Genomic DNA, 57,671 nt, shown 5'->3' on the forward strand with positions numbered 1-57,671 from the left:
CGGCCGACGTGCCGTCCGCGAGCACGTGCTCGTGATCGTCGTCGGCGACGTCCTCGTAATGCATACGCGCGGTGAGCGCCGCGCCGTACGCGCCCATGAGTCCGGCGATGTTCGGTCGCGTCACCTCGCGTTCGGTGAGCAATTCGAACGCGCGCAGCACGGCGTCGTTGAGGAACGTGCCGCCCTGCACGACGACCGTGTCGCCGAGTTCGCCGGAATCGCGCAGTTTGATGACCTTGTACAGCGCGTTGCGCACGACCGAATAGCACAGGCCGGCGGCGATGTCCTCGATCGAGGCGCCTTCCTTCTGCGCCTGCTTGACGGACGAGTTCATGAACACGGTGCAGCGCGAACCGAGATCGACCGGATGGGTGGAGGCGAGCGCCTTCTGCGTGAATTCCTGAATGGTCAGGCCCATCGACATGGCGAAGGTTTGCAGGAACGAGCCGCAGCCGGACGAGCACGCCTCGTTGACGGCGATCGAGTCGATCACGCCGTCGGTGATGGCGAGGTACTTCATGTCCTGACCGCCGATGTCGATCACGGCGGTAACGCCAGGGCTGACCATTTCGGCGCCGCGGTAGTGCGCCATCGTCTCGACCACGCCCTCGTCGAGGTGCAGGCCGGTGGTGATGAGGCCCTCGCCGTAGCCGGTCGCGCAGGATCGCGCGATCCACGCGCCTTGAGGCAATTGGGACTGGATCTGCTTGACGATGTTGATGGCGGCCGTCAGCGGGCTGCCCTCGTTGTTCGCGTAGGAGGACCACACGATTTCGCGGTCGTCGTTGACGAGGGTCGCCTTGATGGTGGTTGAGCCCGCGTCGATGCCGAGGAAGTGGGGGCCGTGCGCGCCTTCGAGCGTGCCGATGTGGATGTGCTCGCGGTGGTGGCGCTTGTTGAACGCCTCGCGGTCGGCTTCGGTCGGGAACAACGGCGGCATGGTGGGCGTGTTGGACGGGAGGTTCTTGAGCTCGTCGAGCCGCTTGAGGATGTCGTCGCAGGTGCGTGCCTCGAAGTGGTGGCCTTCGTCGTCCTTGTCCATGTCGGCCTGCAATGCGGCGCCGTAGGCGACGTACAGGTGCGCGTTGGTCGGCACGATGAACTCGTCGACCTTGCCGTCGAGCGCGCGCTGGAACGCGGCGCGCAGCTCGCTCATGAAGAACAGCGGGCCGCCGAGGAAGATGACGGTGCCGTGGATCGGGCGGCCGGACGCGAGACCGGCGATGGTCTGCGTGGCGACGGCCGTGAAGATCGACGCGGCGAGATCCGGCTTGGCGGCGCCGTCGTTGATGAGCGGCTGCAGGTCGGTTTTGGCGAACACGCCGCAGCGCGACGCGATCGGATACAGGTTCTCGTAGCTTTTCGCCATCTCGTTGAGGCCCGAGGCGTCGGTGTCGAGCAACGTGGCCATCTGGTCGATGAACGCGCCGGTGCCGCCCGCGCACGAGCCGTTCATGCGCTGTTCGGGGGTGGGCTTGAGGTACGTGATCTTCGCGTCCTCGCCGCCGAGTTCGATGATGACGTCGGCCTGCGGGTATTCCTTGTCGATGGCCTCGGTTTCGGCGATGACCTCCTGCACGAACGGCACGTGCATGTTGTCGGCGAGCGCCAGGCCGCCGGAGCCGGTGATGGCCAGACGAATCGGCTCGTCGCCGCGGCCAAGCTCCTCAAGCTTCTTGTGAATGTCGGCGAGCAGGCCTGCCACGGTGGCGCGCACGTTGGCATGGTGCCGGCGGTAGTCGGAGAAGATGGTGTCGGACAGCGATTCGGATTGGTCGAGCACCACGGCCTTGACCGTGGTGGAGCCGATGTCGAGTCCCACGCGCAGGGGCTTGGCGTTCCCCGATACGGCCGCCGTGGTCGCGCTCGTGTTCGTGTTCGGCGCGGCGTTCACGCGCGCGTTCGCGGTGCTGGCGGCGTCCGTGGTCACGTTCGATGCGGTGTCAACCATGTATTCCTCTTAGCTTCGGCCTCCGGGATAATCGCCTTTCTCACGGCACCGCAAGGTATCCCGAACCGTTTCGGACGGCTGGCAGGCACCCTGCGGACGGCTTCGCCCGGCTACTTCTCGCCCTAAGAATAGTCCGACCACCTGCCCAACATGGCGCCCCGCAGGGTGATTTCGCTCACGGGAAGCATGTTTCCCGACACTTTTCAAGACTTTGACGGGCTTCTGCGCAGAATGTCCATAACCGTGCCGTCGCGCCGTTCGCCGCTCCGCTATTGCGCAACGATGACTTCATCCACATCCACCATGGAGCCCACCGAACCGAACCGCTGACCCGACTTGTCGGTCCATTGCGGCACTTCGCCGGTGACTGTGACGGTAAGCACGCAATCATCCTCAGGCAGTTCCGGCGAGACATACCGGTAACCGGAGTCCGGCGATTTGGCGTACCAACTCACGAAAATGGGGCCCGCCGCCATCGCGGATTCCCCGCCCGGCCCAATCCCGCGAATACCAACCCTCGCATACGACCCCCATTGATCGGCCCGTCCGGTCAACGCCACCCGCGAGCCATGGAACGGAACGGAAACCGATTCGCCGGCCCTGTCCGAACGGAATCCGACGGCGATGCGCCGTCCCTCGAACGGCTCCGCCTCGCCCGAGACTGGCGACCATACGGGCAGGTACTCCGCCAACCGCAGCCGTCCATGATTCACGGACAACCGCTGCCAGACATAGGTGGCGGCGGAGGCCTGATGCGGGTACGACCAGCGGTCGCCCATGTACATCGCAATCTCGCCATGCTCGGTGTGCACCGGCAGCACATACAGCGTCTGCGAATTGCAGGTCATCGTGCCTTCCGGCGCGAACAGGCCCTGATAGGTCCATGGACCGCGCATCGAGGGTGCGGACAGACAGTAGTTGTCGTTGCAGTCCCACGAGGTCTTGCCAGAGAACAGCATCCAGTACCGTCCGCCGAGTTTGGCGACGGCCGGCGCTTCCCCACCGAGTGCGATGCCCTCGCCCACCAGCTCTTCGGCGCTTTGGTAATCGGCCGCCAATCGGTAGATATCGCCTTCATGAACCAGCAGATATCCGGCGCCGTCGTCATCCTGGAAGACGCCCAGATCCCAGCGGCGGATCAGCTCGCTGCGGAAGGTCAGCGGGCCGCGGAATTCGTAGTCGCCGTCGATCGTGTCGCAAACCGCGTAGCAGATGTACGGATCGCAGTATTCCAGATCGTCGGCGTGCATATACATCACGTACCGGCCGGTCGCGGGGCAGCGCATGACTTTGACTCGCTCGCCGATGCGTCCGGGACCCGTCGGACCGTTCTTCTGCTGCGGCAGCACGATTCGCCGGAACGTCCAGTACACCAAGTCCGGCGAGGAGTAGCAGGAGAAGCCGGCGAACCGGTTCTCCTCGTCGGTCTTGTACTCACCGAACAGGTAGTACAGGCCACGTTCCTCGACGATGCAACCGCCATGCGCGTTGACCGTCCGACCACGGTCATCGAACCACGGGACGCCGCTGATGATGAGCGATTGCTGGGACATAGCTACTCTCCTTGAAAGCAAAAACACCTCTCCGGCAGCACCGTCGACACCGTCGAACAGCACACACCGGAGAGGTGCCAAGAGATGGAATCAATCATGCGCAGGATAGTTCCGAAGAAACCGTAAGAACTGATCTCTTCCCGAATCACCCCTTCACCGATCCAGCCACCAGGCCGGACACAATCCACTTCTGGCAGAAGATGAAGAAGACGAACACCGGAACCAGCGCGATCACCGTGATGGCCATGAACGCCGGCCAGTTGGTGGTGAATTGGCTCATGGAGTTGAACACCTGCAGGATGATCGTGCGATTGTCCGTGGAGGACAGGAACACATTCGGCTGCAGGAAGTCGTTCCACGTGGACAGCGTCTGAAACACGACCACAGTCGCCAGAATCGGTGTGATCATCGGAAGGACGATCTTGTAGTAAATCTTGAACGGGCCGGCACCGTCGATGCGCGCCGCTTCCAGCACCTCCATCGGCAGCTTGCGCATGTATCCGACGATCAGGAAGTAGCAGAAAATCGAGTTGACCAGATACAGCGCGATCAGGCCCCACAATGTGTTGACGAGATGGAGATTGGCTTCCATGCGGTACTGCGGAATCAGCGTGGCCTGCAACGGGATGCAGAAGGCTATCATCAGCACGGCGCCGACTCCGGCAGTGAACCAGCTTTTACGTAGGATCATGCCGTATGCGGCCAGGGAACCGATGAACAGCTGAAGGAACACCGCCACGACCGTGACGATCAGCGAGTTCAGGAAGCTTCGGGCGATCGGCAGGTTAGCGAAAGTGTCGATGTAGTTCTGGATGGACCATGTCTCAGGCAATCCGAACGGAGACTTCGCCATGTCGATGGAGGTCTTGAACGAGTTGACGATGATGTAGTACAGCGGGAGCGCCATAATGATTGCCACGGCGTTGATGAGGATCGTGCGCACCCACACGCCGATCTTCGCCCTGGTGCTTGGCTTGAGCTTGTTCATATTACGCGAACCTCCTAGAGATGGCGCTGGTGAGAGCCGTCTGCCCGAGAACCACGATCAGACATGCCAGCGTGAACAGCACCGCCAGCGCCGAACCGAGACCGTACTGCGACTGCGAAATACCATGGACGATGATCGCCTGGGTGATGGTGTTGGTGGAATATCCGGGGCCACCCTTGGTCATGCCGAAGGGCAAGTCGTACACCTTCAGGCCGTTGGTGATGAGCAGGAACGTGGAGACCACGATTCCGGGAATGAGCTGCGGCAGGGTGATGTGAATGAACTTTTGGAATCCGCTGGCACCGTCGACGGCGGCCTGCTCGTAAAGGTCTGCGGGAATCGCCTGCAGATACGCCAGATACAGCGTGGCATGCCAACCCACAGCAGCCCAGATGGCCACGAAGATCACACAGCCACGAGCCAAGGTCTCATTGGCCAGCCACGGTACGGAATCCAGTCCCATCGACACCAGCACGGAATTGAGCGCGCCCGTCTTGAGCGGGGAGAGGATGAAGCTCCACACCATACCCAGCACGATCAGCGAGGGGACGCCCAAGAAGAAGAACAGGGAGCGGGCGAACGAGCGGCCGTAGAACTTCGTGTTGAGCAGCACCGCCAGAGGAATGGCGATAATCGTGGTGATCAGCGTGGTGACGAGCGCGAACAGGATGGTGAATCCCAGGCCCACCAGCAGGGAGGGATCAGTGAACACCTTGCGGTAGTTGTCGAATCCGACGAAATTCACATTGGGGTTGAATCCGGTGTAGTCGGTAAAGGAGTAATACACCGTCTGGATCAAGGGGATCAGCGTCAGCACGACGAACACCGCGAGGACGGGGATCAGGAATCCGGTGGACGATGCCGATTCAACGAATCCGCGGGTCTTGTACCACGGCGTCTTGCGGACGCCATCGCGTCCACCGACCTTGGCGTCGCCGCTGCTGTCGGACTGCCGCATCATTGCGGGGTTGCATGTTTGTGCCGTCATGTCTTTATTGCCTTTCCATAAGGAGTGCGTCGGGGCGAAACTTTCGAGGCGCAGAGAAGAGGAGAATCGTCAGGAGATTCGCCCCGACCGGAGCGGCGGCTGGCACTGAAGTGCGGAAAACCCAGCACCCAGAGAACCGGTCGCCGCTGATTTGCGCATTCGCTTTGATTGCGCATTCACACCAATCGCGTTACTTGGCGTTGGCCTTCCAGGTCTCGTCCATGTGCTTGGCCACCGAAGCGGCGTCCGTGCTGCCCTGGATGAGCAGCTGCCATTGGGAGGTCATTTCCGTGGCCATCACGTTGCCGTTCTGGGACCAGTTGGTCCAGTAGTACTTGCCGGTGGTCACGTACTCGTCGTAGATGTCCTGCAGCTGCGGAGCCACATCGGCGGCGTATTCGGAGGAGACGGAAATCTGACCGATGTTCTTTTCCTCGAGTTTGAGTCCCTCTTCGGAATTCATGAAGGCAAGGAACTTCTCGGCAGCCTTGAGCTTATCGCCATCGATCTTCGAGGAGATGGCGAACGGGGAGTCCGGACCACCGCCCACGTACGGTTCGCCGCCTTCCACCGCGGGGAACGGGGCGGTGGCGTAGTCGACGCCGGAGGAGTTCAGATCAGGGAAGTCCCACGGGCCGGAACGGAACATGGCCAGCTGGCCGGTCATGAATTGCTGCTTGATCTGGTCGTTGTTCACGCCCACGACCTCCTTGGGCATGGTGCCGGAGTCGATGAGCTTCTGCCATTCCTTGATGATCGGGGTCCACTGCTTTTCGAAGCTTCCGCCTTCGCCCATTTCCGGCCATTCGCTGGTATCGATGCCCTGCTTGGCGTAGTAGCCGCCAAGCATCGGCTGGAACGAGCCGGAAACGACGGTCGGATCGTCCATGTACGGCGTGATTCCCGCAGCCTGCAGTTTCTTGCCCAACTCACAGAATTCATCGATCGTCTCAGGCACGGAATCGTATCCCACCTGCTTGAGCAGGTCTTTGTTATATACAATGACGCCGACCCATGCGGTGGGGCTCATGCCATAGACCTTGCCGTCACGGGTATAGAGGTCCTTATTGGTGTCCGGAATGGAATCCATGAACGACTCATTAGTCAAATCCTTGGCCAACCCGGCGTCCAGCACTTCATTGCGCGTCTCGATGGACATGTGGAACACATCGGGCAGCTGGTTTCCTGCGGCACGTGTGGTCAGCGTCTGCGCGTAATCGGCGGCTTCGCCCTGTGCGGTGCTCAGATCGACCTTAATATCGGGGTTGGCTTTCTCGAAGGCCTCGATGATGGGCTTGACCTGATTCTCGTTGTTCCACGAGAAGTAGGTGATGGTGGTTTTGCCGGAATCAGCTGTTCCACTACCGCATGCGGCCAGAGGAACGATCATCGCCGCTGCTGCTACGGCTGCGATGATGGTCTTGGAGAACTTCATGATTCTTCTTCCTTCCTGCGGCACCCGCTTTGGCGTCGCCAAGAACGTTGATCAAGTTCGGCTCGAACCTCGGGGCCACTATGCCCCTCCATTGTGCACCGTCTTGATTTGTTAATACGTATGAGTAACTACGTGACTTCAGTATGCCACCAAGGGGCAATGGCGGCAAAACGGCGTGTCGCAATAACACCATTCACATGAAACCTCACAATAAAGCCATTTATTGACAGCAGGCGGCACGGCAATTACCCTCCAGATCACTCACGGGAAATCACGCCACGCCGGAATTTGTAAATCGGTACCTTCGTCGTAATAATACGTATTAGATACACGCGGCACTGCAGCCGCGTCAGATGTTTACTGCACATAGGAAAGACCGATTATGAACAACACGGCTCAATACACAACAATCGACCTTCTTCCCAATGAACTCTGGTGGGGAGGCCGCGCGGCGGACGGCCGACTCATGCCATTCGGCGCACAGCCGTTCTCCTGCGACCTGGCCACCTGGAAGCACGAGGACGGCCAACTGCCCGAAGCCTCGAACCAGAGCGCGCCATTGCTGGTCTCCACCTGCGGCCGCTATGTATGGTGCGACAAGCCGTTCGCGTTCTCCTTCGACGGCAAGCACCTAACCGTGCAGGCCGATCATGCCGTCACCGTGCATGGCGACGGCGACGGCACGTTGCGAGACGCCTTCCTCGCCGCAAGCCGGAACCACTTCCCCCCGTCCGGCGCGACTCCCGCCAAGGCCATGTTCGCCAAGCCGCAATACAACACGTGGATCGAAATGCCCTACCGCCCGACCCAGCAGGCCGTGCTCGACTACGCCGACGCGATGCTGGCCGCCGACATGCCCCCGGGCGTGCTGATGATCGACGACAAGTGGAGTCCCGACTACGGAACCTGGACCTTCGACCCGGCCACGTTCCCGGACCCGCAGGAGATGCTCCGGCAGTTGCACGATAAGGGATTCGACGTCATCGTCTGGCTGGTACCGTTCGTCAGCCCCGATTCCGCAGTGTTCCGCGAGCTCGAGGCGCGCGGGCTCATGCTGCGCGACCGACACGGCCGCACGGCCATCCGCCGTTGGTGGAACGGGCTGAGCGCCGTGCTCGACCTAAGCAACCCCGAGGCACGGCAGTGGATCCGAGGCCGGCTCGACGCACTGTGCGAGCTCGGCGTGGACGGCTTCAAGTTCGATGGCGCCGACCTGTACGACTTCCACGACGACGACCTGCCGTCCACTCCGATGACGTCTAACGACATGTGCGAACAGTGGGCGGCGATCGGCGTGCACTACCCGTTCAACGAGTTCCGAGCCTGCTGGAAGATGGGCGGACAGCCGCTCGCGCAAAGGCTTCAAGACAAGCCCGCCGCCTGGGATGAGCACGGCATCGGCTCGCTGATTCCGGAAATGCTGGCACAGGGCATGATCGGTCAACCGTTCGTCTGCCCCGATATGATCGGCGGCGGCGAAGTCAACAGCGCCAAACATTCGAATGTGGACCAAGAGTTCTTCGTCCGATACGCGCAGATCGCCGCGCTTTCCCCGATGATGCAGTTCTCCACCGCGCCCTCCCGCGTGCTGGATGCCGATCATCTCGAAGCCGTGCGCAAGGCATTGGCCATTCGCGAGGAATACCTGCCGACGATTCTGCGGCTTGCCGATCATGCGGCGCAAACCGGCGAGCCGATCATCCGTCCGATGGCCTACCACTTTCCTGACATGGATACCGTCACCGACCAGTTCCTTCTGGGCAGTGACATCATCGTCGCCCCCTGCACGCAGCGCCATGCGGTTTCCCGGCGAGTATCGATTCCCGAAGGGCGATGGCGCGGGGACGACGGGCAGGTCATCGCGGGGCCTGCCGTCATCGACACGCCTTGCCCGCTCGACAGGCTGCCGCGTTTCATGCGCGAAGGCTGATCGCATGACTCGCAAAGACCATCCCTTCAGTCGGTTGGATAAAGCCAACCAAGAGACCGGCAGCGTAAGGGGTTAGCCACACGGGCTAATATCGAATAGCGGCGTGGCGACGACGACCGCCGGCACATTCCGCCGAAATACAACGCAAGAGGACCTCATGACCACCAGACAAGCCGGAACCCGACCGCCGACCAGCAAGGACGTCGCCGCCTTGGCGGGCGTATCCCAGAGCACGGTGTCGTTCGTCATCAACGGTAAGAACACCGTGTCCGAAGCGACGCGACGGCGGGTCGAGGAGGCGATGCGCAAGCTCAACTACCAACCGAACGCCGGCGCGCGCACGTTGAAGACAAACCGCACCAACATCATCGCGCTGTTCGTGGAGATGAGCGAGACGATCGACGCCAATGAGACCACGCCGTACATCGACGCCATCGTGCGCAGCGCACGCGCACGCGATTACGACGTCATCCTCACCACCACGCATGACGGCGTGGCCGCGCTCAAGCGCATGGCCGGCAAATCGATCTGTGACGGCTTCATCCTCATGGACGTCAGCCGTGAGGACCCGCGCATCCCAATCGCCGCCGAACTCAGCCAACCCGTCACGCTCGTGGGCCGTGCGACCAACGCGCGCGGGCTGGACTGCGTGGACGCCGACGCCCGCAAAGCCGCACTGTTGGCCGTGGATGAGCTCGCCGACACCGGGCATCACCATGTGACGATGGTCGGTACGCAACTGGGTAGCGACCCGAATGAATACAACTTCGTCGACGAGTTCTACAGCACCGCACACCAACGCGCGGACGAACGCGGACTGGGATTCTCCATCGTGCAACGACTCGGCGAAGGCTGGCCCGGCATCGAGAAGACCGTCGACCAACTGCTGCTGCATGCCGATGACCGCCTTGGCATCATCGTCCGGCAACCTCAGCCTACCGAATGGCTGCTGCGCACGTTGCGCCGGCACAACGTGATTCCCGGACAGGATGTCTCCGTGGTGTCGTACTGCTCGGACTACGCCGCAACATCATTCGAATGGCAGGTCACCAACGTATCCACCACGCCTGAGCGACTGTCCGAACGAGCCGCTGGCCTGCTCTTCGACCGCCTCGAAGGCAATCGCGACCGTGATGCACGATGCGAGTTGATCGCGCCTGCAGGCATCACACGCCGCACCACCACCATCGATTGGAGAACCCGCGGGTAGTCCGACGTAGCGGATACCTTCGCGTTCTACGGGTTTTGTGGCACATGCCTTTCATAACCACCCAAGAGAGCACTTAGCTTCATGGATGGTCCTGAAGCTATGCCTCGCTCTTCATGACCACATGAAGAGCGGTTCTCACGGCAGAGGAATTCATGATTCCCGCGATGCGGATTCATCTCCTGACCATCCGTCAGGACGCCTGCGACCCTTCGCCGGCCTCGCGGTCCTTGAGGTAAATCTCGGGGATGTCCCGCTCCTGGTCGTGGAGCTTGGCCCAGATGACGGGTTTGCCCGCCTCCAACGACTTGGGCACGTCGAGGATGCGCTGGTTGGCGGAACCGCGGAACTGCAGCAACGAATCGTGCTGCGACTTGATGTAGCGGCCGTCGACGAGGATGTCGATGAGGCGCAGCAGCGCCATTTTGTCCTCGGTTTCGCCGGGGCGCATGAGTTCCTCCCACGTGTAGCCGGTCCAGCACCAGATATCCTTCTCGTGGCCGAATTCGGCGCGGATGCGTTCGGCGAGCGGCACGAGCACTGGCGTGTTCAGCAGCGGTTCGCCGCCGAGGAACGTGATGCCCTGCACCCACGGCGCCTTCAGATCGTCGATGATCTTGTCTTCGAGCCGCTGCGTGTACTCGTGGCCGGCCTGGAAGTCCCAGATGGACGAGTTGAAGCAGTCGACGCAGTGGAACGGGCAGCCGGAGACGTACAGCGAGTTGCGCACACCCTCGCCGTCGGTGACGATGAACGTCTTGTAGTCGGCGATCATGCGCTTGGACATGCGCCGGCCATCCCACTGTCCGGCACGCGGATTGTTCGCCTCGTCGGTCGGAATCGACGGCCCGCGCCCCGTCTCCCCCGCCGCAAAATCATGCAACGTCGGTTGTCTGTCCATCATCGCACCGTCCTCTCGTCATACGCACAAAGAGACGACCCGTAAGTACACGGATCGTCTCTTCACCAATTCAATCGCCCAGCCCAACCGTAACGTCCCGAATCGGCGAGTGGGCCGGGTCAGGATGCGTGTCGAGACCGTAAAGACTCGGCCAGAGCGGCCCGGAGCGTGTCACGATACGCATCCTGACCCGGCCCACGGTTACCCGACTATGCAAACGTTACTTGGCCTCTTCGAACCACTCGCGCGTCTGACCGTCGGCCAGCGTCACGTGGCCGGTCTCGCCGCTCATGTGCTTGACGCGGTGCGAGATCTCCTCGTGACGCCCGTGCACCATCGGGCGCTGGACCGGGTTGCCGAGGTAGCCGCAGGTGCGCTTGGTCACGTTGCACTTGTCCGGGTCGGAGTTGCCGCACTCGGGGCACTTGAAGCCCTCGTCGGTCGGCTCGAAGTCGCCCTGGAAGCCGCACACGAAGCAGTGGTCGATCGGCGTGTTGGTGCCGAGGTAGCCGATGCCGATGTTGTAGGCGTAGTCCCACACGGCCTCGAGCGCCTTCGGGTTGTCCTGCAGGCACGGGTACTCGCAGTAGTTGATGAAGCCGCCGGACGCGTAGTACGGGAAATCCTTCTCGTAGTTGAGCTTCTCCATCGGGGTCGGCTGCAGCCACACCGGGTAGTGGAACGAGTTGGTGTAAAAGTCGTGGTCGGTCACGCCTTCGACGCGGCCGAACTTCTCGCGGTCCATGCGGTTGAAGCGGTCGGTGAGCGACTCGGCCGGCGTGGAGTACACGGAGTAGTGGTAGCCCTCCTGCTTGCTCCACTGCTTGCACAGCTCGCTCATGCGCTTGACGATCGAGAGCGCGAACTCCTTGCCTTCCGGATCCCAGCCGTGGTCGCGGATCCAGTTCTTGCCATAGAACACGGCGGTGGTCTCCGCGAGACCGATGTAGCCGAGCGAGACGGTGGCGCGCTCGTTCTTGAACAGCTGGTCGACGTTGTCGTTCGCGCCGAGGCGGCCGAACGCGCCGAAGCGGAACAGGGTCGGGGCGTTGACCGGCGTGGCCTGCTTGCAGCGCATGATGCGGAACTGCAGGGCCTGATGCGCGACCTCCATGCGCTCCTCGAACAGCTTCCAGAAGCGGGCCTTGTCGCCGTGGGATTCGAGCGCGATGCGCGGCACGTTCACGGAGACGACGCCGAGGTTCATGCGGCCGTCCTCCTCGTCCTTGCCGGTGGCCGGGTTGATCCAGCCCTGCAGGAAGGAACGGCAGCCCATCGGCGCCTTGAAGGAGCCGGTGATCTTGACGATGTTCTCGTAGAATACGACGTCCGGGTACATGCGCTTGGTGGCGCATTCGAGCGCGAGCTGCTTGATGTCGTAGTTCGGGTCGCCCTTGTCGGCGTTCACGCCGTGCTTGAGGGTGAACACGAGCTTCGGGAAGATGGCGGTGTGGTGCTCCTTGCCGAGGCCGCGGATGCGGTTGAGCAGGATCGCGCGCTGGATCTCGCGGGCGAACCAGTCGGTGCCGAGGCCGAAGCCGATGGTCACGAACGGGGTCTGGCCGTTGGAGACGCGGTTGGAGTTGATCTGGTACTCCATGGTCTGCATCGCGTCGTAGATCGACTTGCGGGTGCGGATCTTGGCGAGGATCTCGCGCTCCTGCTCGAGCTCGTCGACGTCGGTGTGGAACGGGGTGTCCATCGGCAGCGGCTCGCGGTTGCCGAAGTGCAGCTTGGACGGCTCGTTGGCCTTCGCGTTCTCGACCTGACGGCGGGCGAATTCGACCGGCATGCCGTCGGGGATGGTTTCGCGGGCCTCCTCGAGGAACTTCTCGTAGTCCTTCTTCGCGTAGACGGCGAGATGCTCGTCGGCGCGGTTGGCGGTCTGGCCGCCGTACTGGCTGGAGGCCACGTCCTTCATGATCTGCGTGATCTGCGTGGCGGCGATGGCGATGGACTTCGGGGAGGCCATCGGCGCGTTGCCGAGCGTGAAACCGTTGGCGAGCATGTCCCAGAAGTTCGGGAGGCTGCAGTTGGACTGCGCGGTGAACGGCGAGTAGTCGGCGTCGTGGAAGTGGATGTCGCCCTTCATGTGGGCGTTGGAGACGGCCGGCGGCAGCATGTTGAACGCGGCGGCCTTGGAGACGGCGCCGGCGAGCAGATCGCGCTGCGTGGCGTACACGTTGGCGTCCTTGTTCGCGTTCTCGTGGATGAGGGTCGGATCCTGGTTGATGAAGCGGGCGACGGCCTCGTTCACGTCGGTGGCCTTGGCGCGCTGGATGTCCTTGTCGAGACGGTAGTTGGTGTAGGCGCGCGCGACGTCGTACAGGTGCGCGTCGATGAGCGCGTGCTCGACGAGGTTCTGGATGTCCTCGATCTTGGCCGGTCCGTTGTAGCGTTCCTTGATTTCGCCTTCCACCTGGTTGGCGAAGCCGCGGATCATCTGCTCCTCTTCGGGGCCGACTTGCTTGTCAAGGTCGCCGAAGGCGGACTTCACGGCCTCGATGATGTTGACCGGGTCGAAGTCGACCACGCGGCCGTCACGCTTCTCCACCAGCACGGTGCCGACGGTGCCGCGGGTGCCCGATGCGGTGTCGTTCATCATCTGAGCTTCCATCTGAAGTCCTTCCATAGTTTGCCTGTTCCTGCCTGTCTTCACTTGTCTGGACGGCCCTTCGAGGCCGGTGTCGCACCGCCGCGCGTTGCGCGGCCTTAAGTACTGTACGGCAACCCCACCCCGATATCTAGTGGCGACCCGCCGTCTCAAACCTACATATAGTGGTCTTCGGCGGAATTGCGCCAGAAAACGCTGCTATGTGATTTAGGCGACGAAGCGTGTTCCGCGTGTCGCGGGCGGGCGGTCCTGACGGCCGGCTGCCGAAGCCCCCTGCAAGGCCCACATGAGGATACGGCATCGCCGCAACGGACACGCCGTCGTCCGGCCGATGGGCGAATCTGGAGGGCATGAATCAGGATCCGGGATATCAGGTGGGCATGCCGGCCTTCGCGGGCGGCAACGCGCCGGCCGCGCCCAAGCCGATCGACCAGCTGCCGCGACTGGCCAGCCAGACCACGGCGGAGAACCCGTGGCCCGTGTCCGTGCTGAGCCAGAAGTTCCACGTTGCCGTGGAGAAATGGCCCGCGGCATGGATCTGCGGGCAGATCACCGAAATCAACACGCGCCGCGCCGGCTCGGCCTATCTGACCGTGCGCGACGATTTCGAGGACGTCGCGATCTCCGTGTCCGGATGGCGCGACTTCGCGCGCAAGGCCGCCGCGTTCCGGCAGGGCGACCGCGTGGTCGTCCACGGCAAGGCCGACATCTGGATCAAGCAGACGCGGCTGAGCTTCATCGGCGACGACATCCGCAAGCTCGGCTCCGGCGGCGGTCTCAAGGAGCAGATCGACGAACTGCGCCGCAAGCTCAAGGGCGAGGGCCTGTTCGACGCCGACCGCAAGATCCCCCTGCCCGAGTTCCCGTCGTGCATCGGACTGATCTGCGCGCCGCAGGCCCGCGCCGAAGGCGACGTGATCACCAACGTGAACCTGCGCTGGCCGTCCGTCAGGTTCAAGGTCGTGCACGCGCACGTGCAGGGACCGCAGTGCCCGCCCGACATCGTCGCCGCAATCCGCATGCTGGACGCCGATCCGGACGTCGATGTGATCATCGTGGCGCGTGGCGGCGGCGCGTTCGAGGACCTCATCGGCTTCTCCGACGAATCCGTCGTGCGCGCGGCCGCGGCGTGCGCGACGCCGATCGTGTCCGCGATCGGGCACGAGGACGACTGGACGCTCATCGACCTCGCCGTCGACCTGCGCGCGTCCACGCCGACCGATGCGGCGAAAAAAGTCGTGCCGGACGTCAACGAACAGTGGCAGCTGGTCACCGGCGCAATCGAACGCATGCGCATGCGCATCGAATCGCGCGTGTCCAACGAAATGCGGCTCGTCGACGGCTACGCGAACAGGCCGAGCCTGACTCGGCCGCTCACCATGCTCGAACCGCACCAGCGATTCATTGACGACGCTCGCCGCCGCATGGACATCGGCCTGCGGCGCATCACCGACGACGCGAGCCTGACCATCGAAAAACTGCATGCCAGTCTGACCGCGCTCAGCCCGCAGTCCACGCTCGACCGCGGCTACGCCGTCGTGCAGACCGCCGACGGCCACGTGATCGACGATCCCGTCGCGGTTTCGGCCGGCGACCCGATCACCGTCACGCTCAAGCACGGGCCGCTCAACGCAACCGTCTCGTAGACGCATCGTCCGTCACACGACGACGCCTCCCGACGGGCAACCGACGCAACGCCATACGACCGACATCCATCCGTCCAACCGAAACACAAGGAACCAACATGACCGACAAGACCAACGCAACCGCATCCCCCGCCTCCTCCCTGACCGACAAGGAGCGCGAAGAGATCGCGCAGATGCCCTACGAGGAGGCGCGTGACAGGCTCATCCAAGCCGTGCAGAAGCTTGAGACGGGCGGGCTGAACCTCGACCAGTCCATGCGCCAGTGGGAGCTCGGCGAGGCGCTCGCCAAGCGCGCGCAGAGCCTGCTCAACGACGTCAAGGCCAAGCTCGACGCCGCTCAGGCCGAACAGGCCACCAGCGCGAACACCGCCGGCACGCAATCCAATCTGGACTGAGACCACGTCTCATTTCACGGCGATCGTGGCGAGCAGCGCGGCGTGGTCCGAACCGGGGATCCTCTCCACCTGCATCTGTCCGGCCGTCATGCCCTTGTCGAGCACGACATGGTCGATGCCGGCGAATCGCGGCAGCGGGAACCGGTCGGCCGGCCACGTGAACGTGAAGCCGTGGCCGGCCAGCTGCGCCGCATCGGAGAACCGGTTGCCGAGAAAGTCCCGGAACGGCGCGTGGTCGGCCGTCGCGTTGAAATCGCCCATGAACACGTATCGCGTGCCCTCGTGCGCGCGCATCAGGCCGAGCTCGTCCAGCGAACGTTTCCATTGGCGCCAGTATCCGCGCGTGGGCGACGTCGTGTGCACCGACACGAACCGCACGTCTGTGCCGTCGAAGTCGACCGTGCCTCCCGGCATGAACGAGGCGCTCGAGTTCACGTCGTCGTCGGCAGGGTCGCCGAGCGGCGTGGCCGACCACAGCCCGTTGCCGTACACGCCGTCCGACGTGGACACCTGCGCGTACGGCAGATAGTCGCGGATGCCGGCGTCGTCCAGCGCCTGCACGAACTCGTCGGTCGTTTCCTGCAGCGCGAGGACCTCCACGCGCTGCTCGCTGACCAGCTTGACGATCGACGCGGCGTCGGCCCTGCCCTTGTACACGTTGCAGGTCATGACGCGCGCGTACGCGTCCCGCGTGTTCGCGGACGCGCCGGACACGGCCGCGATCGCAGCCGGCGACAGGCTCGACGACAGCGAGAAGAACGGCCGTTGCCACCATGCCTGCGCGGCGATGCACACGATGGCAAGCAGCATCGCAAGCCAACGTTTGCCGATCCACGCGAGGATGAACGCGACGACCGCGGACAGGACGAACCAGGGCGTGACCGCGATCAGCACCGGCAGATACGGCAACGCCTGCAAGTCGGCCGGCAGCGCGCGAGCGGCGGAACCCAGCAGCGAGGCCACGGCCAGCATCCACGCCAGCACGCCGGCGATGCGGCGGAACGGCGACGACGAGGAGGCCTTGCAGCCGGACCGACCGGACCGACCGGACCGTGCAACGTGTCCGGTTCCGTCCGAACGCCGTGTACGGGCGGAACCATTGCCGGAACGAAGAGGCGACGATGACGACCGCCGATATGACCCGGCGGATGAGGCAACGGACGGTTTGGCGGAAGCGCGGCCGGCGTCGGAACGCGCCGACCGCCCGGAGGCCGGCGTCGAGCCCGCGACTCCGGCACGCGAGGATCGTCCGACGCCGTCCGTGCCGTTCCTTCGTCCGCCCGATCGGACGCTCGCCGATCGACCGCCCGCCGACCGGCGAGCGCCGTTTGCCGTTGTCGCCATGCGCATCCCGTTCCTTTCCGCCACCACCATATCGTGCGCCGCACGGCCGGCCGCGCATCCGCATGAACCATTCACAGGAGCCACAACGGCATCGATCACCCCAGCGGACGGCGAGGCACGCACATCCTGCGCATCCGCTCTCCGTAGCGTCTCAGCCTCCGCCGCGGCGAGGCGCTGTACGGGCCGCATGTACAATAGAACATCGTCGCCTCGGTAGCTCAGGGGATAGAGCACCGCTCTCCTAAAGCGGGTGTCGTCAGTTCGAATCTGATCCGGGGCACCATCAGATCCCTTGAAGTCGTAGATTTCAAGGGATTTCCATTACCTCACTCAGCAATCTCCCTCACCGATGAATTATGCTGACGCATGTCAGATTCTCGCACAGCGATGTACAAGAACCGGACGGCTTAAGCCCATAGGCACCGCATCATAAACGGTTGAACATCAAGGATCGAAGATGACAAACGAAGCACAACTCATCAAAGCATTGAATCGACTAGCCTCAGCAATTGAGAACTTCACCGACATGTATCGGCGTCTTAACGACGCGATATACGAAAACGACATCGAAGCCGCAGCAGCACTCCATGTCAGCCGCGGTTTCTTCCACACCTACTATGCTCAGCAGATCGGAGACAAGCAGGGCAATTCCCGGACGTATCTGAAATCCGATCTAATGGAACGTAAGGAACAGGTCCGCATGGAATCAACCGGAAGACATTACGGAGATGACTGAAATCTCTGCGCCGAGACGCTGGCGGGTTCTCGGCCTTCTCGGTTGAATGTGGGCATGGACCGACCATTATCCTGCCCGTCCGCGGGATCGTGGGCATGGACCGACCATGTACGGGTTCGAAACGGGTTCTTTGTGGCCGGTTCATGCCCACGTTCGTCTGCGTGTACCGTCTATGCCCACGAATCGGGCCGCGTCATGTACCGGTTATACCCACGATCGGCTTCCGACGGCGGCCGGTGGCGCCCATTCGTCACCGGCCGCCGTGGGCAAATGTCCCGTACACGCCCACAACCCTTACAACCGGGCGCGAAAAGGAACGACCTCCACACAACAAGTCGCTGCGATGGCGGCCTCCAGCATGCGAGATTCCGCATACGTCCATCGGCGACGCCGACGCGTCGCGACGTCCCGAACCAAACCGGCCGACAGCCCCCTCAGGCAGGCCGGGCCGACAAGCAAACGCCGGGGGCGTTTGTAGACGAGGAGCGAGCGACAGCGAGCTGACGACACAGTCGGCCAAAGGCCGTCCGTCATTGCAGGACGCCGAGGCTCCGCCAGCATTACGGCGCGTCGCAGGAGCCGCGACGCTGCAACATGCCGCCAATATAGCGGGCTATCGGGGTTTGTTATATGCGGGTTCTTGTGTCGCGCGGCGTTCTGTGGTTTCATGGTTGGCACGGCGGAGGGGAAGATGCGCCGGAACCACTGACAGGGGGCAACGATGGTGTATACGACGCTTGATTTTGCGGAGACGTATCTGATCAAAACGGAGGTGCGCAGGATCGAGGACTACCGGCCGCGGCCGGACGCCGACGATCCGGCCCGACAAACGTCATTCGACGCGCTCGCCGGGCATTCGCTCGACGGCTGACATTCAGACGGCAGCCATTCGTCCGCCCGACTGGCAGGACACGAGACATGCTCATGCGCGTTCGGGCAACGTGCCGGTCGGAAGTGCATGCCACTCATTCGGTCGGAACTGGTTGGAACCGGTCGGACCGAGACGCCCGCGGCCACAACCCGGGGGACGCCTGCGACCGTGACTCATGCCCGTTGCTCATGCCCGCCGCGCATGCCTCCGCCCGCTATGATGGAAGCCATTGACCCACTACCAATGGAGGCGGCATGGCAGTCATCACCGATCCCAACGGCAATACCGGCAGCAATGGCAACAACGGCAACGTCCCCGGCAGCGCTTCGGACGCCGCGGCGAGCGCGAGCCCCGCGCAGCCGGCGTTCGATCCGGCGCTCGCGGAGCGATTCACCTACTGGACCGAAATCGACGGCGATCTGGACATGCCCGGACTGTCACCGGAACGCGCGCGGGCGTTCCGCGAGAATCGCTATCAGACCGCGCTGTTCGACCTGCCGCGATCCGAATACTGGCGTGATCCGGACAACGTGGACGCGATCTGCGACATCGCGTACTTGCCGGACGGCGGCACGGACCGCGCGGCCGGACAGTGCCGCGGCCATCTGCTCGACATCTACCTGCCGCACGAGGCGACGGTGCGCGGCGGACACACGACGCCCGTGTACGTCGACATCCACGGCGGCGGCTTCACGTACGGGTACAAGGAGCTCAACCGCAATTTCAACACGCATCTGGCGTCGCGCGGATTCGCAGTGGTGTCGCTCAACTACCGCCCCGCGCCGCAGACCGGGCTCAAGGGGCAGCTGGCCGACGTACAGGCGGCGTTGCGCTGGCTGCGCGCGCACTTGGGCGAGTATCCGGTCGATCCGAACGCCGTGTTCGTCACCGGAGACTCGGCGGGCGGCGCGCTCGCGCTGCTCACGCTGGCGATCGAAAACAGCGCTGATGCGGCGCACGCGTTCGGCATTGCGGAACCGTCCGGCATGAGGTTCGCCGGCGGCGCGCTGGTGTGCGGCGTATACTCGCTCGCCTCCCCCGCCGCGGTCGAACGCGCGGGCGCGACCGGCGCCGGCTATGATCCGGACAAGCGGCTCATGCTCGACCGGATGCTCGGCGAGGAGTTCTTCGACGGGCTCGACGCCGCCGATCCGACGTATCTGACGGCCGAGGACATCGTGAGCCGCGTCGATCTGCCGCCGCTGTTCATTCTCACGTCCAGCGACGATTTCCTCGAGGCGGATGCGCTCGCGTTGGCGACCGCATTGTCGCGCAAGGGCGCCGACTTCGAGCTGTCCGACCGCAAGGTCGCGCGTCACGAGACGCTCGGCCACGTCTACCCGGTCGGCATGACGTGGCTGGACGAAAGCCAGCGCGCGCTCGACGACATCGCCCGGTTCTCGTTCGACCGCTGCTGAGCACCCGCTGCTGAGAGCCCGTTGCGAAACGCCGCCGCGCGTCGGGAAACCGAAAACCGTTCAATCGTCGCCCCCGCCGCCCGGCCGGCGTCACAAGATCAGTTCGCGCCCGCCGTGCCGACTGCGGCCGACGATGCGCGCGCGGCAAGCACCGCGTCGATGACCGCGGCGACGCCCCGGTCGTTGTTGCTGGGCGCCAGCCAGCCGGCATGCGCGTGCATGTGCTCCTCGGCGTTCGCGACCACGTAGCCGTGGCCGGCCTCCTCGAGCATCTGCACGTCGTTGTATGTGTCGCCGAGCGCGCACGCGTCCGCGATGTCCACGCCGAGATGCTCGCACAGGCGGGCCAGACCCGATCCCTTGTCCACGCCGGGATTCATCATGTCGATCCACATCTTGCCGGCGTTCGTCACCGTGTAGCGGTCCGACCAGGCGTCCCGATAGGTGTCGCGGTACACCTCCTCGGAATCGTTGCCGGGGAAGAACACGGTGTACTTGTTCACGTCGCGGTCGAGCGTGGTCAGATCGTCCATGTAGACGATCTTTTTGTAGAACGTGCGGAAGTACTCGTCGTAGCGTTCGTCGCACGAGCGGATGTAGCAGGCGTCGATGCCGCAGACCGTCGGGCAACCGCGTCCGTCGTCGAGCGTGTATCGGATCATCCGCTGGTATTCGTCGACGGGGATGAGGCTTTCGTAGATGAGCTCGCCGCGGCAGTAGATCGCCGCGCCGTTGTCCGACATGAGCGCCATGTGCCGGTCGAGTCCGGGGAACATGTCGGCCAGTGTGTAGTTCGGCCGGCCGCTCGCCGCGCAGAACGTGACGCCCGCCGCATCGAGCGCGCGGATGCGATCGGCCATATGCGGCGGCATCGTGCCGTCGTCGGCGAGCAGCGTGCAGTCTATATCGCTCGCGATGAGCGCGATCCGGCCCAGATTGGCGTCCTCGGTGAAATTCGGCAGCATATGTACGGCTCCTTCCCGCCTCGTTTCCATACATCCGCGTGACCATACTCTAACGTATGACGTCGTATTCCGCCGCATGCCGCCGCCTGCAGCCGCCTGCAGCCGCCTGCAGCCGTTTGCGGCGCACACCGCCCGGCGCCCCCGCACCCCTTGGCATTCCAGCCCTTCCGATACCATGGTGGGCGGTGGTTTGGCATGACGTCGACCGCTATGCGGACGGGACCGACAACGACGCCGCATGGGGCGGCCGACCTGAGCAAACCTGAGAACTGCGGAATTTCAACCTTTGTTTAAGGAGTAACTGCAAGTGGCAGAATTCATTTACCAGATGATCAAGGCGCGCAAGGCGTTCGGCGAGCGCGTGATCCTCGACGACGTGACGCTGAGCTTCCTGCCCGGCGCGAAGATCGGCGTGGTCGGCCCGAACGGCATGGGCAAGTCGACGCTGCTCAAGATCATGGCCGGCCTCGAAACGGTGTCGAACGGCGAGGCGTACCTGACGCCGGGCTTCACGGTCGGCATCCTGCAGCAGGAGCCGCCGCTGGACGACACGAAGACCGTCGGCGAGAACATCAAGATGGCGTTCGGCCCGATCGCCGAGAAGGTGGCCCGCTTCAACCAGATCGGCGAGGAGATGGCGAACCCGGACGCCGACTTCGACGCGCTCATGGACGAGATGGGCAAGCTGCAGACCGAGATCGACGCGGCGAACGGCTGGGATCTCGACTCGCAGCTCGATCAGGCGATGGACGCGCTGCAGTGCCCCGACCCGGACACCCCGGTGAAGGTGTGCTCCGGTGGCGAGCGCCGCCGCGTGGCGCTGTGCAAGCTGCTGCTTGAGGCCCCGGACCTGCTGCTGCTCGACGAGCCCACCAACCACCTCGACGCCGAGTCGATCCTGTGGCTGGAGAAGTTCCTGCACCAGTACAAGGGCGCGGTCATCGCCGTCACCCACGACCGTTACTTCATGGACAACGTGGCCGAATGGATCTGCGAGGTCGACCGCGGCCACCTGTACCCGTACAAGGGCAACTACTCCACGTATCTGGAGACGAAGGCCAAGCGTATGGAGATTCAGGGCGCGAAGGACGCGAAGCTCGCCAAGCGCCTCAAGGACGAGCTTGACTGGGTGCGTTCCTCGCCGAAGGCCCGCCAGGCCAAGAACAAGGCCCGTCTGGAGCGCTACGACCAGATGGAGCAGGAGGCGCGCAACAACAAGAAGCTCGACTTCTCCGAGATCCAGATTCCGGCCGGCCCGCGTCTGGGTTCGGTGGTGCTCGAGGCGAAGCACATCCACAAGGCGTTCGGCGACCGCGTGCTCATCGACGACCTGTCGTTCACGCTGCCGCGCAACGGCATCGTCGGCGTGATCGGCCCGAACGGCGTCGGCAAGTCCACGCTGTTCAAGACGATCGTGGGCCTCGAACCGCTCACCAGCGGCGAGCTGAAAATCGGCGACACCGTGAAGATCAGCTACGTCGACCAGAACCGCGAGGGCCTCGACCCGAACAAGAACCTGTGGGAGGCGGTCTCCGGCGGTCTCGACTTCATCGACGTGGCGGGCACCGAGGTGCCGACCCGCGCCTACGTGGCCAGCTTCGGCTTCAAGGGTTCCGACCAGCAGAAGCTCACGGGCGTGCTCTCCGGCGGCGAGCGCAACCGCCTGAACCTCGCCCTGACCTTGAAGCAGGGCGGCAACCTGCTGCTGCTCGACGAGCCCACCAACGATTTGGATGTGGAGACCCTCGAAAGCCTTGAAAACGCGCTGCTCGGCTTCCCGGGCTGCGCCGTGGTCATCTCCCACGACCGTTGGTTCCTCGACCGCGTCGCCACGCACATCCTCGCGTGGGAGGGCGACGACGAGAACCCGGCCAAGTGGTACTGGTTCGAGGGCAACTTCCAGGCGTATCAGGAGAACCGCGTCGCCCGCCTTGGCGAGGACGCCGCCCGTCCGCACCGCCTGCATCGCAAGCTGACGCGCTAGGATGAACACGCGCAGCGAATCGTTCTCAATAAGAAAACTGCGAACCTGACATAGCGTCAATCGCACATCACGATCGGGCGGAACCTTGGTATACCGGGGTTCCGCCCGATGTGCGTTTGTGAGCAAATGTGCGTTTGACTCGCACTTTTCTTAATGAGAACGGTTCGATGTACGCCCGGTCATGCGCCCCGCCTCTCATCCCGCCGCGCCAGCCGCCACAATTCACCTGCGCCTTACCCGCGCCTTACGCTCGTTACAAAACTCCCCGCCGCTCTTTACCTCGAGCGGATAAACTGCACACCAGTCACAGTCAAGAGGCAGGAGCAACACGATGACGAAGTCGGATACACTGACACCGCTGGAACGTCTGGTGAAGGTGCTGCGGTTGGGGGAACCGTCCGAATACCGCGGACACTCGTATATCAACGGCGAAAGCCTGTACTTCCCGACGGGCCGCGTCTACGGCGGTCAGGTGATCGCGCAGTCGCTGGTCGCCGCGTCGAAGACGGTCGATCCGGCGCGCCTGCCGCATTCGATCCACGGCTATTTCATCGCGGCCGGCGACATCCGGCAGGATCTGCTGTTCGACGTGGAGAAGCTGCGCGACGGCCGTTCGTTTTCGGCCCGCCGCGTGAACGTCACACAGTCGGAGGGCCCGATCCTGACCGCGATCGCCAGTTTCCAGATCGCCGGACAGTCGGGCGTGGAGTTCGCCGACCCGATGCCGTCCGACGTGCCTGACCCGGAAACGCTGCAAAGCGCGAAGGAGCTCATGGAGCCGTACGCCGACCAGTCGCCGTTCGCGAAGTTCTATGCGAAGAAGTCGCCGTTCGACATCCGTCACGTCACGCAGACGATCATGTTCGGCGCGGACAAGGAGAGCGCCGCGCATGATTCCGGCAAGCAGATGGTGTGGATGAAGGCCGACGGCACGGTCGACGTGCCGCAGGTGATGCACCGCGCGATGCTGGCGCTCGGCTGCGATCAGGTGATGATGGAGCCGGTGCTGCGCCGCGCCGGCCTGAGCATTTCGACGCCGGGCATTTCGTACGCGTCGATCGACCATTCGATGTGGTGGTATCGCGACGTGGACATCAACCAGTGGCATCTGTACGTGCAGGATACGCCGACCGCCGCGCACGGCCGCGGTCTCGGCGTCGCGAAGGTCTATTCGCAGGACGGCGAGCTGGTCGCCGCCATGGCCCAGGAAGCCATGATCCGCGTCCCCCAGCAGTGACGTCGCACCAATCAATCAGTGCCGCGTCTTGACGGCGGCGGGGGCCACGTTGCGACGGGGCTGCGCGGCCTTCATCTTCTCGCTTTCCGGACCGTCCATCGGCGGCAGCTGGCACAGCCACTCCCCCGCAATGCCGATGATCATGTCGATCAGGCACGCCGCGCACGCGATCGCGCATTCGAGCACGGCCTGCGAATAGTAGGCGGCCTCCAGGTGCGAGACGCTGAGCAGGATCTGCCCGCCGTACCATCCGGTGAGCGCCGCGCCGACCAATCCGAGCGACTTGGCGAGCACGAGCGTGGACACGGCCTTCTGCGGGTCCAATGGCTTGAGTTCGGCGCGTTTGCGCGGGTCGGTGGTGGCGTACTTGTGCACCTGCAGCGCCATGACGAGCACGGTCGCGCCGATGAGCAGCAGCAGCGCGGAGATGAACCACGGCACGCCGAGCAGCGCGAGACCGGACACCTCGTCGTATTTGGCGAGCAGCATGCCGCCGAACAGGCCGCAGATCATCGCGACGAGGTAGTACCACCACGGGGTGCGACGTGCCTTCATAAGGTTCCTCCGATGATCCAGTTGTCCGACAGGAGCCCCACGCGTCCGGCGTCGGGGGCCATGGCGAGCAGGAACGACACCGGATCCTTGCCGAGACGGGCTTCGGGATCCATGTCCATCCACGGGGCGAGCACGGCGGCGTGTTCGCGCGCGCTCGGCCACGGCACGCGGCAGTCAGGTTCGTCGCTGGTCACGCCGGGCATGTCCACGAGATCGAGGTCGACGTCGCCGCCGAGCGACGATTCAATGGAACCGAGCGTCGCGACGAGCTGGCGTGCGGCGAGTTTCGTGGTGATCTGCATGACGGCGGCCATCGCGTCCGGCCCGTCGACGTTGCTGACGTGGTACAGCGGCGAGATGCCGTCGACCTGATTGCCGGGGATGCCGTCAAGCGCGACGATCGCCGATCGGAACAGCCGTTCCGCGTCGGTGGACGTGCTGTCCATCGAAATGACGGCCGTGCGGAACGTCGCGTCGCCGACGCCGACCGCGTCGCCGAGCGCGTGGTCGCCGGGATGCCGATCATCGGCGGACGAACGTTCGCCGAACGTCGCAGGACCGTCGCCGAACGACGATTGGACGGCGTCTTCGCGCGCATCGGAGTCCGCGTCGGCATCGGTACTGCCGCCGGGCACGACGCTGACGCGCACCCGTGCTCCGGACAGCATCGTCTCGACGTGCGGATCGTCGCAGTGCACGATGACGTCGACGTGCGCATGGTCGCGCAGCAGCGCGAGCGTCTCCTCGTCAAGGTCATCGGCGTCGACGCGCAGCGTCACGTCGGTCGCGGTTATCTTCATAAGCAATCGTTCCTTCCCGGTCCGTCAGGCCAACGACCCCGGCCAAAGCCTCGCATAAAAACGGCGAGGGACATGTCACGTGCCTGACATGCCCCTCACTGTTCGTTCATATCATCAGCGGTTGCGAACCGATCATTCGCCCGGCTTCATGCCCACCGAACGCTTGAGCGATTCGGGGATCTCGACCGGCGGAAGATCCGAATCCGGACGGCGGTCGTCCGACAGCCACACCGGACGTTCCGGTGCCTTGCGGATGTGCGAGAAGATCTCGGCCAGCTCCTTCTCGTTCAGGGTTTCCTTGACGAGCAGCTGGCGGACGAGCTCGTCGAGCACGTCACGGTTCTCGTTGATGATGTTCCACGCCTCGGTGTGCGCGGTCTCCACGAGCTGGCGGACCTCGTCGTCGATGATCTCGGCGGTCTGGTCGGAGTACTTGTGCGGCGCGAGCGCGTCGTAGTCGGCACCGTTCGTGTCGTCGGTGCCCCACTTGATCGCGCCGAGCTTCTTCGAGAAGCCGTATTCGAGCACCATCGTGCGGGCGATGTTCGTCGCCTTTTCGATGTCGTTGGACGCGCCCGTGGTCGGGTCGTGGAACACGATCTCCTCGGCGGTGCGGCCGCCCATCGCGTACGCCATCTGGTCGAGCAGCTGGTTGCGCGACTGCGAGTAGCGGTCGGAGGTCGGCATGACGGCCGTGTAGCCGAGCGCGCGGCCTCGCGGCAGGATCGTGACCTTGGTGACCGGGTCGGTGTTGTGCAGCGCGGCGGCGACGAGCGCGTGGCCACCCTCGTGGTATGCGGTGTTGCGCAGCTCGTCGAGCGCCATGCCCTTGGAGCGGCGCTTCGGGCCGGCCTGCACGCGGTCGATGGCCTCGTCGATGGCGCGGTTGTCGATCAGCTGCGCGCCGGCGCGGGCGCACAGGAGCGCGGCCTCGTTGAGCACGTTCGCGAGGTCCGCGCCGGTGAAGCCCGGCGTGCGCACGGCGACCATGTGCAGGTCGACGTCCGGCACGAACGGCTTGCCCTTGGCGTGCACCTTAAGGATCTGCTCGCGGCCTTCGAGATCCGGGGCCTCGACGGCGACCTGACGGTCGAAGCGGCCCGGGCGCAGCAGCGCGGGGTCGAGCACGTCGGGACGGTTGGTCGCGGCGATGATGATGAGGTTGGTGTCGTTGTCGAAGCCGTCCATTTCGACGAGCAGCTGGTTGAGCGTCTGCTCGCGCTCGTCGTGGCCGCCGGACATGCCGGAGCCGCGCTTGCGGCCGACGGCGTCGATCTCGTCGATGAAGATGATCGCGGGCGCGTTCTTCTTCGCCTCGTCGAACAGGTCGCGCACGCGGGAGGCGCCGAGGCCGACGAACATTTCGACGAAGTCGGAGCCGGCCATCGAATAGAACGGCACGCCCGCCTCGCCGGCGATGGCTCGCGCGAGCAGTGTCTTGCCGGTGCCCGGAGGGCCGTACAGCAGCACGCCGCGCGGGATGCGCGCGCCGAGCGCCTTGTACTTGGACGGATCCTTGAGGAAGTCCTTGATCTCCTCGACCTCCTGCACGGCCGCGTCCTCGCCGGCCACGTCGGCGAACTTGGTCTTCGGGGTCTGGCCGTCGAGCAGCTTGCCGTTGTTCTTCTTGCCGCCCATGCCGAACATGCCGCCGGCGCCGCCCATGTTGCGCATGAGCAGCCACCACATCGCCACGATCAGGACGATCGGGAACAGCATGTTCGCCAGATAGCTGAGGATGCCGCTCTGGCGCATGGTGGTGTTCCAGCCGTTGGTCGGATTGGCCTTGTTGATGAGCTGGACGACCTGCGCGCTCTGCGCGTACGCATAGTAGAACTGGACGTTCTTGCCGTAGTTGCGTGTCTTGCCGGTGGTCGGGTCGGCCTTCACGTAGTCGTTGGGCAGTTCGAGCTTGACCTGCTGCGTGTTGTCGACGATCTCCGCGTACTTGATGTCGGAGGACTGCAGCAGCGAGATGCCGTCCTTCGTGTCGATGGTCTGCGCGCCGGTGCCGGTGAAGATCTGGAACGAGACGATCGCGATGACGACGATCAGCACGCCCCACAGCCACGGGGACTGCCAGAACGGCTTCTTGCCGTTGTTGTTCTCGTTGTTGCCGTTGCCGCCGTCGTTGCTGCGGTTGAACGGATTGCCGTTGAAGGGGTTGAACGGGTTATTGTTGTTGCCCGGTCCCTGCGGCCCCTGAGGGTAGCTCATGCATTGTCTCCTTGATACACTGCGGGCTTGAGCACTGCGATCGAATCGAGGTTGCGGTAGCGCTCGTCATAGTCGAGTCCGAATCCGACGACGAATTCGTCGGGAATCTCATAGCCGTGGTATTTCACGTCGACGTCGACCTCGCGACGGGACGGCTTCTCGAGCAGCGCGAAGATCTCGACCGAGGCGGTGCCGCGCCGCTTGAGCTCGTCGACCAGCCATGCGAGCGTGCGCCCGGAGTCGATGATGTCTTCGACGATGAGCACGTGGCGTCCGCGCACGTCGGTGGACAGGTCCTGTCGAATCGTGACCTCGCCGCTCGACACGGTGCCCGAGCCGTAGCTGGACAGGCTCATGAAGTCGAGCTGGACGGGGATGCTCATCGCCTGCGAGAACGCGGCGATCGTGTTCACGGCCCCCTTGAGCACCGCGATCAGCAGCGGGTTCTTGTCGCGGTAGTCGTCGCTCGCCTGCGCGGCGACCTCGCGTATTTTCTCGTCGATCCGTTCTTTGCTGACCAGCTCGTGGTCGATATCATTGTGCACATCAGCGATTCGCATGCCCACCATCTTGGCACACGCGAATGACGTGTTTCTGACGAAATACTGAATAACCTCTGGAAAGTTGCACAGCGGACTGGCCGTGCCAGTCGGCCACGAGACGGTCGACGGATTCGATCTGACGGGCGGTGGCCGGCACCCCCGCGGAGGCCAGACCGTGGGCGATGACGCGCGCGCGGATCGCGGGATGCTCGGCTTCAAGCGCCCTGACGGACCATCGCAGCACGTCGCCGGCAGGGTCGAGCCTCGCACGGGCGGCCGCGGCGTCCGCCTGCATGTCCATATATTCCTTGTCGCGGCGGACGGGGCGCGCCCCTTCGGCCAGATGCGCGACGATATCTCGTCCGGCGAAATCCTCAAGGAACGGGATCAGCCCGTGGCGAATGCGCGACCGCAGCGGCAGCGCGGCACCAAGGGATTCGGTCGGGAATGCGGCGTCCCCATTGGTCGGATCATCCCACCATGCAAGGCCCAGATCCTCGCAGATGCCGGTGGTGTCGGCGCGCGTGAGCCCGAGCAGCGGACGCGCGTAACGCACGCCGTCGCGCGCGAACACGGCGGGCATGCCGGCGAGCGCGTCGACGCCGGCGGATCGCAGCAATCCGATGAGCACGGTTTCGGCCTGATCGTTCTTCGTGTGCGCAAGCAATACGACGCGCGCGTCCCGTTCCCGGGCGATGGCGGCGAGGGCCGCGTATCGCGCGTCGCGCGCGGCGGCCTCTGCTCCCCTGCCGTCGTCGACGACGTCGACGCGACGCACGATGACCGGGTCGAGTCCGAGCGTGCGGCAGCGGCCGGCGGCCTCATCGGCGATCCGGTCCGAGTCGGCCTGCATGCCGTGATCGACGATCGCCGCGCCGCAGCGCACGCCGAGCGTCGCGCACACGGTCCGGGCGAGCGCGGCCAGGGCGATCGAATCGCGCCCGCCGGAGCAGGCGACGAGCACGAGCGGCGCGTCCGCGTCGGGCTCGTGCTCCCCGTGCCGGGTGAACCGCTCGTCCTGCACGCCGATGCCGAGCTCTGCGAGCGTGGCGCGCACGGCCCCGATCCCGGCCTTCATCCTTCCCGAATACGCCATATTCTTTCCTTGTCGTTCGACGCCTTACGATGCTGGCGGAGCCTCGGCTCCCTCGGCTGAGGGAGCTGTCAGCCGACAGGCTGACTGAGGGAGTGTCACGGCCGCAAGGCCGCCAACAACACAGCGTCGCGCGCAGCGCGATTCCATTACAGTCTCGCCAGATCGTCGACGAACCGGTCGATGGCGGCGCGCGCGGCGACCATGTCGTCGGGCTTGTTGACGATCACGGCGAACGCGAGCGCCCCGCCGCCGAGTCGCGACACGTTGCCGGTCATCGACGTGACCTCGCCGAGGCTGCCGGTTTTCACGCGCAGCAGTCCGGCCGTGTCCGCGCTGACCGCCCGGTTGAGCGCGGTGCCGACGAGCCCGGGTATGGACAGTCCTTCGGCCGCGGCGGCCGCTCCGGAGACGGTGAGATTGCGCGCCTGCACGGCGGCCAGCGTGCGCACGGTGAGCCGCGAGCCGGGCGTGAGTCCGGAGCAGTCGGCCATGGTCAGGCCGGTCGTGTCGACGCCGAGCGTGCCGAGGGCTTTGCGCACGGCCGCCACGCCGCCTTTCGGCGAGTTCTCCTCGCCGAGCTTGAGCGCGGTGAGCCGGCCGAATTCCTCGGCGAGCGTGTTGTCGGAATGCTGCAGCGCGAACGCGAGGATTTCGGCGAGCGTCGCGGAGCTGACGGACGCGATGGGGCTGGCGTTGTCCGGCGCGGCGCCGTCCGTCACGTCGCCGTTCACGGTGATGCCCTGTTCGGCGAGCCGCGCGGCGAATGCGTCGGCCGCGTCGGCGTCGGTGTGCTGGCTGAGCTGCGGATATGCGCTGAAGATGTCCGGGTCGGCGGGGGCGCCTCCGTCCCATTGCCGGCCGCCGTCGATGGCCATGGAGCTCACGCCCGTGTAGTACAGGTTGCCTTCGTTGTTCTCATCGATGCCGTCCGGGTAGCGGTCGGCGCCGAACAGCGTGTCGTCGAGGGCGAGCGTGACCGTGCCGATGCCGCGCGCCTTGAGCGCGGCGGCGGTGTGCGCGGCGAGGGTGGCGAGTCCGGCGCGCCCGTTGACGTGGTCGGGGTCGCTTGTCCCGGAGCCGAGCAGCATGTCGCCGTTGCCTTTAAGCACGAGGCTGGCGCTGCCATCGTCGTGCTGGACGAGATAGGTCTGCGTCTCGAACGTGGATCCCATGTCGAGCGTGGACGCGGCGGCGAGCGCGGTCAGCGTTTTCATGGTCGATGCGGGCTCGCGCGGCGTGTCCGCGTTGCGTTGCGCGACCGGATTGCCGTTCGCGTCGGTGATGATCACCGAATACGAGTCGCCCACGCCGTCCGTTGTGCCGAACGCGTCGATGAGCGCCGCGGCGGCGGACTTGTCGACCGCGCGCGTCGCGTCGAGCGTGCCGGCGACGGAGCCTGCGGCGAGCGCGTCGGGGGCGTCGGGGATCGTCCGGCGCGTCACCTGTCGCAGGGTGAGCGGTCCGGGCATGAGGTCGGCGATGTCGAGTGCGACGTATCCCGCGCACAGGGCCACGGTGACGATCGCGGACACGATGACGGTGACCGTGCGGCGTCGCGCGGTCCTTCGGCGTTGCGGCTGTTGCGTCGTCCCGTCCTGCACGTCGCGCTCCTTACTGTCTGCTGTCGTCTGTATCGGCGTGTGCATCGACCGTTCGGCCGGCCGCGCCACGCCGTCCAAGCTTATTTCTGCAGTGACGCGAACGAGTCGAGCGTCGCGACGATCGACAGCATCCGCGCGTCCATCAGCTTACCGCCGAGCCATGTACCAACCGCGAGCACGGCCGCGCCGTTGGCGAGCGACACGGGAATCAGCAGCCAGTACAGGCCGTCGAACGCGCCGGCGACGAGCAGCGCGATCGCGACGATGCCGGTCGGCAGCATGGCGAGCAGGCTGCCGAACATGTAGACGAACGGGAAGAAGCCCTGCGCCATCGCGCGGCCCTGTGGTGCGGAGAACGGCTTGTCGAGCGAGGCGACCGGATACATGAGCGTGCACGACGTGATCTCCGCGAGTCCCAGCGCCGCGAACGCGACGCCGATGCCGAGCGCGGCGAACGTCGCGCCCGTGAGCAGTCCGGACGGGCTGGCCCAGTCGCCGGTGAAGACCGCGATCGCGACGGCGAGCAGCAGCAGGTAGGCGACGATGATGCCGGCGTACACGCGCACACGGCCGATGCGGTCGGTGAGTCCCGGCACTCCGGCGATGACCTGCATGGTGAAGCCGCGGCCTTCGTAGGCGAGGCCGTTGCTTTCGGCGATGGCCACCATCCAGCCGGACATGACGAGCGAACCCCACACCATGCCGGGCATGGCGCGCGACTGCAGGCCGAAGACGATGGCGAAGAACACGGGCATGACGAACATCATCGCCTGGCGCGGGTCGCGTCTGAGATACGTGATCAGGCGCGCGGAGACGGCGCCGGACGGCGAGTCGGGCATGGTGCCGAACGCGCCGACGCCCTTGGCCGTGACCGTTTTCTCCGCCGCGCCGACAGTGAGCCGCTCGCGCCTGAGGCACCACACGCACCCCGCAAAACAAGCGGCCCATGCGGCGGCGAGGATCGCGACGCGCACGGCGAACGCCAGCCAGTCGCCGACGAGCGCGTCGTACGGCAGCTGGAACGCGGCGCCGAACGGCGTCCATGCCATGACGTTCGCGGCTCCCCACGCCGCGTCGAGGCTCATGCTGTCGGCCGCGCCCGAGTTGACGAGGATGTTCGGCAGCTGGCAGACGGAGACGAACAGCACGACGATGACCATGTAGGACGCGCCCTGCCCGCGCTTGGACGTGATGAGCGTGGTGGCGAGCGCGAGCAGCAGCTTGGACACGCTCATCATGGTGACGACGGCGAGCGGCGCGGCGACAAGGGCCGCGAGCACGACGGCCGGGCCCATCGCTCGGTAGGCGAGCGACCAGAGCATGAGCGAGAGCACGCCGGTGATCGCGGGGATGCCGGACAGCCCGGACAGCAGCAGGCCCAACTGGAGTTCGCGGTCGGGAATGCCGTAGAGCGCGAACTTGCGCGGGCTCATCGTGGAGCCTTCTCCGAGCAGCATGATCTGCACGAGGCCGACCATGAGCGTGATCGACGCGCCGACGAGCACGACGGCCGCGTTGACGATGCCGTGCGGCCCGAGCACGTTGATGGGGACCATGTCGGGCCGGAACCGCACGAACGCGGCCCAGTCGCCGATGTTCCACGCGGCGGACGCGGTGGCGATGACCGTACCGACGGCGAACAGGATCGCGAACACGTAGGCGACGGTCTGCCACACGGATGTGGTGAGCGTGGCGCGGGTGAGCGCCCAGCGCATGCGCACGAGCGTGAGTGCGGCGTTCATGAGCGGGCTCCCGGCGCGGCCGGATCCGCGGCGGACGCGGCGGACGCGCCGCCGTCGAGCCAGGCGATGTGCGCGGCGGCGTGCCGGCCGCCGACCAGCTGGAGGAAGCGGTCCTCGAGATCCTCGCCGGCGGCGACCTCGTCGACCGTGCCGGCCGCGCACACCTGGCCGTTGTTCACCACGGCCACGTGTGTGCACATCTTCTCGACGAGCGCCATGACGTGCGAGGAGATGATGACCGTGCCACCGGTCTTCGCGTATTCGATGAGAATGTCCTTGAGGTTCGCGCTGGAGACCGGGTCGACCGACTCGAACGGCTCGTCGAGGACGAGGATGCGCGGGCTGTGGATCATCGCGGAGGCGAGGCAGATCTTTTTGGTCATGCCGGCCGAATAGTCGGAGACCATCGTGTTCGCCGCCTGCGTCAGGTCGAACGCGGCGAGCAGGTCGTTCGCGCGCGCGACCGACTCGGCGCGGGGCATGCCGCGCAGCATGCCCGAATAGACGAGCAGCTGCAGGCCGGTGAGCCGGTCGAAGATCTGGCCGGGCTGCGGCATCACGCCGATCGCGCGCTTGGCCGCGTTCACGTCGCTCCACACGTCGCGGCCGAGGATCATCGCCAGACCGCCGTCCGGCACGAGCAGGCCGGTGACCATGTTGAGCGTGGTGGTCTTGCCCGCGCCGTTCGGGCCGACCAGTCCGTAGAACGAGCCGACCGGAATGTCGAGCGACAGGCCGTTGACGGCGACCTTCTCGCCGAAGCGCTTGAACAGGCCACGAATGGAGACCGCCGCGGCCGGATTCGGCGGCACCGGCTGCGGCGGATACGGATACGGTTGCGACTGCGACTGGACTGGCCGGGGCGCCGTCATCATCGGCGGCTGCTGCGGCTGAAAACCAACATTTCCCTGAGTGTTGTCTATGCTCATACATCCACTCTAGACCAGCGGTTCACAACACGCCGTCATCCCGTGGACGGGTGTGTACCCGCTACTCGTGCTTTTCGTCGTACTCTTCGTCGGTGGGGGTTTCGTCGTAGAGTTCGTGGCCCTGCTTCTCGGCGATCTTCATCTGCTCGTTGATCCACGCGGCCTCGGCCGGGTTGATGTCGGCGGTGTTGAGCACCTTCTGCCAGACGGGATAGAACAGGTGCATCGCCGGATACATGGCGGTGAACAGGATTTCCGGCTTGTGCTTGCGCCAATGCTGCGGATGCGCATCGAACGTGTTCTTGAACCGCCTCATGTAGTTGAGGAACGAGCCGAGCGACGTGTCCATGCGGCGCGCGCTCATGCCGGCGATCATGCGCGGCGAGTACACGGTCTTGAGCCCCTTGCCGATCAGGTGCAGCGACAGGTCGATGTCCTCGTGCATCACGTCGGACTTGTCGCGGCACACTTCGCCCGCGATCTGCCGCCACGCGCTCGCCCGCACGGCCATGTTCGAGCCGAACAGCAGCGGCTGGCCGCCGTCGGCGCGGTAGATGCGCTTGCGGATCGAATTGTCGCCCTTGAGCCCGAAGTGGCGCGACGGCATGTCGTAGTACATCACCGGTCCGGTCGCGCCCATCGCCTCCGGATCCTCGGTGAAGATGCCGGCGACGACCTCCACCCAGTCGGGCTTGATCATGCAGTCCGCGTCGAAGCGGCCGAGCACGTCGCCCGTGGCTGCGTTCAGGCCGAAGTTGCGCGTCGGGATCAGGCCCTGCTCCTCGTTCTGGTGCAGCAGCTTGATCGGCGCCTCCGGGTGCTCGGCCATGAAGCGCTCCACGATCGCGCACGTATTGTCGGTCGAACGGTTGTCGACGACGATGATCTCGTACGGCATCACGGTCTGCCTGACGGTGTTGAGCAGGCAGTCGGCGATGCGTTCGGCTTCGTTCCAAGCGGGAATGACGATCGAAACATTCAGCATATCTTCAGCATACAAGCGCGGCGCGAACTGACGCATCGTTCGCGGGGACCATGTCGAAATGACCCGCCGACGTTAGAATGGGGAGCCATGACCAAGCAGGATGAGCAAAGAATCGATTTCGCCTCCGTGTTCCCGGCCAAGGGCGATCCGCGCAAGCCGCCGGACTGGTGGGGCCGTGGCCTGCTGTATGCGGCGATCGCCGTGTTCCTGTCGATTTTCGTGTGGCAGTCGTGGGGCAAGATCGACTACATCGTGCTCGATCTGGTGATTTCCGTGTTCCTCGCGCTCGCGATGGAGCCAATGGTGCTCATCATGGTGCGGCACGGCTGGAAGCGCGGGATTGCGTCCGCGATCACGCTGATCGGACTGACGGTGATCGTCGTCGCCCTGTTCTCGCTGTTCGGCTCGATGTTCGTGCAGCAGGTGATCTCGATGGTGCGCGGACTGCCGGCGCTCTACGATCAGATCAAGGACGCGGTCGAACAGTATTCGACCTTCCGCATGCCCGAGATCGACAGTCTCGGTACGGAGATCTTCAAGAACCTGCAGACCTCGTGGGTGACGAACTTCGCCGGTCAGGCGCTCAACACCACGGTCGGCCTGTTCAGCGCGCTGCTCAACATCATGACCGTGTTCATGGTCACGTACTACATGTCGGCGGCGGGCCCGAAGATGCGCCGCAGCATGTGCCAGTGGCTCGGCGACAGCCAGCAGCGCCGCTTCCTGCTCGCGTGGACGATCGTGCAGGACCAGATCTCCGGCTTCCTGTTCTCGCGTTCGATCCTCGCGCTCATCAACGCGACGTGCACGGCAATCTTCCTCGAGATCATCCACGTACCGTACTGGCTGCCGCTGGCGCTGTTCTGCGGCGTCGTCTCGCAGTTCATTCCGACCGTCGGCACGTACATCGGCGGCGCACTGCCGGTCGTGTTCGCGTGGGGGTCGAACGGCATCTGGTATGCGGTGGGCGTGCTCGTGTTCATCACCGTCTACCAGCAGTTCGAGAACCTGATCCTCTCGCCGAAGATCTCCGAACGCACGATGGACCTGAACCCGGCGATCGCGTTCCTCGCGGTGCTCGTGTTCGGCTCGGTGTTCGGCGCGCTCGGCGCGTTCCTCGCGCTGCCCATCACGGCCAGCCTGCAGGCGATCTTCAAGGTGTACACGAAGCGCTACGAGCTGGTCGACTCCCCGTTGCTGTACGACCCGGACACGGTGAAGAAGTCGAAGGTCGTCGAGGGCGCGGAGGCGTTCGGCGAGCATGTGATCAAGCCGGTGAGCAGCCACATGCCGCGCGCGGCCAAGGGATCGAGCGCGCGCGTGCCGATGAACGAGGAGCTGCAGCATCTGGCGGAGCAGGTGTATCACCTGCCGACCGCGCAACAGCTCGACGAGTCGGAGACGATGGCGATCCCGAAGGGCGTGCTCGGCAAGTGGGACGAGGAACGGCACGGCGTGGCCGGACTGGCCGGCACCGAAGACGACGGCGACACTGCGGCCGGCTCCGATGCCGACGCGGCAACCACGGCGCCCGAACGGCCGGCGTCCGTCACGCCGGCATCGGGACAGTCCGCGACGCCGCGCAAGCCCGCATCCGACAATCCCAGAAGCAGGTGGCGCTGATGGCACTCCTGTCCATACTCGACATCCTCATGTACATCGTCGGCACCGTCGGCATCGTGTATCAGGCGATCTGCGTCGTCATTTCGCTCGTCGCCAAGCCGATCACGTTCCCCGACGCGCCGATGGACCGCCGTTACGCCGTGCTCATCTCCGCGCGCAACGAGGAGGGCGTCGTCGGCAATCTCATCGACGATATCCAGTCGCAGACGTATCCGAGCAGGCTCGTCGACATCTGGCTCGTCGCCGACAACTGCGACGACCACACCGCCGATCTGGCCCGGTCCAAGGGATGCCATGTCATCGAACGCTTCAACAAGGAGCTCGTCGGCAAGGGCTACGCGCTCACCTACCTGCTCGACCGGATGAACGAGTCGGGCGCTTCCGACCGGTACGACGCGTTCTTCGTGTTCGACGCCGACAATCGGCTCGACAGGCACTACTTCGAGGAAATGAACAAGGCGTTCCAGTCCGGGTTCAGGATCCTGACCAGCTACCGCAATTCGGTGAACCTGTCCGACAACTGGGTGTCGAGCGGTTCGGCCCTGTGGTTCATCCGCGAGTCGCGCTTCCTGAGCGCCTCGCGCATGCGCCTCGGCACCAGCTGCCATGTGGGCGGCACCGGCTTCATGTTCTCGAAGGAGGTCATGCAGCGCAACAAGGGCTGGAAGTTCCACCTGCTCACCGAGGATCTGGAGTTCACGATGGACTCGGTGCTGCACGGCGACCGCATCGGCTATTGCGGCACGGCGATCCTGTACGACGAGCAGCCGGTCACGTTCCAGCAGAGCTGGCGTCAGCGACTGCGCTGGAGCAAGGGATTCCTGCAGGTGTTCCGCTATTACGGCCCGGCACTCATCAAACGCGCGGTGCGCGAGCGCGACTTTTCGGCGGTCGATTTCACGCTGCTGCTGTGCCCGTTCACCGTGCTGGCGATCATGCGCATGCTGCTGGGATGGCTGTTCGCCGCGTGCGGGTTCGTGACGTGGCAGTCGCAGGTGCAGTCGCTGTTGGGATGGTCGAACGGCATTGTGATGGCGGTGCTGACGATGATGGCGCTCGCCGCGCTCACGATCATCGTGGAGCGCGACCATATCGGCGCGACCAACAAGGAGCTGTTCGCCTATGTGCTGAGCTTCCCGATCTACATGCTCAGCTACGTGCCGATCTCCTTCCAGGCGATCTTCGCCAAGGCACAGTGGAAGCCGATCGCGCACAAAGGCGCGTGAGGCATTCTCGCCGCCCTCTGGTTCCCGGGATTGCTTCGTGAACATCCCGGGAACCGAGGTCTGTTCATATGAACATGCGCAAGCCCGGAATCATGGGATTCATGGTTCCGGGCTTGTTTGATATTGTGCGGTTTCCGGTTCCCGGGATTATCGGGGGCGATCCCGGGAACCGGAACCCGTCACATCAGCGACTTGTAGATCGCGAGGATGTCCTCTTCGGTGGCCTTGCGCGGGTTGCCCGGCGTGCACACGTCGTTGAACGCGTCGTGGGCGAGCGGCGCCAGATCGGCCTCGGTGGCGCCGACCTCGGAGATCGTGGTCGGGTTCTTGAGGTCCACGGTCAGCTGGTGCACGGCCTGCACGGCCTCCTCGCGCACCTTCTCGAGGTCGCCGGTGTAGGCGTCCTCGACGCCGAACGCGTCCGCGATGTCGCGGTACTTCTCGCCGGTGAAGTCCTTGTTGTACTCCATGACCGGTGCCAGCAGGATGCCGTTGGCGACGCCGTGAGCCACGCCGAGGCGGCCGCCCAGCGGGTGGGCCATGCCGTGCACCAGGCCGAGGCCGACATTGGAGTAGGCCATGCCGGTGATGTAGGACGCGTACGCCATCTGCTCGCCGGCCGGGATGTCGCCGTCGGCGGACTTGGCGAGGTTCTTGGCGATCATGCGGATGGTCTGCATGGACAGGCAGTCGGACAGGCTCCACGCGCCCGGCGTGATGTAGCCTTCGATCGCGTGGGTCAGCGCGTCGAGGCCGGTGGCGACCTTGAGACCGCGCGGCATGGAGTCCGTGAGGTCGGGGTCGACGAACGCGACGATCGGGATGTCGTGCGGGTCGACGGCGACGAACTTGCGCTTGTTCGCGGTATCGGTGATGACGTAGTTGATGGTCGTCTCGGAGGCGGTGCCGGCGGTGGTCGGCACGCCGAAGATCGGCACGGACGGGTTCTTCGTGTCCGCCACGCCTTCGAGGGAGAGCACGTCGGCGAACTCCGGGTTGGCGGTGATGATGCCGATGCCCTTGCAGGTGTCCTGCGGCGAGCCGCCGCCGAGGCCGATCAGGAAGTCGGCGCCGGATTCGGCGAACTTGGCGACGCCATCCTGAATGCATTCGACCGGCGGGTTCGGCTTGACGTTGGAGAACACCTCATACGGCATGCCGGCCTCGTCGAGCACTTTGGTGACCTTCTCGGCGGTGCCGGTCTCGAGCAGCACCGGATCGGTGACGATGAACGCCTTGGTGAAGCCGTGCGACTTCGCAACGGCCGGGATCTCCTTGATCGCGCCACGGCCGAAATAGGCGGTCTGATTGAAGATCATGCGATAGACCATACTGGTTCTCCTTCGAAACAGCGGCCGCGGAACGTCCCCGTTCGCGTGGCCTTGCGGTTGTCAACGGCTCCCATCCTAGCGCGCTTGCCGGGATTTTGCTGGGAACGCGATGCAGACACGCGGAAAATTACCGTTCGGTCACCCTCAATCCGGTCATAATCCCACATATGGGGACGACATGCCCAATGCTTTGTCGAATGTACACTGCTGCATTCCTTTTCTCGGCGCCCCTTGTCAGGGGAGCTGTCACGCAGTGACTGAGGGGTAGTCAGAATCCATCGCATTAAGCCCGACAAAGTACTAGTTGCCATGCGTCGCGCGCGTCGCCTTGACCGCTGTCCACGTGCTGCGCACCGCGAGGAATGTCAGCCACGCGGCGAACAGCAGCGACCCCGCTCTCGGCGTGATCCATCCGGCGATGAACGTGCCGAGCGGCGCGGTCACGATCGCGCAGCAGCCGATGATCAGGCCGCTCTTCAAATGCACGATCCCGCGCTTCCAGTTGGCCACCGTGCCGGAGATCGCGCCGGGGAACATCACCAGCAGCGACGTGCCGCGCGCCATCAGATCACTCGCACCGAACAGGAACGAAAGTGCGGGCATCATGATCGCCCCGCCGCCGATGCCGAGCACGCCGGCAAGCGCGCCCGTCACGACTCCCAGCAGCACCAGAAACAGCCCGGACCACACGTGCAGCACGATGTGCCCCTCGCGCGGCGGCGTGAACGTGACCTGCTGGACGATCACGAAAATCAGGAACACCACCCAAATCCAGCGCAACGCGACTTCCGGCAGGCGGCTGAGCAGCAGCGAGCCGAGCTGGCTGCCGGCGATCACGCCGAGCGCGAGCAGCAGCGCGGCGATCCAGTTCACGTTGCCTTCGGTCGCGTACGAGACGACGCCGGAAATCGACGTGGGCACGATCGCGGCGAGCGACGTCGCGGCCGCGTGCCGCTGGCTCAGACCGAGCCAGACCAGTGCGGGCACGATGATCGTGCCGCCGCCGATGCCGAACAGGCCGGACAGCAGGCCGCACGCGAGCCCGACGCAGATCAGCACGACAACGCCGCGCCGGTCGAGCCGTTCAAGTCCGCCGCCGTCAGTCGTCGCGGCCGATATCGCGGCTGGCTGATTTTCGTTCGTTTCCATGCGTTCTCCCATACGCGCCACTGTACTCGCCGGCCGCGCTCGCCGACGGGAAATTGCCGTCGATTGCCCGCATTGCGGCGCTAGACTGGTGTGCAATCGTGCGTCCAACCGGCGCGCAACGTCCAACGGAGGGATTTCCCATGCTTGTCGCGGTCGACATCGGCAACACCAACATCGTGCTCGGATTCATTGAGAACGGCCGCATCGTCGGCACGTACCGCATTTCCACCAAGGCGCACCACACGTCGGACGAGTACGGGCTGATGATCACGCAGTTCCTCGGTTTCAGCCGGTTCACGCCGGACGACGTGGACGACGTGATCGTCTGCTCGGTGGTGCCGAAGGTGATGCACTCGTTCCGCGCGAGCATCGTCAAGTTCCTGGGACTGGAACCGATGATCGTGGGACCGGGCGTCAAGACCGGCATGAACATCCGCATCGACGACCCGAAGTCGCTGGGCGCGGACTGCCTGTCGGACTGTGTGGGCGCGTACGCGGAGTACGGCGGGCGCGTGTTGGTGGCCGATTTCGGCACGGCGACGACGTTCAACTACGTGGACGCCACGGGCACGATCACCTGCGGGCTGATCACGACGGGCATCCGCACGGCCGCGGCCGCGCTGTGGGGCGAGACCGCGCAGCTGCCGGAGGTGGAGATCATGCGCCCGCGCTCGATCCTGGCGACCGGCACGAAAACGGCGATGCAGGCGGGCCTGTACTACAACTTCCTCGGCGGCATCGAACGCACGATCCAGCAGTTCCACGCAGAGATCCCCGAGGACTTCACCGTGGTGGCGACCGGCGGGCTGGGGCGCGTGTTCAAGGACGACACGGATCTGATCGACGTGTACGATCCGGACCTGATCTTCAAGGGCATGGAGGAGATCTACCGGCGCAACGCGCGGTAGGCATGGCATGAGCGGTCGGCGCCCGGTTATCGGAGACCGTCCGCCGACCGCTATTCGATGGTGAAGCCCTGGTTGAAGCCGTACTCTTCGAGGTCCTTCTGCCATGAGGCGATGCCGTCGGTCAGCGCGATGCGCTTGCCGGGATGCTCGGGCAGTTTCGGCGGCTTGCCGTTGGAGCCCACCACGCCGGCCTCGATGCGCGCGACGGCCTGATCGTACTTGTATTTGGCCGTGGACCAGTCGTACGCCTTGCCGACGGTCGAGGAGAAGTCGTTGCGCGCGTACACCTCGAACGGCAGGTACTGGTAGCCGGTGGACACGGTTTCGGCCGCTTCGGACAGCACGCGGTTGTAGCGTTGCCCGCCGAAGTACGGGATGGCGATGCCGCGCTCGTCGGTGACAGTGGTCTTGTCGAGGAAGTCCGCATTGTTGAGCGTGTCCTTGTCGGCGGGGAACGATCCGCCGTCGACGCGCGTGGCGATGCCCTTCCTGCTGTGGCACACGTAGTCGAGGAAGCGGAACGCAGCGTCCGGCTTGCGGCTGGATTGCAGCACGGACAATGCCGATCCGCCGTTTTCCGCGTTGGCCGGCCTGCCGTCGGCGGTCGGCATCTGCGCGACGCGCCACAGTCCGGAGCCTCCCGGCACGTCGGACAGGAGCAGCGACGGCATCCACGCGCCGGCGAACACGGACGCGACCGCGCCGGAGCCGAGCTTGCGCTTCCATGACTCGGACCATGTCGTCGAGCGCGTGTCAACGAGTCCTTCGTCGATCATCTTCTGCCAGAACACGGTGAACGTTTTGGTGCCCGCGTCGTCGGCGAGGTCGATGGTCACGGTCTTGCCGTCGTTCGACGTGTGGAACGGGCGGCCGCCAGCGAGCCAGATCATCGCGTCGTAGAAGCTCGCGTCGCCCGAGTCGGCGGCGATGTACACGCCGATCTTCTGGAGCTTCTTCGCGGCCTCGTAGTAGTCGTCCCATGTGCGGATCTTCGTTGCGTCCACGCCGGCCTGACGGAACACGTCCTCGTTGTAGAAGAACGCCATCGGGCCGGAGTCCATCGGCAGGCCGTACACGCGCCCGCCGAGATGCACGGACGCCCACGTGCCGGGCGTGTACACGCTGTCGTAGCCGTCCACACGGTCGGTGATGTCGAGCAGCTGGCTGCTGACCGCGTACTGCGGCAGGGCGAAGTATTCGAGCTGCGCGATGTCGGGCAGCCCGTAGCCGTCCTGGATCGCGCTGTTGAGATTCTCGTAGCCGCTCGTGTTCTTGATGGTGATGCGGATGTCCGGATTGGCTTTTTCGAAGTCGCGCGCCAGCGTGCCCATGCTGGGCTCCCACGACCATACGACGAGTTCGGTGCGCGTGTCCCGTTGCCCGCATGCGGCGAGCGCGAGTATGGCGGCAAGCGCGCAGACGGCGGCGATCACGCGTTTCGACGCACGCTTGTTCACCCGTCGTTGTGGCATCATGCCTGCACCCCGCCGTCCTTATCCGCGATTGGATCGCACCGTTCCATCATCGTATCGAGTGTACGACACCGCCCTGAGCACGCGGAATCGCAGCATGCGCAGCTTCCCGGCGAGGCGATTCGGGCAGACCTTCGGAGAAACACCCCGCTTGGAGACACCCCAGCGAAGCAAAACGCCGAAGATCCAACCGGAATACCCCGCCTACAACCCCACGCGAGACGAAACGGACGGACCTTCGGCAAATTGCCTCGCTGAGAGACACCTCAGCGAGGCAATTCGGCGAACATCCATCCGATGCGCCTCGTAGGCATAGAAAAACGGCTCTCCCCACGTCGATGAACGCAAGGAGAGCCGCTGAATACTGACGCGCAGCCGCCGAATTAGCGCTTGACGATGGCGACGCCGTTCGGGTCGATCGTCACGGTGCCGTCGCCGTTGGCCTGCGCAAGCGAGGCGACGATCGTCTCGCCGTCCGCCGGCACGGTCACGGCGCGGTGCGTGCGGTTGAACAGGAACTCGAACGTGACGTCGCCCGTCTCGTTCGCACGTTCGACGCGCAGCACGTCGCCGGCACCGGCCGGGGCGGCCACGTCGATGCCCATCGCATCGAGCAGTTCGGGCAGGCTCTTGGCGAGTCCGTCGCGGCCGAGACGGCAGCCGACGTATGCGGCCTTGCCGTCGCCGTATTCGTTGACGGTGATCGCCGGCACGCCGTTCATGCCGACCCACGGATCGGACTTGTAGGTTTCGAGCACGCGCGCTGAGTCGGCGACGGACGTGATCACGTCGGCGAAATCGTGCGCGACCGTGCCGTTGGTGAGCTCGAGATGATCGAGCGTGCCCTCGAAGTCGTTGCCCATCGGCGCGAACTCCTCGATGCGCACGCCGACCACGTCGCGGATCGAACCCGGGTAGCCGCCGAGCCAGATGTGGTCCTTCTCGTCGGAAAGGCCGGTGTAATAGGTGACGAACAGCTTGCCGCCCTTGGCGACGTAGTCGCGCACGCGGCGCGTGGTCTCCTCGTCCAGAATGTACAAGCTCGGCAGCACGACGGCCTCGTACGAATCCCAGTCGGAGCGCACGGGCACCACGTCGGCGGTCACGCCCTGATCGGCGAGCGCGCGGAACCATGCGAGCGGCTCGGTCCAGTGGCGCACCTGCTGGGTCGGGGTGGCGGTGTGCTCGGTGGCCCATTCGGACTCGTAGTCGAACACGACGGCCACGCGCGACTTGGCGAGCTTGGTGCCAAGCAGTCCCTCGTCGGCCAGGCGCTGCAGGTCGCCGCCGAGTTCGCACACGTCGCGGAAGTCCTGCGAATCCTCGCCCGCGTGAGGCACCATGGCGGTGTGGAACTTCTCCGCGCCGGCCTTGGACTGGCGCCACTGGAAGTAGCAGATCGCGTCGGCGCCCATGGACAGGTGCACGAGCGCGTCGCGCACGAGCTGGCCGGGTTCCTTGCGGTAGTTGATCGGACGCCAGTTGACGGCGCCGGTGGAGTTCTCCATGAGGAACCACGGGTTCTTGCGGGCGATGCCGTCGGTCAGGGAGGCCGAGTAGGCCATCTCGTCGAGGTGGGCCTCGCCCGGGGTGAAGTAGTGGTCGTTGGAGACGAAGTCGACTTCCGTGCCCCAGTCGTCGTAGTTCATGCCGGTGCCGCCGGCGGAGACCATGAAATTGGTGGTCAGCGGACGGCCCGGGGTGAGCTCTTCGAGCAGGTCGCGCTCGGCGATGTAGAACGCCTTGAGCGCGTCGGAGCTGAAACGCTTCCAGTCGAGCAGCTTGCCCGGGTTCATGAAGTTGCCGTCGCCGATGAAGCGCGGCGGGACGATTTCGGAGAAGTCGTTCATGTGCTGCGCCCAGAAGGCGGTGCCCCACGCGTCGTTGACGGCGTCGATGGTGCCGTAGCGCTCCTTGCACCAGTCCTGGAAGGCGCGCTCGGCGTCCTCGGAGTAATCGAAGCGGTTGTGGCAGCCGTACTCGTTGCTTACGTGCCAGGCGACGACGTACGGGTTGTCCTTGTAGTGCTCGGCCATCGCGCGGCACAGCTTGAGCGCGTACTCGCGGAAGACCGGGCTGGTCGGACGCCAGTGCTGGCGGGCGCCGGGCTGGCACACGTCGCCGCGGTAGTCCTGCCACAGCACCTCGGGATGGGCCTGGGTGAGCCACATCGGCGGCGAGGCGGTCGCGGAGGCGAGGTCGACGGCGATGCCGGCCTTGCCGAGCTTGTCGATGATGCGGTCGAGCCAGTCGAAGTCGAACACGCCTTCGCGCGGTTCGATCTTCGCCCAGCTGAAGATGCCGACCGAAACGAGGTTCACGCCGGCCTTGGTCATGAGACGGATGTCGTCGTCCCACACCTCTTCCGGCCACTGGTCGGGGTTATAGTCGCCGCCGTACCAGATGCGGGCTTCCTGGCCCTCAAGCGGCTGCGGCCAACGGAATGGTCTGTGCTGCGCCATTGCTGTCCTTTCGTTGCATCGCGGTGTTCCGCCATGCTGCGGAACCTTTCGATGTTTGCGTTACCATAATATCACCGTCACCGACAAAGTCCAGCCTCCGGCGTGGCAGGAAATATGGATGGTATGGTAGTCTGATAACGAAAACACCGTCGTTTCATGGAGAAGTAGGTAGTATGGAACGCACATCAACGGCTTCGGTCTCGATGCAGGACGTCGCCAAAGAGGCCGGCGTCTCGCCGCAAACCGTATCCCGCGTCGCCAACGGCAGCGACGCGGTCCGGCCGGAAACGCGCATGCGCGTCGAAGCCGCGATGGAAAAACTCGGATACCGGCCGAACTACGCGGCTCGCGCGCTCAAGCACGGCCGTTTTCAGGACATCGGCGTCGTCATGTTCAATTTGTCGTCGTTCGGCAACTCGCGCATCCTCGACAGCATCGCCACCGCCGCGAACGACAACGGCTACGCGATCACCGTGCATTCGATCGGCCGCGGACGCGACCGCACGGTCCAGGCCGCCGTCGAACGCATGAAGCAGCTGCCGGTGGACGGCATGATCATCGTCATGGAGGAGCAGCTCTCCGACTTCGCCGAATTCCAGCCGCCCAAGGAACTGCCGGTCGTGCTGCTGAGCGAGAGTCCGTCGCGCCACTGCCCCACCGTCGACGCGGACCAGTACGGCTGCTCGCAGGCCGTCGTCGACTATCTGCTCGCCAAAGGGCACCGGACCGTCTACCACATCGCCGGTCCGGCCACGTCGCGCGCCGCGCAAAGCCGCGAACAGGGCTGGCGCGACGCGCTGTCGTCCCGCGGCATCAGCGTGCCCCCGCTGTACACCGGCGACTGGGAGGCCGACAGCGGCTACCAGTGCGGCCTCGCGCTCGCACATGAAGCCGATTGCACGGCCGTGTACGCAGCCAACGACCAGATGGCGTACGGCGCGATGCTTGGCCTGCGCGCGGCCGGCAAGCGCGTGCCCGAGGACGTGAGCGTGATCGGCGTGGACGATTCGCTCGCCGGCACGATTCCGCGTCTGGAGCTGACCACCATGCGCATGCGGTTCGACCGGATCGGCCGCAGGGCGTTCTCGATGGTGCGCGACCTGTGCGAAGGCACGGACGTGCCCACGAACGTGAAGACCGTCATCCCCGTCGAACTCGTGGAACGCGACTCCGTGCGCGACCTGAACGCCTAACGCGGTCGCCGACCGGCCGACGCGACTCCCAGCGGCACGCGCGAGACGAATTCGCGCGGCTCGCCGCTGACCGGGTCGACGAACGACAGCCGCCGCGCGACGAGCTCGAGCGGCCGGGAGAAGTCGTCGTAGGCGCGTTCGACGATGCGCGGATAGAAGTCGTCGCCGACGATCGGCAGGCCGAGCGAGTTCATGTGGACGCGCAGCTGGTGCGTCTTGCCCGTGCGCGGATGCAGCGTGTACGCGCGGATCGGCGGCTGCCCCATCACCGATCGTGAAACGGGGTGTGAAACGGGGTGTGAAACACTCTGAGTAACGATCGGCGACACCGGCTCGCCCAGTTCGATCACCGTCTCCGCATTGACCACGCCCGGCTCCTCGTACGCCTGCAAAATCCCTCGCTGCTTGATGATGCGCGAGCGGCGCCGCAGCGGGAACGCGCGCGGCGGCTCAAGCCGTTCGATCGTGCCGTACCGCGGCTGCCGAATCGGCGCGGCCGGGGCGAGGCATTCGTACACCTTGGTCGTGCGCCGCTCCTGGAACAGCATCTGATACGCTCCGCGCAGCGCCGGATCGCGCACGAACACGACCACGCCGGCCGTCAGCCGGTCCAGCCGGTGCGCCGGCACGATGTCCGGCTCGCCGTACCATTCGCGCAGCCGGATCAGCGCCGTCTCGCGATACCACATGCCGCGCGGCGTGACGGCAAGAAAATGCGGCTTGTCGATCACGATGATCCCCGCATCCTCATACAGCACGTCGCAGTCAAACGGGATCCGCGGCTCGTCTGTCACGTATCTGTGCAGCTTGCTCATCGCAGACTCCAACGCAACGAGCCGAACCAGCAGAGGGAGCGGTCGGGATATGCGTTGTCCGACCGTATGACTTGGCCGAGCGGCCCGGAGCGTGTCGGGCAATGCATATCCCGACCGTTCCCGGCCAACGCTGGAACTCCGTTCATTTGCGCGTCTACTCCACCGTGACGGACTTGGCGAGGTTGCGGGGCTTGTCGACGTCGTAGCCCTTGAGCTTGGCCATGTCCATGGCGAACAGCTGCAGCGGCACCACGTCGACGAGCGGGCTCATCAGGGTGGGCGCCTTCGGCCGCCAGAACACGACGTCCGCGTAGCGCTCCACGTCCGGATCGCCCTCCTCGGCCACGGCGATGATGAACGCGCCACGCGCCTTGACCTCCTCGATGCCGGAGATCACCTTCGCGTGCAGCACGTTGCGGCCGCGCGCCGGCGGCACGATGAACACGATCGGCTCGCCTTCGTCGACGAGCGCGATCGGGCCGTGCTTGAGCTCGCCGGCCGCGAAGCCCTCCGTGAACGTGTACGCGATCTCCTTGAGCTTGAGCGCGCCTTCCATGGCGACCGGATAGCCGACGTGGCGGCCGAGGAACAGGAACGACTTCGCGTTCACCATCTGCTCGGCGGCCTTCTGCACGGCCTTGGCCTGCGTGTCGAGAATCCACTGGATCTTGCGCGGCATGGCCTTGAGCGAGTCGAGCGTGGACTGGATTTCGTCGCGGAACATCGCGCCCTTGACCTGCGCGAGGTACAGGCCGAGCACGTACGCGGCGGTGATCTGCGCGACGAACGCCTTGGTCGAGGCGACGGCGACCTCGGGGCCGGCGTGCGTGTAGAGCACGGCGTCGGATTCGCGCGGAATGGACGCGCCCTGCGTGTTGCAGATCGCGAGTACCTTGGAACCCTGTTCGCGCGCGTGGCGCAGGGCCATCAACGTGTCCATCGTCTCGCCGGACTGCGAGATCGCGACGACGAGCGTGCGCGGCGTGAGGATCGGGTCGCGGTAGCGGAATTCGTGCGCGAGCTCGACTTCGACCGGAATGCGCACCCAGTGTTCGATCGCGTACTTGGCGACCATGCCGGCATATGCGGCGGTGCCGCACGCGATGACGATGATCTTGTCGATCGCCTTGAAATCGTGCGGTTCGATGCGCACCTCGTCGAGGTTGATGTCGCCGTGCTTGTCGAGACGGCCGAGCAGCGTGCGCTGGACGGCGGCCGGATCCTCGTGGATCTCCTTGTCCATGAACGAGTCCCAGCCGCCCTTTTCGGCCGCCGACGCGTCCCAATCGACGGTGTACGTCTTCGGATCCTCGATCACGTTGCCGTCGAAGTCGGTGACGGTCACGCTGTTCGCCGAAACGCACACGGCCTGATCCTGGTCGACTTCGAGCGCGCGCTTCGTGTACGCGACGAACGCGGCCACGTCGGAGCCGAGGAAGTTCTCGCCGTCGCCGAGACCGACGACGAGCGGCGAATCATGGCGCGCGCCGACGATGATGTCCGGTTGGCGGCAGTCGGTGGCGAGAATCGTGAACGCGCCTTCCAGCATGCGCGCGAGGCGTCGGATCGCCTCGAACAGGTCCGGCTTGCCGGTTTCGGCGATGATCGCGTCGACGATTTTGCCGAGCAGCTTCGCAGCGACCTCGGTGTCGGTGCTCGAGGAGAACCGGTAGCCTTCGGCCTGCAGGTCAAGCCGCAGCTGGGATGCGTTTTCGATAATGCCGTTGTGGATGATGGCGACCTTGCCGTCGCGGCTGGTGTGCGGGTGCGCGTTCACGTCGCTGGGCACGCCGTTGGTGGCCCAGCGCGTATGTCCGATGCCGACGGTGGCGGCCGGCATGGGGTTGCGTTCGATGTCCTCGACGAGATTGGCGAGACGGCCGGCCTTCTTGCGCACGGCCACCTGCTCCATGCCTGGGGCGCTCAGGGCCACGCCGGCCGAATCATAGCCGCGGTATTCGAGGCGCTTCAAGCCCTGCAAGCACACTTCCAGCGGCTTGCCGCACGCGGTTTCGACGTTTCCTGCATATCCAACGATTCCACACATAGCCCACTACCCTACCGGACGCACATTGCAACGCGAAACCGCAACCCGCCATCCTCACGCGTTCGGCGTAATGGTCGGTCGTACACTCGATTCACTCGCGGCATCACTCAGTCAGCATGGCGGTACCGTATCGCTCGATCAGTCCTTGGTTCACCCGTTCAAACTCGGGGATGTAGTCGACGATGATCGCGTCCACCAATCGCAGCGCCTTATCCGCGTCGTAGATGTGCGCCGAATCGTTGCGGTCACGGAGCATGCGCAACCATGTCGTCTCATCCACGAAATCGTAATACTGGAACGCAGTCTTCAATACATCGCGAGGCGAACCGGACACCGACACCGGATCGCCTTCGTATGCGAGCAATGCCTTGAACAGCTTCCATCCGAGTTCGAACTGCAACTCGAACTTGTCGATCACACCGCTCTGAATGAACTCATTGCTCAAATCCTGATCAGGAGCCTGACGCAACGAACGCAAGGCGGAGGCGTAGTTCTCATACTTTTTCATAGAGGACCTTTCCGGTCGTCGCGATCTCGTCGCGCAGTTCGTCGGTGATCGGCTCGTCCAGATTGATCACGTCGATCTTGAGCAGCGACCACAGGTCGTCCTGCAGCCGCCGGTACAGACGGTCGAAATCGGGGCATCCGGAGATCGCGATGTCGATATCGCTTTTCGGCCGCGCGGTGCCCTTGGCCCGCGAACCGAACAGTATGACCTTCGTGGCTCCTGCTGCGACGGAGAACTCGACGATCTGTCGATACACGTCCTCAATCGGAACCATGATCATCTCCTTGCCGTTGCCGTCGGCTCCATTGTAAAACATCGGAAACAACGGAATCCCCCCCCCGCCGCGTACCATGAGGGCGGCGGGTTCTAGTGATCGTTGCAACGCTTGGCTGACTGATGGGAGTGCCAGGTGGGAGACGAGAGCGCGCGGCGCGCGAGTAGGTGGGTGTTCGAGGGCGTGGCGTACGCGACGCGTCGTGAGATGTGCGCGGCGCGGCGGGGACGGTACGTTGAGTATCTCAACGCGGGCATGAACTTCACGCAGGCCGCTCGCGCGGTGGGCGTGTCGAAGCGAACGGGGAAGGCGTGGCGCAACGGTCGGACGCGGGCCACGGGACGCAACGAGAAGCCCTTGGTGGACTGGTATCGTTCCACCATGGACAAGCCGAAAAAGATCAGCACGAGGTATTTAAGCCAAGACGAGCGCATGAGCATCGCCGACTGGCGGCATGCCGGCATGGGCGTGCGTGCGGAACACATCACGTACCGGTATCCGGCTGCGGATGACAGCAGCGATGACGACAACGACGCCATCGACGGCGTGGACGGCAACGACACGACATCGTCCGGTACGACAGACACGCCCGCCCGCCTCGCGTTGGATGACATCTCGCTCGACATCGCACCGGAGTCGATCGTCGCGTTCGTCGGCGAGAACGGTTCCGGCAAGACGACTCTGGCGAAGATCATCGCCGGCATCCTCGAACCCGACTCCGGCACGGTCACGCTGCCCCGCCCCAACGATGCGAACGTCACGACCACGTTGGGGCGGCTCGGCGCGCAATGGGGCGGCATCGGTTTGTCCGGCGGGCAATGGCAGCGCCTCGCGTTGGCGCGCACGTTCCTGTCCGACCAGCCGCTGTGGATACTGGACGAACCGACCGCCGCCGTGGACGCGACCGCCGAAGCCGCGATCTATCACGACCTGACCGAGAACCGGCCTGCCGGCACCACGGTGATCGTCACCAGTCACCGGCCACACGTGCTTACTCATGTGGATCGGATCGTCGTGCTTGATCGTGGACGCGTTGCTGAAAGCGGTACGTATGATCAGCTCATCGCGAAGCGGGGTAGGTTTAGTCAGCTGGCGCACGACAGTTTGGAGTAGGTGGGTCTTGATTTTGGTATCGTGCTGACGCACGACGCTGTGTTGTTGCGGCGCTGGTGCGCCGCAGACGCTCCCCCAGTCAGCCTTCGGCTGACAGCCCCCTCAGCCGAGGGGGCCGAGGCTCCGCCAGCGTCATGGTGCGACAGTGCCGAGGTGATATGGCAGTCTTTCTACAGCACGTGCTGCAGGAAGTCCTTGAACCGCGGTTCGCTCGGGTGATCGATGATGTCGGGGCCGCCCTGTTCGACGACCACGCCGCCGTCCATGAAGACGACCTGATCGGCGACCTCGCGGGCGAAGCCGATCTCGTGCGTGACGACGATCATCGTCATGCCCTCCTTGGCGAGCGAAAGCATCACGTTGAGCACTTCGCCGACCAGCTCCGGGTCGAGCGCCGAGGTCGGCTCGTCGAACAGCATGATCTCGGGCTTCATGGCCAGCGCACGGGCGATGGCGACGCGTTGCTGCTGGCCGCCGGACAGTTCGGCCGGGTAATAGTCCAACCGCTCGCCCAAGCCGACGCGGTTCAACTCGGCAATAGCCAGTTCGCGCGCTTCGGATTTGCTCATGTGCTTCACATGCACGGGCGCTTCCATCACGTTTTCGATGGCGGTCATGTGCGGGAACAGGTTGAACCGCTGGAACACCATGCCAAGCTTGGAGCGCTGGGCCGCAACGGCCTTGTCGTCCAGCGTCTGCAGGATCGGCCGTCCGTCCGCGTCCGTGCGGCCGGTCGGCTTGTAGCCGATCATCTCGCCGTCGACTTCGATCGTGCCGCCGGTGAGCGTCTCGAGCTGGTTGATCAGACGCAGGAACGTGGACTTGCCGGAGCCGGAGGGCCCGAGAATCACGGTCACCGAACCGGGCATGACGGTCATGTCAACGCCCTTGAGTACGTGCAGCGAACCGAACGCCTTGTGCACCTGCGTGGCCTTGACGGCCGGCGTCGCGCCGGTGCGTGCGTTCGCGCCGTTCGCACCGTTCACGCCGGAGCCAGCCGGGAATGCGGTCATATCAGTCATGGTTGCTCACTCCCCCGGCTCACGCGGTCATGCCGGTGAACCCGGCCTCGTTGATCTTGTTCACGTTGTCCTGCGGCTCGCCCTCGGTCTTGCCCGGCAGCGGCGCCTGCTTGCCGCGCGTGCCCATCGCGCGCGCGTCGAAGCCCTTGCCGAAGTGCTTCTCGAGCATCGACTGGAACACCATCAGGATCGACGTGATGAGCAGATACCAGAAGCAGGCCACGAGCAGCAGCGGGATCGGCTTGTAGATGCGGTTGGCGATCGCGCCGGTCGCGAACTGCAGTTCCAGCGTGAACGGCACGGCGGTCACGAGCGACGTGGTCTTGAGCATGCCGATCGTCTCGTTGCCGGTCGGCGGGATGATGATGCGCATGGCCTGCGGCAGGATGATGCGGCGCATGATGAGCGTGCGCTTCATGCCGAGCGCCTGCGCGGCCTCGGTCTGTCCCGGGTCGACCGCTTCGAGGCCGGCGCGCACGATTTCGGACAGGTACGCGGCCTCGTTCAGGGCCAGACCGATCCATGCGGCGTTGAATGCGGTGACGACGTCCTGCGAGCTGATGCTCCAGAACGAGATGTCGGTGAACGGGATGCCGATGCTCAGCCGCGGGATGAGCACGGCGAACAGGCCCCAGAACACGAGCTGCGTGTACACAGGGGTGCCGCGGAAGAACCAGATGAAGAACCAGCTGACGCCGCGCAGCACCGGGTTGATCGACTTGCGCATGATCGCGAGGATGACCGACAGGATGATCGCGATGACCATGGAGATGACGGTCAGCTCGAGCGTGTACCGGATGCCTTCGAGCACGTTCTCGTTGAACAGGTATTTCCAGACGACCGGCCATTCGAGACGCGGGTTGGTGATCATGCCCTGGATAAGCATCGCCGCGAGCAGCGCGACGATCACGGCGGCCACGATCGGGCCGGGGCGGCGCACGGGCAGCGCGTCGATGCGGTTCGGGATGTTCAATCCGTCGCCGTCAGCTTGTTTCTTCGCCATAAATGTTTCAGTCCTTATGCCATATCTCGGCTCCCCTTGTCAGGACGTCGCCGTGAAGCAAACGCGAGAGCGTTTGCCGGCAACGTGCGAGCCAACAGGCGAGCCAGTGTAATGCGGGCGAAAGCCCGTCCGTATTTGCAGGAGAGCTGTCAGAGAAGCTGACTGAGGGGTAGTCAGAAGGCTGAACCTTCTTCTCTCCCTCAGTCAGCCTGCGGCTGCCAGCTCCCTCATCAGAGGGAGCCGAGGTGAACGGAGTTACGCGAGATCGGTGGGGTTGATCTCGGCCTTGTCGATCGCACCGGATTCGACGCCCCAGTGCTTGAGGATCTTGCCGTACGTGCCGTCGTCCATGAGCTCCTGCACGGCGGCCTGAATGAACTTGTCCATCTCCTCGTCGCCCTTGGCGATGGCCACGCCCTGCTTCGCGGTGCCTTCCACGTCGCCGAGCATTTCGAGCTCGCCGCCGGTCTGGCTGATCGCGTAGCCGCCGACCGGGGAGTCGGCGTAGAACACGTCGGCCTTGCCGGTCACCACGCTGGTGGCCGCGTCGGTCTGCAGCTTGGTGGACAGCACTTCGATCGAATCCTTACCGTCGGCCTTGCACTGCTCGGCGGCCTTGTTGGCCTCCTCTTCCTGCACGGTGCCGGTCTGCACGGCGATCTTCAGACCACACAGCTGCGTGGTGTCGACCTTGTTCGGGTTGCCCTTCTTGACGATCCAGCTGAAGCCGGACTTGTAGTAGCTGACGAAGTCGACGGCCTCGAGGCGCTCCTTGGTGATCGTCATCGCGGTGATGCCGAGGTCGTACTTGCTGCCGACCGACGGGACGATCGAGTCGAACGTGGACGAGACGACTTCCGTCTTGACGCCGGCGATCTTGCCGATCGCGGTCGCGATGTCGACGTCGTAGCCGACCGGCGTCTTGCCGTCTTCGGCGAGGAATTCGGCCGGCGCGTACGACAGTTCCATGCCGACGGTGAGCTTGCCGGCGCTCTTGACCTTGCTCGGCAGGAGCGCGGCGACCGCGTCGTTGGTCTTGACGCCGCTCAGATCGTAGCCTTCGGTCGCGTTGGACGCGGTGCCGGTGGTGGAGTTGGTGGTCGTGTCGGTGGTGCCGCAGGCGGCGGCGCCGATCAGCAGGGCCGCGCTCAGCGCCGCGGCGGCCATGCCCTTGAGGGTTTTGAACATGATGTCCTCTCCGTTTCTCGGTTCTCGATTCGGTTCCGAGTATACAGAGAGGACGGTGCTTTCCTGTATCCCGGGATTTACCGGGGGTTCACGGTGGGGATGCCTGCGACCGGCCGTCCCCGCCGACGGACTCTTCGACGACCTACTCGACGGACGGGTTGATCTCGGCCTTGTCGATCGCGCCGGACGAAACGCCCCATGTGTCGAGGATCTTCTTGTACGTGCCGTCGTCCATGAGCTTCTGGATCGCCTTCTGCACGGCTTCGGCGGTCTTCGAATCGCCCTTCTTGATCGCCACGGCCTCCGGGGTCACGCCGGTGTCGTCGCCGAGCGTTTCCAACGTGTCGCCGGTCTGGCTGATCGCGTATCCGGCGACCGGCGAGTCGGCGTAGAAGATCGACGCCTTGCCGGACGCCACGGCGGTGGTCACGTCGGTCTGCAGCTTGGACGACTGGATGTCGATCGCGTCCTTGCCGTCGGCCTTGCACTGCTCGTTGGCCTTGTTGACTTCCTCCTCCTGCGTGGTGCCGGTCTGCACGGCGACCTTCACGCCGCACAGGTTCGACGTGTCGACCTTGTCGGGGTTGCCCTTGCGCACGACCCACGTGGAGCCGGCCTTGAAGTAGGTGACGAAGTCGACGGCCTCCATGCGTTCCGGCGTGACCGTGAACGAGGAGATGCCGATGTCGTATTTGCTGCCGACCGACGGGATGATCGAGTCGAACGTGGACGAGACGGTTTCCTCTTTCAGCCCGAACACGGCGGCCAGCGCCTTGGACAGGTCGACGTCGAAACCGACGGCGGTCTTGCCGTCTTCGGCGAGGAATTCGGCCGGCGCGTACGAAGTGTCGGTGCCGACGGTGAGCGTGCCGTCGCCGGCGACGGAGTCGGGCAGGAGCGCGGCGATCGCGTCGTCTTTTTGGATGGAGCTGGTGTCGAAGCCCTTGGTGGTCGAGCTGGAGCTGCTGCCGGAGCCGGATGACGATGAGCCGGCGTTGCCGGATGCGCTCGTGTCGCCCGTATCGGTGGTGCCGCAGGCCGCTGCGGCGAAGATCATGGCCGCGCCCAGCGTGGCCGCTGCGATGGAGCGCAGATTGCGACGTATTCCCTTGCTGTAAGACATTAGGATTTCCTCTCTTGCGAATGTCGGCCGGCGGGTATGTTTCCGGTTAATTCGCGAGAGTAGGTGCCCTATGCTACGCGCTCGTAAAACGAACGCCGATTGCTCACTCCGTGGACACGCAGTGGACGATCGGCGGGCAATCGGCGCCGGCAAGCCCTTAGCGGGCGCGCATGTTCTTGTAGCGCATGACGCGCAGGGCCTCGCGCTTGTCCTGCTCCTCGCGCAGGGCCTGGCGCTTGTCGAATTCCTTCTTGCCCCGGGCGAGCGCGATTTCGGCCTTGACGCGGCCGTTCTTGAAGTAGAGGCTGATCGGGATGATCGTGTAGCCCTTGGCCTCGGACTGGCGCGACAGCTTGACGATTTCCCGCTCGTGCAGCAGCAACTTGCGCTTGCGCTTGGGCGCGTGGTTGTTCCACGTGCCGTTCAGGTATTCGGGAATGTTCGCGCCTTCGAGCCACATCTCGCCGCGACGGTCGATGGAGACGAACGCCTCCGCAAGCGACGCGCGGCCTTCGCGCAGCGACTTCACCTCGGTGCCGGTGAGCACGAGTCCGGCCTCGTAATGGTCTTCGATGGCGTAGTCGTGCCGGGCCTTCTTGTTCTGCACGATGAGCTTCGTGCCTTCTTCCTTGGGCATCAGTCCCCCTCCTTTCGTCATGCAACTCGTCATGCAACGGTCATGCGGCGGTCTTTGCAACGCAACATCTCAGAATAGCACAACGGCCCGGCTCGTCCTCGCTGCGGGCGAAGACGAGCCGGGCCTCAGCCGGTGCGCGACTCGGATCAGTGGACGAACAGGTACTGGCCGTTGTTGGTCAGCGTGCGGTAGGAGACCACGTACAGGCCCTGCACGTTCATTTCGGAGATGAGGAACGTGCCGTCGGAGTTGACGGCCTCGACCACGGCCACGTGTCCGTACGTGCCGTCGGCGCCGTCCTGCCCGCGCGCGAACGAGAGCGCCGCGCCGACCTGCGGCGTGCTGTCGACGCGCAGTCCGTACGAGGGAGCGTTGGCTGCCCAGTCGCCGCCGTTGCCGAGATACGACGGCGTGCCGATGCCCATTTCCTTGCGACGGTTGTAGGCGTACCACGTGCACTGGCCGCCCGCGTAGGCGTTGCCGGAGTCGCCGTTGCTGGTGCCCTGGCCGCCGCTGGTGCCGGCGGACGAGGAAGAGCCCGACGTCGAGCCGCCGGAGGTCGTGCCGCCCGTGTTCGTATTGACGTTGGTATTGGTGTTCGTATTAGCGTTCGAGCTCGATCCGCCGGAATTCGATCCGGAGTTCGTGTTCGCGTTGGTGTTGGCGCCGGTATTGGTGCTGACGCTGCCGGCCGGCTTGGTGGTGCCCTGCGGCCCGACGGTCGGCTTGGCGGCGGCCGCGGCCTGTTCGGCGGCATACTTGCGGTTGAGCGAGTCGATCTGCGAGTCGAGCAGCACGGTCTGGGCGGCCTGCTTGGCGCTGGCATCGGTGATCTGGCTTTGCTGGGACTCGAGTTCGGTGCGCTTGGCCTCGCCCTCCTCGCGCAGCTTGTCGAGCGCGTCGCGCTCGCTCTGCGCGTTCGCCGCTGCGGTTTCGGCGGCGGCGGCCGTCTCGTCGGCCTTGACCTTGAGTTCGGCGATGGTCTTTTCGATCGCGGCGAGGCGTTCGCCGCGGTTCATGGACGTGTTGAGCGAGACGGCGGCCTCGGACGCCGCGTTCGATTCGGTGCGGCTCAGCGCGTCGCGCGTCTGCATCGCGTTGACGAATTCCTTCGTGCTGGTGGAGCCGGTGACCACGCTCATCACGTCGGACGCGTTGGATCCGTGCATCGATTCGCGGGCCATCTGGGCCACGGCGGCGTGCGCGTCGTCATAGTCCTTGCCGGTCTTCTTGATCTCCTCCTCGAGGGTCGCTTTGTCCTTCTTGGCGGCATCAAGCCGGGACGCCATCGCCTCGGCTTCGGCCTTGGCGACCGCGGCCTGCTGGTTCGCCTTGTTCACGGCGGCCTGGGCCGCGGGGATCTTCACGTTGGTCAAGGTGTCCAGTTCGACGATCTTGTCGGCGAGCTGGCTGCTCACGCCGGCCAGCTGGGACTTCAGCTCGGCCTCCCGCTGCGCGCTGGCCTGCTTCTGCGCGCGGGCGTCGAGCAGCTCGGCGTACGTGTCGGCGTTCGCGACCGGCACCGGCGCGACCACGGTCCCCACCGCCATCGCGGCGCACAGCGCCATTGCGGACGCGGCGGCCAGCACCGGCCTCCTGATTCCCCCAACTCGTGCAGAACGAACCATCAACGTTTCCTTTCGTCAGACCAGACCCACCATAACAAACGATTCTGAAAAGGCGTGTCCCGCGCCGACACCGCGTCGGCCGCGCGAACACGCCCGTACAATGGCCCGATATCGGGCTTTTTCCAGTCTTTCCTCAGGCTTTCAGATACCGCCGCAGCGAAATCAGCGACGAAATCGCCGACAGCAATATCGCTCCCAGCACAAGGAACGGCGACATCATGATCACGGTCGTCTGGTCGACGTACGGAATCCACGTCACCGACTGCGCGAGCCAACCGGTCACGAACACGCGCACGATCACCGACAGCATCACGCACGA

The 57,671-nt window shown here is 64.7% G+C and carries 46 protein-coding genes, 1 tRNA gene and 2 pseudogenes (1 of these 49 running past the window's edge); 16 read left to right on the plus strand and 33 right to left on the minus strand.

The features are described from left to right. The 5 genes from KIH79_RS02145 to KIH79_RS02165 all read right to left on the minus strand — a co-directional run. On the minus strand, positions 1-1,951 hold a 1,951-nt coding region (locus tag KIH79_RS02145; protein ID WP_236023538.1), incomplete at its 3' end, for an acyl-CoA dehydratase activase. Positions 1,952-2,220: 269 nt separating this feature from the next. Beyond that, on the minus strand, positions 2,221-3,567 hold the full coding sequence (locus KIH79_RS02150; protein WP_219057887.1) for a glycoside hydrolase family protein: 1,347 nt from the start codon (positions 3,565-3,567) through the stop codon (positions 2,221-2,223). Between the two features lie 82 nt (positions 3,568-3,649). After that, complete coding sequence (locus KIH79_RS02155) at positions 3,650-4,492, minus strand: carbohydrate ABC transporter permease (RefSeq protein ID WP_109056555.1); 843 nt, start codon at positions 4,490-4,492, stop codon at positions 3,650-3,652. Position 4,493: 1 nt separating this feature from the next. After that, positions 4,494-5,480, minus strand: a complete 987-nt coding sequence (locus tag KIH79_RS02160; RefSeq protein ID WP_236023539.1) for a carbohydrate ABC transporter permease — start codon at positions 5,478-5,480, stop codon at positions 4,494-4,496. 190 nt (positions 5,481-5,670) lie between these two features. Then, entirely contained in the window at positions 5,671-6,915 is a 1,245-nt protein-coding gene (locus KIH79_RS02165) for an ABC transporter substrate-binding protein (protein ID WP_219057888.1), read from the minus strand. 382 nt (positions 6,916-7,297) lie between these two features. Between KIH79_RS02165 and KIH79_RS02170 the strand changes: the two genes are divergently transcribed. Then, positions 7,298-8,845 carry a glycoside hydrolase family 31 protein gene (locus KIH79_RS02170; RefSeq protein ID WP_219057889.1) on the plus strand — a complete coding sequence of 516 codons (1,548 nt, stop codon included), beginning with the start codon at positions 7,298-7,300 and terminating at the stop codon, positions 8,843-8,845. A gap of 157 nt (positions 8,846-9,002) precedes the next feature. Further along, complete coding sequence (locus tag KIH79_RS02175) at positions 9,003-10,055, plus strand: LacI family DNA-binding transcriptional regulator (protein WP_219057890.1); 1,053 nt, start codon at positions 9,003-9,005, stop codon at positions 10,053-10,055. Positions 10,056-10,245: 190 nt separating this feature from the next. Here KIH79_RS02175 and nrdG read toward each other — a convergent pair whose 3' ends face one another. Next, positions 10,246-10,953 carry an anaerobic ribonucleoside-triphosphate reductase activating protein gene (nrdG, locus tag KIH79_RS02180; RefSeq protein WP_219057981.1) on the minus strand — a complete coding sequence of 236 codons (708 nt, stop codon included), beginning with the start codon at positions 10,951-10,953 and terminating at the stop codon, positions 10,246-10,248. 220 nt (positions 10,954-11,173) lie between these two features. After that, positions 11,174-13,570 (minus strand): anaerobic ribonucleoside-triphosphate reductase, encoded by a 2,397-nt coding sequence (nrdD, locus tag KIH79_RS02185; RefSeq protein ID WP_219057891.1) that lies wholly within the window; start codon positions 13,568-13,570, stop codon positions 11,174-11,176. A gap of 347 nt (positions 13,571-13,917) precedes the next feature. Here nrdD and xseA point away from each other — a divergent pair, with 347 nt between their 5' ends. Beyond that, positions 13,918-15,213 (plus strand): exodeoxyribonuclease VII large subunit, encoded by a 1,296-nt coding sequence (gene xseA, locus KIH79_RS02190; protein WP_219057892.1) that lies wholly within the window; start codon positions 13,918-13,920, stop codon positions 15,211-15,213. A 98-nt stretch (positions 15,214-15,311) separates the two neighbouring features. After that, complete coding sequence (locus KIH79_RS02195) at positions 15,312-15,608, plus strand: exodeoxyribonuclease VII small subunit (RefSeq protein ID WP_219057893.1); 297 nt, start codon at positions 15,312-15,314, stop codon at positions 15,606-15,608. Between the two features lie 9 nt (positions 15,609-15,617). Here KIH79_RS02195 and KIH79_RS02200 read toward each other — a convergent pair whose 3' ends face one another. Beyond that, complete coding sequence (locus tag KIH79_RS02200) at positions 15,618-16,571, minus strand: endonuclease/exonuclease/phosphatase family protein (RefSeq protein WP_219057894.1); 954 nt, start codon at positions 16,569-16,571, stop codon at positions 15,618-15,620. A gap of 588 nt (positions 16,572-17,159) precedes the next feature. Here KIH79_RS02200 and KIH79_RS02205 point away from each other — a divergent pair. From KIH79_RS02205 to KIH79_RS02220, 4 genes are all read left to right on the plus strand, one after another. After that, positions 17,160-17,235: transfer RNA gene (locus tag KIH79_RS02205), tRNA-Arg, on the plus strand. A 174-nt stretch (positions 17,236-17,409) separates the two neighbouring features. Next, positions 17,410-17,688, plus strand: a complete 279-nt coding sequence (locus KIH79_RS02210; protein ID WP_219057895.1) for a hypothetical protein — start codon at positions 17,410-17,412, stop codon at positions 17,686-17,688. A gap of 721 nt (positions 17,689-18,409) precedes the next feature. Beyond that, on the plus strand, positions 18,410-18,559 hold the full coding sequence (locus KIH79_RS02215) for a hypothetical protein (protein ID WP_219057896.1): 150 nt from the start codon (positions 18,410-18,412) through the stop codon (positions 18,557-18,559). A gap of 254 nt (positions 18,560-18,813) precedes the next feature. After that, a complete protein-coding gene (locus tag KIH79_RS02220; protein ID WP_219057897.1) occupies positions 18,814-19,977 on the plus strand; it encodes an alpha/beta hydrolase in 1,164 nt (387 codons plus the stop codon). 98 nt (positions 19,978-20,075) lie between these two features. Here the strand turns inward: KIH79_RS02220 and KIH79_RS02225 are convergent, their stop codons facing one another. Then, positions 20,076-20,942: an HAD family hydrolase gene (locus KIH79_RS02225; RefSeq protein WP_219057898.1), complete on the minus strand. Its 867-nt coding sequence runs from the start codon at positions 20,940-20,942 to the stop codon at positions 20,076-20,078. Positions 20,943-21,249: 307 nt separating this feature from the next. On the opposite strand from KIH79_RS02225, the gene ettA reads away from it, so the two are divergent. Then, positions 21,250-22,926, plus strand: coding sequence for an energy-dependent translational throttle protein EttA (gene ettA, locus KIH79_RS02230; protein ID WP_033495934.1), 1,677 nt, complete (start codon positions 21,250-21,252; stop codon positions 22,924-22,926). A 331-nt stretch (positions 22,927-23,257) separates the two neighbouring features. Beyond that, positions 23,258-24,163 carry an acyl-CoA thioesterase gene (locus tag KIH79_RS02235; RefSeq protein ID WP_219057899.1) on the plus strand — a complete coding sequence of 302 codons (906 nt, stop codon included), beginning with the start codon at positions 23,258-23,260 and terminating at the stop codon, positions 24,161-24,163. A 15-nt stretch (positions 24,164-24,178) separates the two neighbouring features. Here KIH79_RS02235 and KIH79_RS02240 read toward each other — a convergent pair whose 3' ends face one another. The 9 genes and pseudogenes from KIH79_RS02240 to KIH79_RS02280 all read right to left on the minus strand — a co-directional run bounded on the left by KIH79_RS02240 (position 24,179) and on the right by KIH79_RS02280 (position 34,630). Then, the gene (locus KIH79_RS02240; RefSeq protein WP_219057900.1) at positions 24,179-24,718 is read right to left on the minus strand and encodes a DUF3180 domain-containing protein; all 540 of its coding nucleotides are present in this window, start codon (positions 24,716-24,718) and stop codon (positions 24,179-24,181) included. Continuing rightward, positions 24,715-25,182 (minus strand): annotated as a pseudogene (locus tag KIH79_RS12740) (2-amino-4-hydroxy-6-hydroxymethyldihydropteridine diphosphokinase); the annotation flags it as partial. The gene KIH79_RS02240 and the pseudogene KIH79_RS12740, both read right to left, overlap by 4 nt. Before the next feature lie 468 nt (positions 25,183-25,650). Beyond that, positions 25,651-27,735, minus strand: a complete 2,085-nt coding sequence (ftsH, locus tag KIH79_RS02250) for an ATP-dependent zinc metalloprotease FtsH (protein ID WP_219057902.1) — start codon at positions 27,733-27,735, stop codon at positions 25,651-25,653. Then, the gene (hpt, locus tag KIH79_RS02255; RefSeq protein WP_219057903.1) at positions 27,732-28,295 is read right to left on the minus strand and encodes a hypoxanthine phosphoribosyltransferase; all 564 of its coding nucleotides are present in this window, start codon (positions 28,293-28,295) and stop codon (positions 27,732-27,734) included. Before hpt ends, ftsH begins: the two co-directional genes overlap by 4 nt. Next, complete coding sequence (gene tilS, locus KIH79_RS02260; protein WP_219057904.1) at positions 28,282-29,373, minus strand: tRNA lysidine(34) synthetase TilS; 1,092 nt, start codon at positions 29,371-29,373, stop codon at positions 28,282-28,284. The genes hpt and tilS overlap by 14 nt, the downstream gene beginning before the upstream one ends. A 146-nt stretch (positions 29,374-29,519) precedes the next feature. After that, positions 29,520-31,019 carry a D-alanyl-D-alanine carboxypeptidase/D-alanyl-D-alanine-endopeptidase gene (locus KIH79_RS02265; RefSeq protein ID WP_219057905.1) on the minus strand — a complete coding sequence of 500 codons (1,500 nt, stop codon included), beginning with the start codon at positions 31,017-31,019 and terminating at the stop codon, positions 29,520-29,522. 35 nt (positions 31,020-31,054) lie between these two features. Further along, a complete protein-coding gene (locus tag KIH79_RS02270; RefSeq protein WP_219057906.1) occupies positions 31,055-32,716 on the minus strand; it encodes an ABC transporter permease in 1,662 nt (553 codons plus the stop codon). Next, positions 32,713-33,591 carry an ABC transporter ATP-binding protein gene (locus KIH79_RS02275; protein WP_219057982.1) on the minus strand — a complete coding sequence of 293 codons (879 nt, stop codon included), beginning with the start codon at positions 33,589-33,591 and terminating at the stop codon, positions 32,713-32,715. Before KIH79_RS02275 ends, KIH79_RS02270 begins: the two co-directional genes overlap by 4 nt. A 115-nt stretch (positions 33,592-33,706) precedes the next feature. Further along, the gene (locus KIH79_RS02280) at positions 33,707-34,630 is read right to left on the minus strand and encodes a glycosyltransferase family 2 protein (RefSeq protein WP_219057907.1); all 924 of its coding nucleotides are present in this window, start codon (positions 34,628-34,630) and stop codon (positions 33,707-33,709) included. Positions 34,631-34,717: 87 nt separating this feature from the next. Here KIH79_RS02280 and KIH79_RS02285 point away from each other — a divergent pair, with 87 nt between their 5' ends. Together KIH79_RS02285 and KIH79_RS02290 are read left to right on the plus strand one after the other, a co-directional pair. Then, positions 34,718-36,253, plus strand: coding sequence for an AI-2E family transporter (locus KIH79_RS02285; RefSeq protein ID WP_219057908.1), 1,536 nt, complete (start codon positions 34,718-34,720; stop codon positions 36,251-36,253). Next, positions 36,253-37,479, plus strand: a complete 1,227-nt coding sequence (locus tag KIH79_RS02290) for a glycosyltransferase family 2 protein (RefSeq protein WP_219057909.1) — start codon at positions 36,253-36,255, stop codon at positions 37,477-37,479. The genes KIH79_RS02285 and KIH79_RS02290 overlap by 1 nt, the downstream gene beginning before the upstream one ends. Positions 37,480-37,658: 179 nt before the next feature. Here KIH79_RS02290 and fucO read toward each other — a convergent pair whose 3' ends face one another. Then, positions 37,659-38,810 (minus strand): lactaldehyde reductase, encoded by a 1,152-nt coding sequence (gene fucO, locus KIH79_RS02295; protein WP_219057910.1) that lies wholly within the window; start codon positions 38,808-38,810, stop codon positions 37,659-37,661. 300 nt (positions 38,811-39,110) lie between these two features. Continuing rightward, positions 39,111-39,959, minus strand: coding sequence for a sulfite exporter TauE/SafE family protein (locus KIH79_RS02300; protein ID WP_219057911.1), 849 nt, complete (start codon positions 39,957-39,959; stop codon positions 39,111-39,113). A 140-nt stretch (positions 39,960-40,099) separates the two neighbouring features. Between KIH79_RS02300 and KIH79_RS02305 the strand changes: the two genes are divergently transcribed. After that, a complete protein-coding gene (locus tag KIH79_RS02305) occupies positions 40,100-40,867 on the plus strand; it encodes a type III pantothenate kinase (protein WP_219057912.1) in 768 nt (255 codons plus the stop codon). A gap of 50 nt (positions 40,868-40,917) precedes the next feature. Here the strand turns inward: KIH79_RS02305 and KIH79_RS02310 are convergent, their stop codons facing one another. After that, entirely contained in the window at positions 40,918-42,339 is a 1,422-nt protein-coding gene (locus KIH79_RS02310; protein ID WP_219057983.1) for an ABC transporter substrate-binding protein, read from the minus strand. Between the two features lie 383 nt (positions 42,340-42,722). Next, the gene (locus KIH79_RS02315; protein WP_219057913.1) at positions 42,723-44,801 is read right to left on the minus strand and encodes a beta-galactosidase; all 2,079 of its coding nucleotides are present in this window, start codon (positions 44,799-44,801) and stop codon (positions 42,723-42,725) included. Between the two features lie 203 nt (positions 44,802-45,004). Between KIH79_RS02315 and KIH79_RS02320 the strand changes: the two genes are divergently transcribed. Then, a complete protein-coding gene (locus KIH79_RS02320; RefSeq protein WP_219057984.1) occupies positions 45,005-45,994 on the plus strand; it encodes a LacI family DNA-binding transcriptional regulator in 990 nt (329 codons plus the stop codon). On the opposite strand, the gene KIH79_RS02325 is transcribed toward KIH79_RS02320, so the two are convergent. From KIH79_RS02325 to KIH79_RS02340, 4 genes are all read right to left on the minus strand, one after another. After that, complete coding sequence (locus KIH79_RS02325) at positions 45,991-46,809, minus strand: pseudouridine synthase (protein WP_219057914.1); 819 nt, start codon at positions 46,807-46,809, stop codon at positions 45,991-45,993. The genes KIH79_RS02320 and KIH79_RS02325 overlap by 4 nt on opposite strands. A gap of 154 nt (positions 46,810-46,963) precedes the next feature. Further along, positions 46,964-48,856, minus strand: coding sequence for a glutamine--fructose-6-phosphate transaminase (isomerizing) (glmS, locus tag KIH79_RS02330; RefSeq protein WP_219057915.1), 1,893 nt, complete (start codon positions 48,854-48,856; stop codon positions 46,964-46,966). A 103-nt stretch (positions 48,857-48,959) separates the two neighbouring features. Next, positions 48,960-49,364 (minus strand): HI0074 family nucleotidyltransferase substrate-binding subunit, encoded by a 405-nt coding sequence (locus KIH79_RS02335; protein WP_219057916.1) that lies wholly within the window; start codon positions 49,362-49,364, stop codon positions 48,960-48,962. Further along, positions 49,351-49,638 (minus strand): nucleotidyltransferase family protein, encoded by a 288-nt coding sequence (locus tag KIH79_RS02340; RefSeq protein ID WP_219057917.1) that lies wholly within the window; start codon positions 49,636-49,638, stop codon positions 49,351-49,353. The genes KIH79_RS02335 and KIH79_RS02340 overlap by 14 nt, the downstream gene beginning before the upstream one ends. 207 nt (positions 49,639-49,845) lie before the next feature. Between KIH79_RS02340 and KIH79_RS12745 the strand changes: the two are divergent. Next, a pseudogene (locus KIH79_RS12745) lies at positions 49,846-50,115 on the plus strand (IS30 family transposase); the annotation flags it as partial. Continuing rightward, complete coding sequence (locus KIH79_RS02345; protein WP_236023546.1) at positions 50,101-50,751, plus strand: ATP-binding cassette domain-containing protein; 651 nt, start codon at positions 50,101-50,103, stop codon at positions 50,749-50,751. The pseudogene KIH79_RS12745 and the gene KIH79_RS02345, both read left to right, overlap by 15 nt. Before the next feature lie 170 nt (positions 50,752-50,921). Here the strand turns inward: KIH79_RS02345 and KIH79_RS02350 are convergent, their stop codons facing one another. The 7 genes from KIH79_RS02350 to ftsX all read right to left on the minus strand — a co-directional run. Then, positions 50,922-51,764 (minus strand): amino acid ABC transporter ATP-binding protein, encoded by an 843-nt coding sequence (locus KIH79_RS02350; protein ID WP_420829344.1) that lies wholly within the window; start codon positions 51,762-51,764, stop codon positions 50,922-50,924. A 28-nt stretch (positions 51,765-51,792) separates the two neighbouring features. Continuing rightward, positions 51,793-52,776: an amino acid ABC transporter permease gene (locus KIH79_RS02355; protein WP_219057918.1), complete on the minus strand. Its 984-nt coding sequence runs from the start codon at positions 52,774-52,776 to the stop codon at positions 51,793-51,795. Between the two features lie 255 nt (positions 52,777-53,031). Beyond that, the gene (locus tag KIH79_RS02360) at positions 53,032-53,964 is read right to left on the minus strand and encodes an ABC transporter substrate-binding protein (RefSeq protein WP_219057919.1); all 933 of its coding nucleotides are present in this window, start codon (positions 53,962-53,964) and stop codon (positions 53,032-53,034) included. 142 nt (positions 53,965-54,106) lie between these two features. Continuing rightward, complete coding sequence (locus tag KIH79_RS02365) at positions 54,107-55,087, minus strand: ABC transporter substrate-binding protein (protein ID WP_219057920.1); 981 nt, start codon at positions 55,085-55,087, stop codon at positions 54,107-54,109. Between the two features lie 157 nt (positions 55,088-55,244). Continuing rightward, on the minus strand, positions 55,245-55,724 hold the full coding sequence (smpB, locus tag KIH79_RS02370; RefSeq protein ID WP_219057921.1) for an SsrA-binding protein SmpB: 480 nt from the start codon (positions 55,722-55,724) through the stop codon (positions 55,245-55,247). A gap of 146 nt (positions 55,725-55,870) precedes the next feature. Next, positions 55,871-57,352 (minus strand): CHAP domain-containing protein, encoded by a 1,482-nt coding sequence (locus tag KIH79_RS02375; RefSeq protein WP_420829342.1) that lies wholly within the window; start codon positions 57,350-57,352, stop codon positions 55,871-55,873. A gap of 133 nt (positions 57,353-57,485) precedes the next feature. Further along, positions 57,486-57,671 carry the end of a permease-like cell division protein FtsX gene (gene ftsX / locus KIH79_RS02380; protein ID WP_219057922.1) on the minus strand. The gene runs 738 nt beyond the window's last position, so only the last 186 of its 924 coding nucleotides appear in the window; its start codon lies off the right edge, out of view; the stop codon is at positions 57,486-57,488.

Origin of the sequence: Bifidobacterium miconis (genome assembly GCF_019331735.1) — a bacterium.
In the GTDB taxonomy this organism is placed as follows: Bacteria; Actinomycetota; Actinomycetes; order Actinomycetales; family Bifidobacteriaceae; genus Bifidobacterium; species Bifidobacterium miconis.

Bases quoted from the DNA above. Each gene is read 5' to 3' on its own strand.
- KIH79_RS02155 (WP_109056555.1), bottom strand. From the start codon at position 4,492: ATGAACAAGCTCAAGCCAAGCACCAGGGCGAAGATCGGCGTGTGGGTG.
- KIH79_RS02160 (WP_236023539.1), bottom strand. From the start codon at position 5,480: ATGACGGCACAAACATGCAACCCCGCAATGATGCGGCAGTCCGACAGC.
- KIH79_RS02165 (WP_219057888.1), bottom strand. From the start codon at position 6,915: ATGAAGTTCTCCAAGACCATCATCGCAGCCGTAGCAGCAGCGGCGATG.
- KIH79_RS02170 (WP_219057889.1), top strand. From the start codon at position 7,298: ATGAACAACACGGCTCAATACACAACAATCGACCTTCTTCCCAATGAA.
- KIH79_RS02175 (WP_219057890.1), top strand. From the start codon at position 9,003: ATGACCACCAGACAAGCCGGAACCCGACCGCCGACCAGCAAGGACGTC.
- nrdG (WP_219057981.1), bottom strand. From the start codon at position 10,953: ATGGACAGACAACCGACGTTGCATGATTTTGCGGCGGGGGAGACGGGG.
- nrdD (WP_219057891.1), bottom strand. From the start codon at position 13,570: ATGGAAGCTCAGATGATGAACGACACCGCATCGGGCACCCGCGGCACC.
- xseA (WP_219057892.1), top strand. From the start codon at position 13,918: ATGAATCAGGATCCGGGATATCAGGTGGGCATGCCGGCCTTCGCGGGC.
- KIH79_RS02195 (WP_219057893.1), top strand. From the start codon at position 15,312: ATGACCGACAAGACCAACGCAACCGCATCCCCCGCCTCCTCCCTGACC.
- KIH79_RS02210 (WP_219057895.1), top strand. From the start codon at position 17,410: ATGACAAACGAAGCACAACTCATCAAAGCATTGAATCGACTAGCCTCA.
- KIH79_RS02215 (WP_219057896.1), top strand. From the start codon at position 18,410: ATGGTGTATACGACGCTTGATTTTGCGGAGACGTATCTGATCAAAACG.
- KIH79_RS02220 (WP_219057897.1), top strand. From the start codon at position 18,814: ATGGCAGTCATCACCGATCCCAACGGCAATACCGGCAGCAATGGCAAC.
- KIH79_RS02225 (WP_219057898.1), bottom strand. From the start codon at position 20,942: ATGCTGCCGAATTTCACCGAGGACGCCAATCTGGGCCGGATCGCGCTC.
- KIH79_RS02235 (WP_219057899.1), top strand. From the start codon at position 23,258: ATGACGAAGTCGGATACACTGACACCGCTGGAACGTCTGGTGAAGGTG.
- KIH79_RS02240 (WP_219057900.1), bottom strand. From the start codon at position 24,718: ATGAAGGCACGTCGCACCCCGTGGTGGTACTACCTCGTCGCGATGATC.
- ftsH (WP_219057902.1), bottom strand. From the start codon at position 27,735: ATGAGCTACCCTCAGGGGCCGCAGGGACCGGGCAACAACAATAACCCG.
- hpt (WP_219057903.1), bottom strand. From the start codon at position 28,295: ATGCGAATCGCTGATGTGCACAATGATATCGACCACGAGCTGGTCAGC.
- tilS (WP_219057904.1), bottom strand. From the start codon at position 29,373: ATGGCGTATTCGGGAAGGATGAAGGCCGGGATCGGGGCCGTGCGCGCC.
- KIH79_RS02265 (WP_219057905.1), bottom strand. From the start codon at position 31,019: ATGCACACGCCGATACAGACGACAGCAGACAGTAAGGAGCGCGACGTG.
- KIH79_RS02270 (WP_219057906.1), bottom strand. From the start codon at position 32,716: ATGAACGCCGCACTCACGCTCGTGCGCATGCGCTGGGCGCTCACCCGC.
- KIH79_RS02275 (WP_219057982.1), bottom strand. From the start codon at position 33,591: ATGATGACGGCGCCCCGGCCAGTCCAGTCGCAGTCGCAACCGTATCCG.
- KIH79_RS02280 (WP_219057907.1), bottom strand. From the start codon at position 34,630: ATGCTGAATGTTTCGATCGTCATTCCCGCTTGGAACGAAGCCGAACGC.
- KIH79_RS02285 (WP_219057908.1), top strand. From the start codon at position 34,718: ATGACCAAGCAGGATGAGCAAAGAATCGATTTCGCCTCCGTGTTCCCG.
- KIH79_RS02290 (WP_219057909.1), top strand. From the start codon at position 36,253: ATGGCACTCCTGTCCATACTCGACATCCTCATGTACATCGTCGGCACC.
- fucO (WP_219057910.1), bottom strand. From the start codon at position 38,810: ATGGTCTATCGCATGATCTTCAATCAGACCGCCTATTTCGGCCGTGGC.
- KIH79_RS02300 (WP_219057911.1), bottom strand. From the start codon at position 39,959: ATGGAAACGAACGAAAATCAGCCAGCCGCGATATCGGCCGCGACGACT.
- KIH79_RS02305 (WP_219057912.1), top strand. From the start codon at position 40,100: ATGCTTGTCGCGGTCGACATCGGCAACACCAACATCGTGCTCGGATTC.
- KIH79_RS02310 (WP_219057983.1), bottom strand. From the start codon at position 42,339: ATGCCACAACGACGGGTGAACAAGCGTGCGTCGAAACGCGTGATCGCC.
- KIH79_RS02315 (WP_219057913.1), bottom strand. From the start codon at position 44,801: ATGGCGCAGCACAGACCATTCCGTTGGCCGCAGCCGCTTGAGGGCCAG.
- KIH79_RS02320 (WP_219057984.1), top strand. From the start codon at position 45,005: ATGCAGGACGTCGCCAAAGAGGCCGGCGTCTCGCCGCAAACCGTATCC.
- KIH79_RS02325 (WP_219057914.1), bottom strand. From the start codon at position 46,809: ATGAGCAAGCTGCACAGATACGTGACAGACGAGCCGCGGATCCCGTTT.
- glmS (WP_219057915.1), bottom strand. From the start codon at position 48,856: ATGTGTGGAATCGTTGGATATGCAGGAAACGTCGAAACCGCGTGCGGC.
- KIH79_RS02335 (WP_219057916.1), bottom strand. From the start codon at position 49,364: ATGAAAAAGTATGAGAACTACGCCTCCGCCTTGCGTTCGTTGCGTCAG.
- KIH79_RS02340 (WP_219057917.1), bottom strand. From the start codon at position 49,638: ATGGTTCCGATTGAGGACGTGTATCGACAGATCGTCGAGTTCTCCGTC.
- KIH79_RS02345 (WP_236023546.1), top strand. From the start codon at position 50,101: ATGGGCGTGCGTGCGGAACACATCACGTACCGGTATCCGGCTGCGGAT.
- KIH79_RS02350 (WP_420829344.1), bottom strand. From the start codon at position 51,764: ATGACCGCATTCCCGGCTGGCTCCGGCGTGAACGGTGCGAACGGCGCG.
- KIH79_RS02355 (WP_219057918.1), bottom strand. From the start codon at position 52,776: ATGGCGAAGAAACAAGCTGACGGCGACGGATTGAACATCCCGAACCGC.
- KIH79_RS02360 (WP_219057919.1), bottom strand. From the start codon at position 53,964: ATGTTCAAAACCCTCAAGGGCATGGCCGCCGCGGCGCTGAGCGCGGCC.
- KIH79_RS02365 (WP_219057920.1), bottom strand. From the start codon at position 55,087: ATGTCTTACAGCAAGGGAATACGTCGCAATCTGCGCTCCATCGCAGCG.
- smpB (WP_219057921.1), bottom strand. From the start codon at position 55,724: ATGCCCAAGGAAGAAGGCACGAAGCTCATCGTGCAGAACAAGAAGGCC.
- KIH79_RS02375 (WP_420829342.1), bottom strand. From the start codon at position 57,352: ATGGTTCGTTCTGCACGAGTTGGGGGAATCAGGAGGCCGGTGCTGGCC.